Consider the following 55314-nt stretch of genomic DNA (forward strand, 5'->3'; position numbering starts at 1 on the left):
ATCGACAATCCGTTGTTCTTCATCAGGCAATAATACGGAAATAATGGAATGAAGCATGCGCTTAAACCCAATAAACATTGCTGTGGCACCAAGAACACTGATAAAAAGCCCCATAGGTACAGCGGTGCGAGGAGCTCTTCCGGTCATTCGGTATATCCCCTCCCGAAATTGCAGCTCAAGGTAACCAAGGGCAACCCCGTTATTCATAACAGAGAAGCCGGCCGCAAATAAAAATACCCCAATGACGGCCAGCAAAAACCAGCGCTTGACGCCAAGGTTAGGATAAAGCCATTTTATGGAGGTGGAAAGGGACTTGCTCAGTTTGTAGAACATTTTGATCTATCACCCTTCCGGTTGCGGGCAGCATCCCGATGTTTTACGCTCATATTGTAATTATGCCTCTGCAAAAAGGTCCCAATCCGTTCAGCTATAGCCACCGAACGATGTTGGCCGCCGGTGCAGCCGACACCGATTACCAGGTGCCGTTTCCCTTCTTTAACATAGTACGGGAGAATGAACTCTAACAGGCCTAAGTATTTATCCAAAAACTCTTGAGCAACAGGATTGCTAAAAATATAATCCTGAACTTGCGGATGCTCACCGGTTAGTGGCCGCAGCTCATTGACATAAAAGGGATTGGGCAAAAAGCGTACATCGATAAGCAAATCCACATCCAGAGGGATTGCATATTTAAACCCAAAGGAAATTACAGAAACCGCTAAGGGTCCACTGGTTTGTTCATTTCCAAACAGCTCTGCTACCTGATGGCGTAACTGCTGTGAAGTTAGATTAGAGGTATCAATAATCTTATGGGCTACACCCCGAAGTTCCGTAAGCTTTTGTCGCTCCATCTGAATTCCTTCCAGAATACCCCCACTGGAAGATAGCGGATGGCGCCGCCGGGATTCTTTATAACGCCCCACCAGTACCTCATCGGAAGCCTCTAAGAAAAGAATCTCATATTGAAATCCTTTTGAATGCAAATCTCCCAAAGCCTCCGCTAAAGAAGAGAAGAATTCTCCACCCCGTAAGTCACAGACAATAGCTGCCCGGGTAACCTTGCCCTGAGATTGAGTACATAATTCCGCAAATTTTAAAATGAGAGACGGCGGCAGATTATCCACACAAAAATAACCAAGATCCTCAAGACTTTGCAGGGCCTGTGATTTCCCCGCCCCCGAAAGTCCGGTGATAACCAGCAAACGTACCTGACCGGATTGCATACCTCACTCCCCCTTCGTTCCCCTGTTCATGTGCGAGAAGCTACTTTTTAAGCACCTTTTCCGCCTCAGCTTGTGCTGCAGCCAAGGCATCTTCCGGTGCAGCTCCATTCCAAGCCTTTTGCCAAGCCCGATCTTGCACCGGCATCAGCAGCCCTTCCATAGCGTTTCCGGGCAAGGGCCAAACCTTGGCTAAACTTATCCCCACTTGCCGAAGAATTCCCGATTGAGCTTCCTCCCGACTATAAAAGGAACTGCTGGCCGGAAAACGCTTACCGGCTTTGGCTATAGCAGATTGAGAATCCGGTGATAGGAGTTCCTCCTCGATTAAACTAATCATGGGGCTTAATTGTTCAGTAGATTTAATAGATGAATTGGCGATGCCGATTGTTCTTCCCGCTAAAATATCCCCTTTACCGGCAGTTAGTTGGGTTAGGGGAACACTTCCCCAAGTTAGATCTTTAGGTAATCCCTGAGCCTGGCTTGCCCAAGCAATAGTGTAAGCGGCTTGAGCATTCAGAAAAAGGTTCCACGCATCGGGATCAACTACTAAAAGTCGTCCTTCCTTCCAAGCTAAAAGCTGTTGGAGAAAAACCAAGTTAGCCGGGTCTTGGAAAATAGGCCTACCATTACCGGCAAGTTTTCCGCCCTGAGCCGACCACCAAGGGACTAGGTTTCTGGAATCCAGTGCCGGCAGTGCCAACACTCCTTTAGCAGCAGGAAAGTCCGCCAGACCGGCGGGCAGTGGGGCAAGGTCTGTCCGGTAATAAAATAAGGGAAGGTCGGTGGCCAGGGGATGAGCGTAAGCCTTATCCCCGTAATTAAACTGAGCCGCTAAGCCTAAAAAAGGGTCAGATTTCCCTAAAACCGGGGCCAATGCACCGAGGTGGAAAAGATCGGTTAAGGTCTTGGCGGAAGTGAGAAAGATTTCCGGCCCTTCCCCGCCTGCTTGCGCAAGATATGCGAGATTGGCCATCTTCCCTTCTTCTATATATTTTAGACGAATCAGCACTTCGGGGTGACCATCCATAATTCTTTGGGCCTGCTTACCTAATTCCACCCCTTCAGCCCCCGCTAAAGAGTGCCACACCTCAATTACAGCCGGGGCAGCACCGCCGGGCAGGCCTTGCTGAATATTTTGCCTACAACCCGTCAGAAGAATTGCTACAAGGCCGATCAATACAATAATATGGCGAATTGGCTTTATCGAACCCTTAACCATTAAAAATACTCCTTCTACATCGCTACTAAATAGTAACTTCCATTCTCGCAACTTTCTACTTTGAAAACTCCCCGGCAAGATGCCTTGCCCGTTCACCCCGCTCCTCTGCTATAAAGGTTCACTCTACAAGGCATCCTGCCTATCGTCATGGTCCGATAGTGCGTCAGCGGCATGGCAGGCTACTCTGAAAAACTTCAGGGCTTGCTGTCTAAATCCTTTACTTGGTAGACGTGGGATTTGCCGTTTTTATAGAAGAACAAAATCCATTGTGGTTCGGGATCCTGAAAATATTCTACAGCAGTAGCTCTGGACCATTGTCTACGATCCAGCTGAGAGAATTCAGGGATGTGACGGGCCCATCTTGAATCCTGTTGTATAGATAGCTTTATCTCTGCATAACCTTGGGGAAAATCTCCTTGCGGAGGAAGCAGATATTCCGGGACAGAATTGGGCCGTTCCCAGAGGTAATAATCATATCTCAAGCGCTCCCGCAAAGGTTTCAAGGTTTGCCCTTGGTCAAGATTAGGCTGAGAAAGCTGGGAAGCCATGAACTCCCCTAACTTTTCAAACAGAGCTTTCCCCGACCAATTTTGTTTAAACCAGCCCTGCTTATGCCAATACTCCGCAAACTCATGATAAAAATCAAAAGGAGTAGGGTATTGCCGCACACACCAAGCCACAGTTGTTCTAAATCGACCGGAATTATAATAACGTTCCAGCACCTCTTCCAGACGATGGAGCTTAAGGATCTGCTCATGACTTAAATCTGCTGTCTGCAAAATGGTATAGGGAGGATCCGGACAAAACACTAACCCGTACTCCTCACTCCTTTGGCGTAAACCCGAACCCTTGAGCACCTTAAGAAAACCGAGCTGAAGCATATCCGGTTGAACTTCGTAAACATCATTAAAGGACTTACGGAAGCTTTCCCACCCTTCTTTAGGCAGACCGGCAATTAGATCTAAATGCAAATGGGCCTTATTCATAGCCCGGATCTCTTGAACGTACCTAGCCCAGCGTTCAAAGTGCTGGGGCCGGCAGATTGCGGCGAGGGTCTCCGGATTAGTGGACTGGACCCCAATTTCAAACTGAACCAGGTCTTGAGGATAAGCCCGCAAATACTGAAGCCATTCCTCATCAAGGAGTTCACCGGCCATTTCACAATGGATCCTGATTCCGGCCTCACAGGGATATAGGGCTGCCTCTTCCCTGGCAACATCCAGGATCTTAAAGGAATGCTCCTTATCGGCATTAAAGGTTCGATCCACAAGTTTGATGGTACGGGCTCCACAACGCAAAGCCTGACGCAAGATTTCCCGGAAGCGTTCAATCGGTAGGTATCTTACCCCTTGAAAGGTGGAAGAAAGACAATACCGGCAATTAAAAGGACAGCCTCTGATGGTTTCCACATAGGCAAGACGTCCAGTAAAGTTTTCCTCAGCGCTATAAGGGTTAGGAAGGTCGGCCATGGAAACCTGCGGCCGGGAAGGATTGACGATAATCTCCTGGTTTTGAGGGTTTCGCCAAGCCAACCCGGCAACCTCTGAAAGATCAGTCCCCGTCTGCCAAGTGCGAAGAAGCTCAAGGAAAGTAATCTCCCCTTCCCCCAGGACAACTCCATCAATCTCCGGGTTTTCTTTTAAAAAGGAATTCCCTTCAAAGGAAACCTCAGGACCGCCCACAATAATCTTAGTGTGCAAGGAAATGGGACGCAGCCGCCGGATCACAGCCAAAGTCTCATTAAGGTTCCAAATATAACAGGAAAAGCCAATGACATCTGCCTTGGCTTCATATATCTCTGCCTCAATCCGGTCAACGGGCTCATTTATGGAGAATTCGCGAATTTCTACTTCAGGGAATTCATCCTTGACACTTTCTCTTAAGTACCGTATTGCTAAATTGGTGTGCACATATTTCGCATTGAGAGCTACCAGTAATATTCGCAAAAGGATCGACTCCTCTCCTTTCTAGTATAGCTTTAACTCACTTCTATTGCAATTAGTATGCCAAAGTTTCTCTAAACACACAGCTTTAACAAATTTTAACTAATTTTATTTTGCCTTAAGCATTGCTTTTTCACCCCTGATCACCCACCTGAATACATTAGTTATGGTAAAAAGATGGGATTGAGGTGATAGTATGAGAATTTTACGCAGAGGTTCCAGGGGAAGCGATGTAGCAGAAGTACAATCCCGGTTAAGCGATCTGGGTTATGTACCAGGCCCAATTGATGGCGTTTTCGGTGTGAAGACAGAGGCCGCCGTGATCCGTTTCCAAAGAGACCGGGGATTGGTCCCCGATGGAATTGTCGGGCCCCTTACTTACAATGCTTTATTTCAACCCGGACCACAGCCCGGCTATATTCTCTATACCATTAAAGCAGGAGATACCTTTTACAAGCTTTCCCTGACCTATAGGGTTTCACTAGCGGAAACCCTGGCCGCCAATCCAGGTGCAGATCCCTACCAGTTGCAAATCGGTCAGATAGTAAAGATTCCCAGGACTACAGGGAAAAGGCATACTTTATCGGCCTGGATCCCTTATTGGGTCCAACAAGAGGCCATGGCTGTGGTGCGTCAACATGCCGATCTATTTACCACCCTTTCACCATTTTGGTATGAACCGACACCCACCGGTGATTTAATAACTTATCCTAATGGAGAGGATTCCGCCCTGATTGAATTTGCTCGTTCCCGTGGCATCGAACTTCTCCCCTTGATCGCGAACAACTTTAATCAACAATTGGTCTCCACCATCTTGAACAATCCCTCTATCCGCCAGCGTCACATAACAAATATCGTCAATAAAGTGCGCACTATGAATTATGCCGGTATTGAAATTGATTATGAAAACATCGCCATTGCCGACAGTCAACTCTTCGTTACCTTCCTTGGAGAACTAAAAGCAGCACTAGTTCCTTATAATAAAAAGCTCTACGTTGCTATTCAAGCGAAAACCACGGCCAATCCACTGGGAGAGAGCAGTGCCGGTCACGATTATCCCGGCATCGGCAGTGCGGTGGATGTGGTTCGCCTCATGCTTTATGATTACAGTTGGGAAACTCCGGGGCCGATTGCCCCGGCTAACTGGGTCCGGGAAGTTCTGGACTATGCCATTAGTACCATGCCCCGCTCTAAGCTTGAAGCCGGTCTGCCTACCTATGGTTATGACTGGGGAACCGGCCGAAGCAGTGTTTCCTACGACGCTGCCATCCGCCTTGCCCAGCAACACCAAGCTCAGATTATTGAAGACGCGCAAAACGGACCCCATTTCCACTATACCGATAATAGCGGGGTACTCCATGATGTTTGGTTTACCAATGCCGTAAACTTTAAAACTTACATTGATATAGTCAATGAATATAGCATTCGCGGGATATCGATATGGCACCCCGGCGGGGAGGACCCCCAGATTTATACTGTGATTAGGGATACCCTAGAATAGAAAAACGGAACAACACGGGGGTTGTTCCCTACACATTAAAACGTAGGGAACAGCCCCTGCGCCGTTCCGCTGTTGGTGCAATTATAAACTGCCTTGACCAAGAAGCCACGCGGCTTCTCTTAGCTATAAAACCCACCCGGGAACAGAATTGGTGCTACCTCGGGGGATAATACTCCAAATTCATACCCCTGCTCCTTAAGGAAGTGGATAATTTCGGGCAAAGCTTGGACAGAAGTTTTTTTGCCCGGTGCATCGTGCATCAAAAGAATAATGCGATCCCGACCGGGGACCTGTTCCTTAACATTCCTAATAAGCTTCTCTGTTGAAACTAAAGGTGCAGATGCATCTCCGGTGCTGACGTTCCAGTCATATACCAAGTAATCTTCCTTATCCACTGCATTGTAATAATTGATATGGAAGTTGCCATGGGTACCTCCCGGTGTCCGAATAACCTTGGGCCGGATACCGATTAATTTATAAATCAATTCCTCATTCTTTTTCAGGTTAGCGACAAAGGCTTCAGGTCCCTTATAGATTTCACTGTAGTTATGAGAATAGGTATGATTGCCAATGGCATTACCTTGATCATAAGCCTTTTTTAACAGGTCAGGATACTTCTCGACCTGGGTTCCGATCACGAAAAAGGTAGCATTTACTCCCTCATTCTTAAGAATCTCTAAAATCGGAGCTGTATTCTCCGAAGGCCCATCATCAATAGTCAGGTAGACAATTTTTGACGGCTCCTCCTTAAAAACCCGGCTTTTCATAGCCAGCCCAGGAGCTGTGGGAGGAGTACCGGATAATTCATAAAAGGTGCGCACAGGCGTCCCGATCGGCGCCGGTTCCGGTGATTCGCTTACTGGGTTCCCCTGGGGTTCGGAGGAAGGTATTTCAGTATATACGGGGCCGTCATTCCCCTTTTCGGTGCCTAAGCCTTCTTCCCCGACCAGTCCATCTTGTTCATCCTTTTCATCTTTACCGTCTTCGCTCTCGGCGGATTCATTTTCTGTAGGGGGTTCGACCCCTTCAGCTTGATCACCCTGATTGAAATGAGCTGCATTCACTCTTTTGAAGGATTCTAAAGACATTGTGCTACATCCTGTAAGGATAAGAGTTCCTATTAAAAGTAACACAACCCCGAATTTTCCCCAACTACCATTTTCTTTTGTCATAATATACGCCTCTTTTCTTCTGCCTCATCTCTTTAGTCGATATAGTCCAGTGAGTGCATGAATCCTTCACATTAATAGACGTATATTGATGTTTATTTGTTCTTTCTTTCGGCAGTTTATAAAAATTTAACATTTCTTTTGTAAAACATACTCCTCAATAGCCCTGGCTACTCCATCTTCCTCATTGGAGGCAGTCACTACATCAGCAGCTTCCTTTACCTCTTGACGGGCATTCCCCATGGCAACGCCAAGACCCGCACATCGGATCATCTCAAGATCATTGAGACTATCCCCGATAGCCATTACTTGCTCTTGTTTGATACCTAATCCTTGAGCAAAGCTCAACAAAGTATTGCCTTTATTCACTTCCGGATGATTCATCTCCAGAAAATAGGGCTTGGAGGAAGTCAAATGCAGCTTATTGGGGAACCTGTCTCGAATTTTTTCTCGCCAAATCTCCAGTTCCTCAGGAGGACCGAGGATGATAATCTTCTCGACCCCATCTTTTTCTTCTGCTAATAATTCTTTAAGATCAGCTTCTTCTACGGTCACCCTGGTTTTTTGAGCATAGGCTTCAGACAATTTGTTCATTTTTTGAACATAAACATGATCTTCCCGATAAAGATGAAGATGAGCCCCATGACTCAGTAAGAATTCTACTATTTCCCGGGCCAGCGCCACAGGAATGACCTTACGATAAAGAATCTTGCGGCTTATAGATTCCTGAATCATAGCTCCGTTATAAGTAATAATCGGCACATCCAGCCCTAGCTGTTCGGCATAGAGTCTAGCCGAAGACGGCATTCTACCCGTGGCAAAGGTTACATAAACTCCTTGCTCCCTGGCTTGACGGATAGCCTCAATGACTCGCCGGGAAATAGTTAAATCGTCCCGTAATAACGTATCGTCAAGATCCGTTGCTATAAGCTTGATACTCAATTTACTTCAACTCCTCTATAGGGTAATTCGACAGGCTTAACAAGGAATCCTTTCCTAAGCTATTCTGAAAAACATTATAGTCCGGTCTATAAAAGAAGGTATAAGACAGTCGACTGTCGAATATAACTGTAAATTTTGTTTATTCTGTACTGGGAAAAGGAGGAGAACAATGAACGATGAACGATGAAAATCAAGTAATTCTGAATCATTTCGCGGAGGTTCTGCCATATTTCAACAATTTAATGATAAGCGACTGTAGTGTCGGATTGTCAGACCTAGAAAAACAAATTTTATATATACCGGGAAAGACTTTGGACTTAAAAATACCAAAAGACGCGCCACTCAGGCCCGGAGGTGGGATGTATCGGGCGATTCATGAGGGGCGCCGTGTCGTCTCGAAAGTGGATAAATCGTTATGGGGTGTTACTTTTATTGCTATCGCAACCCCAATTTATAACAGTCAAAAGCAAATAATCGGGGCGGTTGTAGTTAACCAAAATATCGACCAACAAGAGAATCTCAAACATATGGCTAACACCCTCGCAGATAGCATGTCTAGTTTGTCGGCGACAGTTCAGGAGATATCAGCCCAAACTGAAGAGATAGCCGCTGTCTGCACCTCATTATCCCGATTGGTTCAGGAATCTCAAGTCCGTGTCGGTGAAACGGATGAAGTGCTGTCACTGATTAAACGTATCGCGAACCAAACAAATTTACTCGGACTTAATGCTGCAATTGAGGCGGCACGTGTGGGAGAGCAAGGAAGAGGTTTCGGAGTTGTTGCAGAGGAAATTCGGAAGTTAGCAAGTGAGAGTGCCGACTCGATTAAGAAGATTGAAGTAATATTGAATGCGATACAAACTAGAAGTTCGCAGACATCCGTAGAGATGGGGCAAATTGATTCTGCAATCTCGCAAGTTGCTAAGGCGATTGAAGACATTGCTACGGCTGCAACGCAAGCTAATGCGGTTGCATTAGATTTGGATGCGCTGGCTGAGGGATTGAGTAAGAATGAGGAAGAATAGGAAGTGTGAATGGGTAATTCTATGCAAAAGGGGCCAACCTATTGGTTAGCCCCCTTTTCTTGTTAATATCCCACTATATCAAGCTTTTTACCCTATTTTTCGGGTGCCGGTGTGTTACGTTTTAGATACATTCCCTGGTCAAGATTGCCGATATACTTTCCTTCCTTGACAATACATTCTCCACGTAGCAGAACAGTATCAACTTTTCCCTGTAGCTTAGTTTGTTCATAGGGTGTATAGTCTGATTTTTGGGATTGACTTTCCGCAGAAATAACATGTTCGGCTTTCGGATCAAAAATTACGAGATCGGCATCACTTCCCGGTGCGATAGTTCCCTTTTGGGGGTATAAACCAAAGATCTTGGCCGGATTCGTGGAAACTAACTCCACAAAACGGGAAGGATCCATTCCCTTTTCCAACCCAAAGCTATAGATTAAACCAAAGCGATGCTCAATGCCTGGAGCTCCATTAGGAATCTGGCGAAAATCATCTTGGCCCAGCTGCTTATGGGTGGAATAATAAAACCCATTATGATCGGATGAGATGATATCCACAGCTCCATTGAGCATGCCCTGCCAAAGACCGGCGAAATTTTCCGCGCTTCTTAAGGGAGGCGAAAGGACAAACTTGGCGCTTTCGTGACCCTCTAACTCATAGTTTTCTTCTGATAACAGCAAATAGTGGGGGCAGCTTTCCGCATAAACTTTTACCCCTCTTAACTTGGCTTCCTGAACGAGTTGGAGACCTCCAGCTGTACTGATATGGGCAATTAAAGTAGGACATCCGGTTAATTCCGCGATGGTAATGGCTCTGTTGATAGCCTCCGTCTCAGTTAATTCGGGACGGCTTTTGCCATGATAAGCAGGAGAAGTCTTCCCTTGGGACATAAACTCTTTTTGTAAGGTTGCAATGATCTCTTTATTCTCGGCGTGAATTGCGGCTGTACAACCCCTTTTCTTAAGCTCTTTCATCATTTTGAAAAGCTGCCGGTCAGACATAGCAATGGCATTCGCCATGAATAGCTTAAATGAGGTGATACCTTGATCGACTAGAGCATCTAACTCTTCGCCGCCTGTCTCATCGGGTTGCGTGATAATTAGATGGAATCCATAATCGATGGCTGATTGCTTAGCATGATCCTTCCACCGGCTTACGGTCTCTAGCAAGCTATCACCTTTTTCTTGCATAACATAATCCAAGATTGTAGTGGTTCCACCTACGGCAGCCGCGATAGAGTCTGTGTCATAGCCTGCGGAGACACTGCCGTCGCTGCATAACACATCCATATGAATATGAGCATCAATCCCGCCGGGGAAAATATACTTTCCGTTGGCCTCAATGATTTGCTCAGCTTCCACCCTGAGTTCTTTGCCCACGGCAACAATCTTTCCATCCTCAATCAAAATATCCCCAGGAAACTGATCAGAGGCCGTAACAATAATTCCGTTTCTGAGCAGCGTACCTTGCATAATGCTCACTCCTCGCTAACTAGTAATCAAGAATCATCAGTTACTTTATTGATAGCGCGATATTGTTGAGAGTAATATTTCCAGTCATTTTCAATGTGTCTACGGGTTACAGATTCAACACGATAAGGATCTTTCATAGCAAAAGCCTCCACAATGGCCTCATGCTCATTTAAGTAATCCCCCGGTCTCAAATATACTTTAAGCTCCGTATTTCTCGAAAGAATACTCAAAGAGCTAATTTTATCTACAATCTCAATGAGTCTGTTATTTCCACTTATTCGAACAATTTGTTCATGAAACAACGTATTTAACTCTACTACTCGTTCCGAGTCATTGCGCCGGTATGCCGCTTCTGCCTCGTAGACAAGCTGCCTTAGTTCTTCAATTTCTTCATCCTTAATCTTAAGTGCAGCCAGGTATCCGGCGTAAGGCTCAGTAGCGATCCTGCATTGGTAGATCTCCTCGATATCCTCTACATCCATGGGATTGACTACAGTTCCCGAGCCATTATCCATGGTTACTACCAGTCCGTCTTGTTCTAACATGCGTAAAGCTTCCCGGACCGGACTCCGACTGACCTCAAGTTCCTTGGCCAGTTTTTGCTCCAGCAGTCTTTCACCTGGACGGTATTTTCCGGTAAGGATGGATTTCCTTAAAATTTGATAAACCTGTAGATGAAAAGGCATATTCTTAATAACAGCCAAAAGCTCTCACCTCTATTCTGTACATACTTTTTTGCGATGGCACTTTGTCGATAACCTGCCTAGGTTATTAGGCTTTTTAAAGACTCCGGCCTATTCGGAGGTGGGGCGAGTTTCGGCTTTTTCTTTTATACCTTATTTCGCGGCGGCATGCTCCAGCTTTCGTTGCACTCTACACAATGATTTGTAAGCTTACCAATCTCGGAGATCTCGATCTCGACTCTGTCACCCACGTTTAATGTTTTACCATAACCCCCGGGTGTTCCCGTCAGAATAATATCTCCTGGAAGTAAGGTAGTGATATGAGATATAAAGCTAACCAGATATTCGATACCGAAGATTAGATCACGGGTATTTCCTTTTTGTTTTTGCTCACCATTTAGATAAGAAGTAACGGTTAAATCATGAGGATCGATGCCGCTGACTATCCAAGGTCCTAAAGGCAAAAAGGTATCAAAGGACTTGGAACGGCCCCAAAGTCCGTCCGATTTCTGAAGATCTTTTGCCGTTACATCATTGGCTATAGTATATCCCCAGATATACCGATGAGCTTCTTTTGCCGGGACAAGATGAGCTGCTTTCCCGATTACTATGGCCAATTCTGCTTCAAAGTTCAGATGATCTGTCATCGGCCATTTTACAATATTCTCTCCGTTGGCAATGAGGCTTGTGGATGGCTTTAGAAAAAGCAACGGCTCCACCGGCCATTTAGCTCCCGGTTCAAGGATTGTGTCCTTATAATTAAGACCGACACAGACAGCTTTCGTAGGGTTGCAAGGGGCCAATAGCTTAAGCGAGGATAGTTCATGCTCTATTCCGGACTTTTTGAAATTGGGGAATTCCTCACCTATAAGTTCTACAACCGTTTCTCCTTCGACTAATCCAAAGCATATATTATTACCATTTTTAAAACGAACGTACCGCTCCATCAGCGTACCCCCAAATGCAAAATAGGAAACTTAAAAAATAGCTTAAATCAGCGTGTGCGATCTAACACGGCGGTAAGAGCTTCCGGCAATCCTTTGTTCGGCTTCAGAGGAGGTTGGGCGAAACTTCCTTTAACCGCATAGCCGGGATTTAGGGCAATAAGCGATTCGCAATGACGCACAGCACTGGATACACCGTCTACAACAGGAACCGGCAACTGACCTTCAAGACTACGAGCAAGACCGGCTAGAGGAGCTCCCGCCAGTATGATAACGTCGGCACCATCCTTCTCAACTGCCTCAATTGCTAACTCTTTTAAGTGCTCAGCGTGATCTTCCTGTACAGTACCGATATTTCGCAGTGTATCATTCAAAGACCGAATGCTTGCCAGACGCGTTGTCAGATGACTACGTTCGACAGTTTCCAGGTACCATGCCTTAATCCGCGAAGAAATAGCAATAATGGAAAACCGTTGGCCTAAAAGACAGGCCGAAGCTAGAGCAGCTTCCGTCATTCCCACTACCGGAACGTTCAACATTTCTTTGATTCCCAATAGTCCGGGGTCACCAAAAGCGTCAATAATCACACCGTCATATTCACCCTGACGTTCAGCTGCAACGCACGCCGCAGCATACCCACCAATAAGAGCCTCTATACGGGTTTCAATATACTCCACACCAAAAGGTGCAGTTGCGAACATCAATTCAGTTCCCGGAGAAGCTACTCGTCTCGACTCTTGCGCAATCAGGTTGGTTACGCTCTCTGAAATGTTCGGGTTTATGACTAAAATTCGCATTATATTCACTCTCCTTCCCACTTTTAGAAAACTATACTACGTAGTTCCAATTAAAGCCTAATTTTAACGGACCCTGCCCTAGTAAAGTTTCTTCTGCCGGGTCCAACTAACTCCAGTGATTTTTAGAATTTCGCTTTAATTGTTTTTTAACACATCTGCTATTCTTTAGAATTATAAACTCAACGAATCAGGAAAAGCGAGAGCGGCGGGAAATAGGTCACGATCAAGATAACGATAAGAGACACAATGAGAAATGGCCATATTTCACTGACAATTTCTACAAAGGACGCGCCTATTACCTTGGAAGCCATAAAGATTCCCTGTGCGAAAGGCGGGGTGAGGTTGCCTACACTCAGGTTTACAAGGGTAATTGCGCCAAAATGAATAGGATCGATGCCTAGTGCCTTCGCAGGAGGCAGCAAGAGCGGAACTAGAATCAAAATTGCGCAGTTAACCTCCAGGAAGGTTCCCACGAACAGATAAATAATATTGACTAACAACAAATAGATTAATGGGTTGTCAATGTTGCTGGTAACAAACTGAGTCATGGCGGAGGAAACGCCTGCGAGGGTAATGATGCGGCCTGCGGCGTTTGCAAATGCCGCCATGATGACGACTGTACCGGTGGAGAGTGCGGAAGCAATTGCCGACTGCGTCAAGACCGTGGCGTTTGTATTTGATCTGCGCAGAATAAGCCTAAGGACAATGTAGGAAAGTCCATACACAACGGAGACTGCACCCGCCTCAGTGGGGGTAAAAACACCGGAATAAATGCCGCCAAAGATGATGATAGGCATGATAATGGCGGGGAGAGTACTCCAAGTGCTCACCAGCGCCTCACGAATATATTTTGAGGTCGTCAGCCTGGGTACTTCTTCCTTTTTTTCAAAACGGCCAACCTTGAGATAGTTAACAATACTATATAAAACGATAAACAGCAGACCCGCGCCAATGGTCGAAAGCCAAACCTCGGAAATACTTTCGCCCGAAGCGCTGCCGTAGATGATGCCGGGAATACTTGGCGGAATCATGATACCCAAAAATCCGCAGGCAGACAGCAATGCGCCTATATAGGCCTTAGAATAACCGTTTTTCTCCAGTGACGGTCCCATGATACGCCCGATAGCTGAGATGGTAGCCATGGCGGAGCCGGTGATAACACCGAAGGCCGCACTGGCGATAATGGTGACAAGACCTAAGGCCCCACGGAATCTTCCGATGAAGAATCGTATCCAATTAATGAGTGAGTCCGATATTTGCCCATGCTCCATAACCGCACCGGCAAAGATGAACATGGGAATGGCCAAAAAGGGCAGGCTGTCCAGCTGATTGTAAATCGCCTGACTCATCTGGGTTGTAGGGATACCTTTATACGCAAAGGCTGCCGCAGCACCAATACCCATCGCAAAAGCGGCCGGGACGCGCAAAAACAGGCAAAGCCCAAAAAACAGACCAAGAAAAATAAGCAGTGTAGTCATGATTTAGCCCTCCTGTTTCCGGATTTGCTCAGGGATAATGAGATAGCACACGGCGTGGAACAGCATTAGTGCTGAGCAGATATAAACTGAACTCATCGGCACGACCATTCCAACCCCCAAAAACATCGATTGCGTACCTAGCCTAATAACCTTTTCCAGATATTGTCCATAGACAACAAGCAGATAGGCAAGATACCCAATGGTACAGATCACAGCAAACTTTTTAACCGCGTTCAATGCCTTGTTGTATAATTTCTCGTTACCCTTTGTCAGTTTCTCGAGTATGGTGTCGATAAGGTTAATGTCAATGTGCTCCCAATTGTACATGGCTGTCGAAGCACCGAGAAACACCAGCCAAACGAAAGTAAATCTGGCCAGCTCGTCAGCCCACGCGCTCGGAATGAAAAAGACAAAGCGAAAAAGCACGTTGATAAAAAGTACCGCAACAAGAGCGTACATAATAAAGGCAAGAAGATATTTCTCAATAGTGTAGATGAACTTATTAAGCTTCATCAGCATTTTTGCGGCGGTATACAGATTGTTTTTTTCCACAGTATCCTCCTTAGGCCGTGCAGCCTTGCGATTGAACGAGATTGTTATTAGTTGGGGAGCGGGCACAGGATACAGCCTTGACTTGGCCGTATCCTGTGCTAACTGTATTACTTCACACCTACGTTTTTCTGATAAAGTGCATACAGCTCCTTAATGAAGGCCTCATCGTATTTTCCGGATTTAAGGGCTTCCTGCCAGATGACATCAGCGTTTTTGTACATTTCGGCCTTCCATTTGTCATCGGGGACGATGACATTCTTGCCTTCGGCCTTTAACCGCTCAATGAGTTCCTTTTCCTGCTTAAGGAGTTCTGCATTATACCATTCTCTGGCCTTGAGGCCGGCTTCTTTCATAATCTTCTGGTCTTCCGCAGACAAAGTGTCCCAAACCTCTTTAGAGGCGAAGAGATTGACGGTGCCGAAGCCGTAGTTCAGCAAAACGACGCTTTTGAAGGAATCCATCAGCTTAAATTTTTCAAAGAGGACGATGGCATTGTCGGCACCATCTACGGTACCCTGCTGCAGAGCCATCAGAACCTCGGGTGCGGGAATTGCTACAGGCAGAGCACCCATAAGCTCGTACATACGCAGTGCCAAAGGCTGGTTGGGTACGCGAATACGCAAGCCCTTCAGGTCTTCGCTGCTGTTTACAGTCTTGTCCTTAATGCCCAGCGTACGGAAGGAGTTGTCGACGCGGACGACGGAGACAAGCCCACTTTTTGCATACTGCTCATCGGCAAACTTGCCGATAAAGCCATTCATATACACTTCGTCGGCCTGCTCGTGACTGTTAATGAAGAAGGGCAGCTGTGCCCAGTCGGAATTGGGGACGAGGGAGCCTAGCTCGTCAGAACCGCCATTTACAAAATCCAACGTGCCCAGCTGAACGGAGGTGAGGGCCTCGGTGCTGCTACCAATGGAACCGGTGGGGATAAACTCAAACCCGATGCGGCCGCCGGACATCTCAGTGACATTTTTAGCAAATTCCCTCTCCAGCCCTTCAAACAGGTCCACAGCCTGGGTGCTGTTAATACGGTATACTACCTCAGGAGTGCCCGCACCGCCTTTCGCAGGATTTTCCAAACCGCTGCCGGGGGCTTTGCTAGCTCCGCCGCCGCACCCCGTAAGAGTGACAACCGACAGCGCAAATGTCAGCACAATTGCAATCGCTTTTTTGTTCAACTTAAACATGATACTACCCTCTTTCTTGTTATTTGTGATTTGTTCTTCTCTTTTAGATCCTTTTGATTTCTGTTTTGTGTACGGCAGTACAAATTTATATCGTTTCTAGCTTTGAATTGTTTGTCACCCCTTCCTTTATGGTTATTCCTGTCATAATTACGGGTTTTCCTACTGTACTAAAATATGGCGGAAAATTTCTTACACTTTTTTGTCGACGGTGCCCTGTATTCTGATTACAGTATATATTCTGCATATTCAAAAGAAGTCCTCTTTTCTTGCAGAAAATTGTCTAACTTTTTTCTACTTTCCAAATCGGTAATCGGTAGAAATCATATACAAAAAGGACCAGCCTCTTGGCCGGTCCCTTTCAGATTAAAAATGAGCCCGAAATAGTAATCAGGAATCCTACGTTACCTCATTGACCTCGCGATATTGTTGTGAGTAATACTTCCAATCATTTTCAATATGTTTGCGAATCATTAATTCAGCATTTTGAGGATCTTTAAGCAATAAAGCCTCTACAATAGCCTTATGTTCCGTCAAGTAATCCCAAGGTCTTGAATATACCTTAAGCTCTGTATTTCTAGCTAGTATACTCAGGGAACGAATTTTATCGGCGATTTCAATGAGCCTGTTATTTCCACTGATTCGGATGATTTGATCATGAAACATCGTATTTAACTCCACAATCCGTTCCGATTCCCTACGTTCATAGGCTGATTCCGCCTCTTGCACTAACTGCCTAAGTTCTTCAATTTCTTGATCTTTGATCTTAAGAGCTGCTAAATATCCGGCATAGGGTTCTATAGCAATCCGGCATTGATAGATTTCCTCGATATCCTCTACCTCCATGGGATTGACCATGGTTCCCGATCCATTATCCATGGTCACTACCAATCCATCCTGCTCCAACATACGTAACGCTTCCCGAACCGGACTCCGACTGACCTCGAGTTCTTGGGCCAGTTTTTGCTCCAACAGTCGTTCCCCCGGACGATATTTTCCGGTAAGGATTGATTCCCGCAAAATTTGATAAACCTGTAGATGAAAGGGCATAGTCTTAACAACTACCAAGAACGTTCACCTCCTATCCTAGATGTATTTAGTAGACCAATATGCTTCTGCGAGTACCTTGTCGACCGCCTACTTATTTAGGTTATTCGGCCCTTTTCCTGCGACTCCTGCAACAGCAAAAAATTTATTTGCCTAAATCTATATTGGCTGCTCATCGGCAAACAAGCAAATTATTCCCCGAGTATATGCTCATCTTAAGATAATTATACAGTACAAAAGTTGAGCTATTAACTCAACTTTCGTACCACGATTATATTTGTGCATTCGGTTAATTTACCTTAAATACTTCTTTAAAAATTTCCCGGTATAAGACTTAGAGCAAGCAGCGACTTCCTCGGGAGTCCCGGTAATGACCACCCGGCCACCTTTGTTGCCGCCTTCGGGCCCAAGATCGATAAGGTAGTCCGCGGTTTTAATCACATCGAGGTTATGCTCGATGACCAGAACCGTATCCCCACCCTCCACTAGGCGATGGAGAACTTCCAGTAACCGATCTACATCGGCCATATGCAAGCCTGTGGTGGGTTCATCCAGAATATAGATAGTTTTACCGGTGCTGCGGCGGCTAAGCTCCGTAGCCAATTTAATCCGCTGGGCTTCCCCACCGGAAAGGGTGGTAGCCGGTTGACCGAGGCGAATATAGCCCAATCCCACATCCTGGAGGGTTTGCATCTTGCGGAGAATCCTCGGTACCGCTTGGAAAAATTCCACCGCTTCATCTACCGTCATTTCCAGGATCTCCGCAATGCTTTTTCCCTTATACTTAACTTCCAGAGTCTCCCGATTATAACGTTTGCCCCGGCAAACTTCACAGGGGACATAAACATCCGGAAGAAAATGCATTTCGATCTTAATAATGCCGTCGCCTTTGCAGGCCTCACAACGACCGCCTTTGACATTGAAGCTAAAGCGCCCGGTGGTGTAGCCACGCATCTTGGCCTCAGGAGTAAGGGAGAAAAGCTCCCTGATATAATCAAAGACTCCAGTGTAGGTGGCTGGATTAGAGCGCGGCGTCCTGCCGATGGGAGATTGGTCGATATCAATGACCTTATCCAGATGCTCTAAGCCTTCAATACTTTTATAGCTGCCGGCTCGCAGCTTGGTGGCTCGGTTGAGGGTTGTCGCCAAGGTCTTATAGATGATCTCATTGACTAAAGTACTTTTGCCGGAACCGGATACCCCTGTCACTACATTAAAAACACCCAAGGGGATGCGAACATTGATATTTTTAAGATTATTTTCACTGGCTCCTTTAACCTCCAGCCACTTGCCGTTAGGTTGTCTTCGCTCGGCAGGAACGGAAATTTTTCGGGTACCGTTCAGGTATTGACCAGTGATGGAATTAGGATTGGCTTTTATCTCGTTGATGGTTCCTTCTGCAATGATTCGTCCCCCATGAGCTCCTGCTCCAGGACCGATATCAATGATGTGATCTGCCGCCAACATAGTATCTTCATCATGTTCAACCACTAGCAAAGTATTACCCAAGTCTCTTAGACGCTCTAAGGTCCCTAAGAGCTTTTCATTATCTCTCTGATGCAAACCAATGCTGGGTTCATCAAGTACATAGAGAACGCCGGTCAGGCTGGAACCAATCTGGGTAGCCAGGCGTATGCGTTGAGCTTCGCCACCGGAGAGGGTCCCGGCTGCTCGGTGAAGGGTGAGATATTCTAAACCCACATTGATTAAAAATCCTAATCTTTCCCGAATCTCTTTGAGAATTTGACGAGCGATGGTCTCCTCTTTTTCACTGAGTTGAAGCCGATTAATAAACTCCAAGGCTTCAGTGATAGGCAAACGGGTATAATCATCGATAGACAATTCACCTATCTTCACCGCTAAGGCTTCCGGTTTAAGACGTTTTCCTTTACATTCAGGGCAAAGCCGGTCACCCATATATACTTCCATCTCCGAACGGACATAATCGGAAGAGGATTCTTTATAGCGCCGTTCTAGATAAGGAATTACCCCTTCAAAAGGTCCGGAATGAACCTTTGCTTTATCATCGAAAAAACTCATAAACTTAAACTTTATTGGTGTTTCAATTCCATAAAGGAGCCCCTGCCACTGCTCTTGGTCAAGCTCCTCCAAAGGAGTGTCCATCGTAAAGCCGAGAACTTCACTGACAGCCGTCAACAAAGAAGGATAGTAACTGGATTGGGATTTGGCCCAGGGGGCAATGGCCCCTTCTTTGAGGGAAAGTTTTTTATTAGGTATGATTAAATCAACATCAAATTCTAGATTAGATCCCAAACCGGTACAAGTGGGGCAGGCACCGAAGGGACTATTAAAGGAAAACAGACGGGGAGAAACTTCTTCGAGGGCAATACCGCAATCGGGGCAAGCAAAATTCTCACTAAAAAGAATTTCTTTTTCACCGATTATATCCACAAGGACGTTTCCCTCCCCGAGTTTTAAGGATGTTTCCAAGGAGTCGGCCAAACGTACCGCACTTTCGGGTTTTAAGGAAATCCGGTCGATAACCACTTCGATAGAATGTTTTTTATTCTTCTCCAGTTTAATCTCTTCACTTAAATCCCGATTTTCACCATCCACCCGTACCCGGACATAGCCTGCCTTCCGGGCCTCATCCAAAACTTTTACATGCTCGCCCTTTTTCCCTTTTACTAAGGGTGCCAGAATCTGCAGTTTTGTTCGCTCGGGATAGGCCATAACCTCATCCACCATCTGCTGGACCGTTTGTTGGGTGATTTCCCTATCGCATTTCGGGCAATGGGGATGGCCGATCCGGGCAAAGAGCAAACGCAGATAGTCATAGATTTCGGTTACCGTCCCCACAGTAGAGCGAGGGTTGCGATTAGTGGTTTTTTGGTCAATGGAGATGGCTGGGGAAAGCCCTTCAATGTAATCCACATCGGGCTTGTCCATTTGCCCTAGAAACATCCGGGCATAAGAAGATAAGGACTCCACATAGCGGCGTTGACCCTCAGCGTAGATAGTGTCAAAGGCCAGGGAGGACTTCCCGGAGCCGGAAAGTCCCGTAACTACCACCAGCTTGTCCCTGGGGATGTCTACGTTAATATTCTTAAGATTATGGGCGCGGGCGCCCCGGACTTTAATATAATTTTGGGTCATAAGGTCCTCCTCGGTAAAGATTAGGTTTTTGCTTTAGGGTTATGACTTTGTAGATAGTGGATGCCAACTGTTTTATGAAACAAGGAACCTGTCCCCCTGTTTCACCCCTGTTTCATTTCTTCTTGCGGGTGCGGCCTTGGGTGGGGCGCTTGTATTTGTTCTCTTCTCCTTTAAGCTCGATAATGGCATCCCGGATTTCGGCAGCTCGTTCAAAGTCCATATCCCGGGCGGCTAAGCGCATTTCCTGCTCAAGGCTCTTAATAAGCTCGGCCAATTCTTCCGGAGGCATTTTCGGCCCATAGGCGGCTCTCTTTTCCGCGACCTTGGTGGCTTCCGGAGCTTCATAGATTTTCTTGCGAATGGTTTGAGGGATGATGCCCATTTTTTCGTTATGGGCCTGCTGAATAGCCCGGCGGCGATTGGTTTCATCGATCGCTATTTTCATGGATTTCGTAATTTGATCGGCGTACATAATTACTTTACCCTGGGCATTCCGGGCGGCACGACCAATGGTCTGAATCAGAGAACGTTCCGCCCGCAGAAAACCTTCTTTATCAGCATCAAGAATGGCTACTAAGGATACTTCCGGAAGGTCCAAGCCCTCCCGCAGGAGATTGATTCCCACAATAACATCGATTTTTCCTAAGCGCAATTCACGCAGGATCTCTACCCTTTCCAAGGTGGTAATATCAGAGTGAAGATACTTAACCGCCATGTTCAGGTTTTTAAAATAATCGGTTAGATCCTCGGCCATCTTTTTGGTGAGGGTCGTAACAAGAACCCGCTCATCCCGCTCAATCCTTTGGTTGATTTCTCCGATCAGATCGTCAATCTGACCCTTTGTCGGTCTAACCGAAATTTCCGGATCCAATAAGCCGGTGGGGCGGATAATTTGCTCAACGATCTCCGGACAATTCTCTAACTCATAGGGTCCGGGAGTGGCACTGATATAAACCCTTTGGGGAACAAATTTTTCAAACTCAGCGAATTTCAAGGGTCGGTTATCCAAAGCAGAAGGTAATCTAAAACCAAACTCTACCAGAGTGGTTTTTCGGGAACGGTCACCTTCATACATTCCCCGCACTTGAGGTAATGTAACATGGGATTCATCGATCATCATCAAGAAATCCTCAGGGAAAAAGTGCAAGAGGGTATAGGGAGTCTCTCCCGGTTCACGGAAAGTTAAATGTCGCGAGTAATTTTCAATACCGTTACAGAAGCCCATTTCTCGCAGCATCTCTAAGTCATAGCGAGTCCTCTGCTCCAGACGTTGAGCCTCCAGAAGCTTATTTTCGGACTTTAACAGTTTGAGCCGTTCCGCCAATTCTAGCTCGATATTATCTGCTGCCAGGAGCACTTTATCGCGGGCGGTGACATAGTGGGAGTTCGGAAAAATTGAAACATGTTTTCGTTCCCCCAGGATCTCGCCGGTGAGAACATTGATCTCAAAGATATGTTCGATCTCATCACCAAACATTTCGATGCGAACCGCATTTTCACTGGAGCCGGCAGGATAGACTTCCACTACATCCCCGCGAACACGGAAGGTGCCGCGCTGAAAAGCCACATCATTGCGATCATACTGGATGGATATCAACCTTTTTAAAATTTCGTTGCGATCGATTTCTTGTCCTTGGCGTAAGGATACCATCAGATCCCGATACTCTTCCGGAGAGCCTAAACCATAGATACAGGATACACTGGCCACAACAATCACATCGCGGCGTTCAAAGAGTGCCGCAGTGGCTGAGTGGCGTAGCTTTTCAATCTCATCATTGATTGAGGCATCCTTCTCGATATAGGTATCACTGGAGGGAACATAGGCCTCCGGCTGATAATAATCATAATAGCTGACAAAGTATTCAACGGCATTTTCCGGAAAAAACTCTTTAAACTCGCTATAAAGCTGAGCTGCTAAGGTTTTATTATGGGCAAGGATCAAGGTTGGGCGCTGGATTTTTTGAATAATATTGGCCATGGTAAAGGTCTTGCCGGAACCCGTTACCCCCAACAAGGTTTGATGACGGTTGCCCGCCTTTATACTTTGGACCAGAGCATCAATCGCTTGCGGCTGATCCCCGGCCGGCTTGTAAGGGGCATGTAAACAAAACTCCATGTGTGCTCTAATCTCCTTTCATAGCTTCAAATAATTCCAAACTAGATTATAACATTTCTTTCCCGAAAACAAAACAAAAAAGCCGAAAATATGTTCGGCTTTTTTAATATTTTTTGATAACTGTTTTTGGAAATTAACTACTGGTTCCCTTTATTATTTCCTCCGGAACCACTATCACCTTCACCGCTTTTACTGCTATCTTTCTTTCCCTGCTCCTGATCCCCCTGCTGCTTTTGCTGCTGTTCCTGGAGAAGCATTTCCGGTGGAATGGTTCGAACCTGATCATTGGCACTTTTTTCAGTACCTAAAACATTACCTTTTTCGTCTAGATATTCGCGGATAATCTCGGTATGAATCTTTTCCGTAACCTTCTTCACCCCTTGGGGCATTGTACCCCCACCCTGGCCCTGGGAAGAACCGCTTTGGCCCTGCTCCTTACCCTGTTTATCATCACCTGCCGCACCTTTATTGCCATTGCCTTTATCCTCTTTACTCTTATCTTCTTTGTTCTTATCTTTGGATTCTTCTTTTTTCTGTTCCAGTTCCTTTCGGGCTTCCGCAGCCTTCGTATAGCTTTTTTGAATCAAGGCAAGATTTTCGGAAGTTACGGTTTTAACAGGGATAATTTTGGCTGCTACTTCCCCTTTGTCGCCGGTTATGGATTCGTTGATTTCTAAAGATTGCTTATCCATGAGTTTTTGTGCCCATTGGAAGGCATTAACACCTTGTACATAGGGTGCTGTATCAATATCTGCTATTTGGCCGCCGGCGGCAATCCGCTTAAGTGAGTTGGGATTGGCTTGTCCACCCATTAGTTGAATCTTTTCATTCAGTTTCATAGACTTTAGCAGCTCATAAGCTTGAGCAGCTAATTTCTCATTCTGGGCACAGACGACTTTTACCCGGCCGGAATTCTTCTGTAGGTATTCCATCAGTCCTTGAACAGCAATTGTTTCCGATTCCGGCGGGTTAGTAATGCTATGTACAGTAAGCTTTGGATTATTGCCTATCTCCCGGCGAAAGGATGCTAAGGTCAACTGAGCCACCGGGTCATCAGCCTCACCTTGTAAATAAACAACTTCTCCTTCGGAGACCCTGCCTTTAACTTGTTGGGCCATTAAATTCCCCACTTGTTCCGGGTCAGGTAAAATAATCCCTTTAGCCTTAACATCAGAAGGTAGCCCGTTTAAGGCGAGAATCGGAATTTTATCCCCATCGGCGTTTTTGAGAGTAGACTTTTCTCCTGCCTGGTATATAAGAACTTTCGCATCCTTGAGAGCATCTGCACTCCCTTGGTCCTTTTTAGTTAAGACTTTAACCTCCAGATCTTCTTTCTCCGCCATTTCTTGGATGCCTAATAAAAACATGTCTTTGTTCGGATCCTCCTCGTTAAGGGCTACCGCAATAATTTTCTTCTCCTCTTTTGAGGAGGATTTGCTTGAAGTCTTTTCTTTATTGCCTGTTAGGTTGCCGATTAAACTCTGAAAATTACAGCCGGTTAATATTAGGCACACGAGCAACAACATTACGATCCCAAATATTTTTTTCATGGAGCACGCTCCTTTCCGCCGTGAAAAAAGATCCTTTACCGTGTTTAGAACGACACCATATGTTGCATGTCATACTGAGCGATCAGTGAAGTATCTTGACCCCAAAATCTTACTGCAATCTAAATAAGCAAAAAGCACCCTTTGTTGGTGCTTTTCATAGCTATAAATTATTCTTCCCTTGATATAAAGAAATATGAAAGCTAAATGTTGTAAAACTTAATCACTTTTACGAATCCTTTTTGTTCATATCTTTCAATATAGAACTCAATAAGTCTACTTTCATTTTATCTACTTGATCAAAATCAACTGTTTCGGTGTATAGGGATTTTAACTGATCCCGTGAGGTTTGGGTTTCAAGAAGTGCTTCCTTTAAGAAAGTGCTGAAGGGGCGGCCCAGGCCTTGGTCCCCAAGGCACTCCGGGTCTCCTTGCCATATCGCTAATTTTCTCTCTGGAAATACAATCCCCAAAATTTCATCAGGATAAAGTGGGTGTAAAACAATATCGATAACCTGCCCCAGTTGCTCAGCCTCATTTAAGACCCATTCCATCGCTTCATAGGCTTCCTCACCGTCGAAACGAATCTGGTCAAAGTCTGCTAAAAAATATGGAGCAAGGTTCAGCCAGTCGGCCGTAGTAATGCCATGGAGAAAAAAAGATTGAACAGCACTTTTTTGAATTTTTTTCAAGGCATCTTGGGCCTTACTCCAGGGTCCTTTAGCCTCTTTAAATAAATTTAACCCGTGAAGCTTCGGCAGCCAGGGTTTACCACTCTCACTAGCGCCCTGGTGATAGTGCTTTTCCCGTAATCTTTCCCCAAACTCTTCGGCAAGTATTTCACCCACCTGCTGCTGACTTTTTTTAAGTTTACCTTCCAGATTGAGAATCCTTTGTCTTTTTTGCCCTAGTTTCTTTAAATCACAGACTTTGCTAAAATCCACAAAGTGTTCGACCAGCCCCGGGGCACGCCAGTAGAGCGGCGTAGTTTCATAGGAATCAAGCAATGCCCAGTTGGTTCGGCGAATTAATACCCCCGCCATGGAATCCGGATCCCACGCAGAACGTAGGAAGTCTACCTCGTATCCACGATCAAGGAGATCCAACCCAATCATTTTGATCAAGGTAGATTTCCCTGTTCCCGGTCCACCTATTAGGACATAAGTTCGTTCCCATTCTGACATCATGTTGGGCAGAAGCGATATGTAACCGCGATTGGTTATTCCCTCTGCAAAGTAATGCCGCCCATTGGGTTTATTCGCCATGTCCTTCCCCCCTGAAAATATGCTTGCCGTGTAGTGTATGCAAAAAGGTGCTCAGGGGTCACACAACCGCAAATAAATGAGACAAGGGACCTGTTCACCTGTTCCCTTGTCTCAAAGCATTATATATGCTGTTTTATTTTATTTGCTGACGCAGTACTTTAACTGCTTCCGTAAGCTGTGTGTCGAATTTAGAGGTTGTAGGGGTTAGAGTTGCTTCTTCTCCTTTTTTCAATTCCACTTTAACATCCGGCTCAATACCCTTTTTATGAATATCTATTTTGTTAGGGGTAAGATACTTAGCGGTAGTCAGCTTCACACTGGTTCCACTGTCCAGTTGGTAAATGGTCTGGACGATACCTTTACCAAAGGTTTTTACGCCAACTAAAGTTCCGGTGCCCCGGTCTCTAATAGCTCCGGAAACAATTTCCGCAGCGGAAGCACTTTCTTCGTTAACTAAAACCACAAAAGGAATGCCTAAATAGTTACTCTCGGAAGCCTTGGTTATGGTATTGCCGCTTTTATCCACGATATAGACGATGGGGCCCGGTTGAACAAAATAACTGGCCACACCTACGGCGGATTCTAATTCTCCCCCATGGTTATAGCGGAGATCAAGGATTATCCCTTTATATCTATCAATCTTCATATTCTTCAATACTTCGTTCAGTTCAAGGGCCGTATTGGAGGAAAACTGGGAAATACCTATGTAAGCGATATCCGGGTTTCCAGGAAGAGTAAGCCCTTCAACGGTTGGAACCGCAATATTTTCCCGAGTTAGAGGAACGGTTACATTTTGTTTGGTGCTTTCTCGATAAACCACTAGGGTTACTTTAGTCCCAGGTTCCCCGCGCATTAAGGAGACTGCTTTGTCTTGATCTATAGTGGCAGCATCCACGTCATCGATCTTCACAATTATATCTCCGGGTTGGAGCCCGGCCTTAGCAGCAGGGGTATTCTTGATGGGTCTTAAAACTACAAGCTTTTGGGGATCTTTTAAACTTAAGATAATCCCTACCCCACCGAATTTTCCTTCAATTTGCTGCATTAGCTCCTCATTTTCTTTGGCATTCATATAGACTGAGTAGGGGTCCCCGAGGGAGTCTACAATTCCTTTGGTTGCTCCATCAATCAAAGTGCCTGCCGACACATCTTCTAAATAATCACTTTTTATTAGTTGGACAACCCGAGCAAAACGCCCGACATGGTCAAGATTTGTTAGGATGAATCCTCCAACAATTGTCGTAAAAAGCAAACTTACAATGACCAAAACCCAGCCCAGGTTTTTTAAATATTCTTTCCATCTACTCTCCCGCAAACCCATACCCCTTCCTACGCTGATCTCCCAATTTTTAAGCTGTTTGCTTGGGACGCTGTCTAACCATTGACTCATCTCTTAATTCGGCAGGAGATAAGTGGCGGTTCTTTTGCTATTATATGCCTATCCACCTCAAGACATACTTATTTATAAAATTGCATAGGATCCGTTGACTCACCATTGACCCGGACTTCAAAGTGCAGGTGGGCACCGGTACTCCAACCGGTAGAACCAACATAGGAAATTACATCTCCGGCCTTCACCATATCGCCAACCTTGACACCCAGCTTGGAGTTATGGCCATAGAGAGTAGTATAGCCGCCACCATGGTCGATAATCACGGCGTTACCGTAGGCACCATACCAGCCCGCCATAATAACTTCGCCATTTCCGGCAGCCAGGACTTTGGTACCGCTAGGGGCTGGTAAGTCTGTTCCCGTATGCAAGCTCTTCTTCTTGGTAATCGGGTGAATCCGCCAACCATAAGCGTCGCTCACCTCATAATGCCCGGGCAAGGGATAGGTATTAATTGTCCCATGAACTACTCCGGAATTAGACGTAAGTTTACGGATTTTATCGGCGATGGCCTTGGAATCCGCTTCCATCTGAGCAATTTGATCAAAAATATCATTTTGCGCTTTTTTATTAGTATTGAGTGCGGCTTGATGTTCCCGATTCTTCGCGTCAAGTTCGGCCTTTGCTTGTTCAGCTTCCGCTTTTAGCTTGGCTACTTCGTCCCGGTGAGCTTGCAAGGCCTTGGTTTCCTCTTCAATCCGTGCTTTTTCCTCACTAATATCGGTGAGGATCTTTTGATCGTTAGCCACCAAGCGATTAAAATACTCTAAACGAGTGATAAAATCGCTTAAACTCTCTGCTTCTAAAACGATCTCCAAATAGCTGACCTGACCGGTCTGATAAATTTCCTTAACGCGCTTGCGCAATACCTCTTGGCGATGAGCCAGCGCTTCCTCTCGTTCTTTCAGTGCCTGTTCAGAAAGAGCAACGGCCTCCACCGCTTGACTATAGGCCACTTCCTTAGCCTTCAAGGTGTTCTGGGCCACGGCAATTTGCGTGGATAAATCCTTAATTTGTTTCTGCAGCTTATCCGCTGTATAGGTCAGCTTATTTAACTCACTTCGCGCCTGTTCTTCCCGCTGCTGCAAATTTTTTTGTTCCTTAATCGCATCTTCCAGCTCATCTGCCTGGAGTGGAATAACCGAGCCGCCAAGCAACACAGTTGTAAGCAAAAGGGCAACAGCCCCTTTTCTTTTGTACATACTCCTTCCTCCTTCTTAAAAACTCAAAAAGAATTCATACTTTTAGAAATCTGCGCAAGGAAATGACGCTGCCGATTGCCCCTATTCCCATGCCAACTAAGATTAATGTGCCCAGGACCTTCCAGATCATCATTGATTCATTAACAACGGGCATAAAGGTCAAAGTTGCTTGGATGTATTGGGCAAGCCAATCATAACCAAACCCGACAATTAAAATGGCAAAGAGTCCCCCGACCAATCCTAAAATTATTCCTTCAAGGACAAAGGGCCAGCGAATAAAGGCATTGCTCGCTCCTACCAGACGCATTATTTCAATCTCTTTACGGCGAGAAAACACATTCATCTTGATATTCAGAGAAATTAGGATAATAGATGCCACCGCAAAAATTATTACAATTGTCATTCCCGCCCAGCGCAGCCAATTGGTAAATTTCAACAGAGGTTCAATTATGTCCTTACCATAAACCACATTGTCCACACCGGTTAGCTTAGTAATTCTATCCGCCACCTCTTGAACCTGCCGAGGGTCTACTACATGAACTGTGTACTTATCAGGAAAAGGGTTAGTGTCCCCTAAGTCAGAAACAATCGAAGTGGATTTCGTGGACTTGGCAAAGTTCCGCAAGGCCTGTTCCTTAGGGACAAGCTCAATTGACTCTACCCCGTCTAAACCTTTCAGCTTTTCCCCTAAAGCTGCAACCTTATCCTGAGTTAAATCGTCTTGGGCAAAGACCGCAATTTCTAATTCAGATTCAAAATCACTGGCTAGATTTGAAGCATTAAGCAAAAAGAAAACCGAAGCTCCTAAGATGATCAATGAAATCATAACTGTAAGCACAGATGCAAGGCTTAACCACAGGTTTCTGCGAATAGAATTGCCCACTTCGCAGAATATGTATTCCACAGAATTAAATGCCATAGCCATATGCCCCCTGCTTCTCGTCCCGGGCAACCTTACCCTCTTCAATAGCTATGACACGTTTCTGCATTTGGTCGACAATATCGCGAGCATGGGTAGCCATAACAATGGTTGTTCCCCTGCGGTTAATATTGTAGAGCAGCTCCATTATCTCCCAGGCAGTCTCCGAATCCAAGTTTCCCGTGGGTTCGTCCGCTACCAAGAGAGCCGGATTATTAACAATTGCTCTCGCCACGGCGACCCTTTGCTGTTCCCCGCCGGATAATTCATGAGGAAAAGCCTTCTCTTTATGAGCTAAACCAACCAGCTCCAAAATCTTCTTAGTCCGGATCTTGACCTCTTTTCTACCTACACCGATTACTTCCAAGGCAAAGGCTACATTTTCATAGGCTGTTTTATTGGGAAGGAGCCGAAAATCCTGAAAAATAACTCCTATGTCTCTACGAAACTTGGGAACCTCGCGATCCCGCATCCGAATCATATTTCTGCCATTCATAACTACTTGACCACGGGTTGGCAATTCCTCACGATAGAGCAAACGAATAAGGGTTGATTTACCTGCCCCGCTAGGTCCCACCAGAAAAATGAACTCCCCATTGTCAATTTTTAGACTAATATCGACAAGGGCTCTGGCACCGTTCGGATAAATTTTTGATACATTCGTCAATTGGATCATTATTACCCTAGCCCTCCTTGAATTTTGCCCAGCTCTTTATCCAAACCATTTAGTTTATTCGACATTGGGTAGGGATTTCCTGTTATAAAATCGAATACTCGACTAAAAACTTGCCATTCGTGGTAAGTTGGCGGACTGCTCCAAAAATGACCATGTTCCTATGCAGGATTAGGACAGTCCCTCCGCGAAGGTGTTAGGTACTCAATTTGATTTTAAGGAGTGTAATCTACGGCTATGAAAAATCCCTGTGGTACTACGAAAGCCAATATTTTAGCACAAAGTTCGGTCCAAGGCATTCCTTTATATTTTGGAACCGGGGTTAACCCCGTTAATTCCCCGGCCCAATTTTTCGTTGCTTGGGGAAAAAATGCTTTACGTGATGGCCTAATTCGTACTTTTAACCACGAAACTACCGAGGATGGATTTCTCTGGTTTATTGATGAGGATGAGGCTGAGGAGAAATTTTTGACACTACAAAGGGTCCTTAGTCAACAAAAATAAAAAGCACTCCTATAAGTGCTTGCCCTGGAAAAGATTCTTCGCACATGCTCAGGATGACAGGTACAAAAAAAGCAGGGAATTGCCCCTGTGCAATTCCGAAAGGGAAGATTATCCCCCATTCGGAACGACACAGAGGTCGTTCCCTACAAGCAATACAAATAAAATGAAACAAGGGACCTGTCCCCTTGTTTCACAGGGGGCGTTCCCTACTTTTTGGCTATGACTGCTCGAACAGCTTCAATTACTTCCTTCTTTGTTAGGCCATACTTCTCTAATAATTCGAGAGGACGCCCGGATTCGCCGAAGGTATCCATAATACCGACCCGGAGCATCGGGGTGGGAGCATTTTCCCCTAAAACTTCTGCCACGGCACTGCCCAAACCGCCGATGATATTGTGTTCTTCGGCAGTAACTACGGCACCGGTCTTCTTGGCATAAGCAATAATGGTGTCCTTATCTAGGGGTTTTACAGAGGCCACATTGACTACAGCTACGTTAATTCCCTCCTGCTCTAGTTCCTGGGCAGCTTCTAAAGCAGCATTTACCATAACTCCATTAGCAAAAATTACGCTGTGTTCCCCTTCCCGGAGGACATTGGCCTTGCCGATCTCAAATTTATAATTTTCGTCAAATAAAAGAGGAACATCCAAACGCCCCATCCGAATATAGACCGGTCCCTCGTACTGAGCAGATGCTATAATAGCCTGACGGGTTTCTTCGCCATCAGCGGGAACCAAAACAGTCATATTGGGAAGGGCCCGCATAATCGCTACATCTTCCACCGCTTGGTGAGACCCTCCGTCTTCTCCGACAGTTACTCCCGCATGGGTGGCAGCAATCTTCACATTTAACTTAGGATAAGCAATGGAATTGCGAATTTGTTCAAAGGCTCGTCCGGTAGCAAAAACGGCAAAAGTACTGGCGAAAGGAATTTTTCCAGTGGTAGCTAACCCGGCAGCAGTCCCCATCAGATTTGCTTCGGCGATTCCCATATTAAAGAACCGTTCCGGATAATGTTTGGCAAAATCAGCAGTCTTAGTGGATTTGGATAAATCGGCATCAAGTACCACAATATCTTTGTTCTCTTCTCCTAAAGCCACTAAAGCCTTCCCGTAGGCTTCCCGTGTTGCTTGTTTAATCAAGGTGAGCCGCCTCCTCTCTTAATTCCTTCAGGGCTTCTTCAGCTTGTTCTGCATTAGGCGCGTTGCCATGCCAGCCTACTTGGTTTTCCATAAAGGATACCCCTTTACCCTTAATGGTCTTGGCAATGAGGATAGTCGGCTTTCCCTTTACTTCTTTGGCTTCAGCGAAGCCGGCCAAAAGGCCGGCCATATCATGACCGTCCACCTCAATTACATGCCAACCGAAGGCCCGCCACTTATCAGGTAAAGGATCGGAGGACATAACATTTTCCGTGGTACCATCAATTTGTAAACCATTATAATCAAGAATGGCAGTTACATTGTCCAGCTTGTAATGAGCGGCGGCCATAGCGGCCTCCCACACTTGGCCTTCTGCCATTTCACCATCACCTAAGAGCACATAGACCCGAAAATCTTTTTTATCCAGTTTTCCTGCCAAAGCCATGCCATTAGCAGCCGATAACCCCTGTCCTAAAGATCCTGTAGACATATCTACCCCAGGCACCTTTTTCATATCGGGGTGACCCTGTAGAATCCGGCCGGTTTGCCGCAATCCGAGTATTTCCTCTTTGGGGAAAAATCCTTTTTCCGCCAAAGCCGCGTAGAGAACCGGAGCAGCGTGGCCCTTCGCTAAAACAAAGCGGTCCCGATCAGGCCATTGGGGTTCCTCCGGTTTAACTCTCATTTCCTGAAAATACAATACGGCGAGTACGTCTGCAGAAGATAAACTACCGCCGGGATGACCGGATTTGGCCGGCAAAAGCATCGTTATAATATCTTGACGTATTTGATTAGCCTGGCGTTTCAAATCAAGAACGTTCACGAGAATCCCTCCTCTAAATTCATTGTCATATTAATAAAGAGAACCGGCTAAGGAGCCATCCCTAGTGCGGTAAAGTATAAGTCTTCTTTATTATCCCATATAATGGGCGAAAAACTCGTTTTACAACAGTGCATTCAATAACTACTGAAAAGCGTATATGTTATCTGTCATCCTGAACAGAGTGAAGGCTCTTCTCAGGAGGACATTGGAATAAGGCTTGGCTCTTTACGCCAAGCCTTATCTTCTTATTTTAAGGTTTTAGTTTTCTGTAGATAGGCAGCGATAAATTCATCGATCTCCCCATCCATAACTGCACCCGTATTGGCTGTCTCCTCATTGGTTCGATGATCCTTAACCATATTGTAAGGATGGAAGACATAAGAGCGAATCTGGCTTCCCCAAGCTATTTCCTGCTGTTCGCCGCGAATCTCGGAAATTTCCTCCTCCTGCTGCTTACGTTTAAGCTCCAAAAGTTTGGCTTGCAAAATCCGCATACAGTAAGCTCTATTCTGGATTTGGGAACGCTCACTTTGGGACTGAACCACAACCCCGGTGGGTAAGTGCGTGATTCGCACAGCGGAATCAGTCTTATTGACGTGCTGACCACCGGCTCCCCCGGAACGGTAGGTGTCAACTTTAAGCTCCTCCGGCGGAATAGGAATTTCTTCGCTGTCATTCATAACCTCCGGAATAACATCCACAGATGCAAAGGAGGTGTGGCGCCGTCCCGAAGCGTCGAAAGGTGAAATTCGCACCAGGCGATGGACCCCTTTTTCAGCTTTTAAATAGCCATAAGCATTTTCCCCCGAGAAGGAAAGGGTAGCACTCTTTACCCCCGCCTCATCCCCCGGTAAGAAATCCATGGTTTCGACCTTATAGCCGTGGCGTTCACCATAACGGATATACATCCGGTAGAGCATGGAGACCCAATCTTGGGCCTCGGTCCCCCCTGCTCCCGCATGAAGGGTCAGAATGGCATTATTCCGGTCATAGGTGCCGCTTAAAAGAATCTCCAGTTCTAAGATTCCGAGATGTTCCTTAAGGATCTTAATCCCTTCTTCAAGCTCCGGCTCTAAGGATTCATCTTTTTCCTCCACAGCCAACTGATAGAGGGTTAGCAGATCATCTAACTGTTGTTGTGAAGTGTAATAGGTTTTTACTTTTTCCTGCTGGTAAGAAAGCTCCTGCATAATCTTTTGCGCAGATTCCGGGTCATCCCAAAAATCCGGTCGTTGCAGTTCGATTTCTAATACACTGATTTTATCCTCACGCTGAGGGACGTCAAAGAGAGACCCTCAAATCTGCCAAGCGCGCTTCTAAGCTTTCCAGTTCTTTTTTCCACTCAAAAATCACTTAACTTTCACCACCTGAGTAATCTAACACCAACTAAAATTTATTCCGCCCCGCAGCATTTTTTATATTTTTTGCCGCTACCACAGGGACAAGGATCATTACGCCCGATCTGAGGGCCTTCATTATGAACAGGACGAGCTGCTTGTTCCTCATCCCGGTTAGTCCGGACACGTTGAGGCTCTTCCGGTTGCTGCTCCGTCACCTGGGGAGTTACCCTCATGATATAGCGAATGGCATCTTCTTGGATGGAGCTGATCATGCCCTGGAACATATCGTAGGCCTCACGGCGATATTCCACCAAAGGATTCTTTTGCCCATAAGCTCTAAGCCCGATGCCCTCCCGGAGCATATCCATAGCATCCAGGTGATCCATCCACTTTTTATCCACCACTTGCAGCATAACTGCCCGCTCGATTTCCCGCATAAGCTCTTCGCCGAAGGCGGTTTCCCGAGTTTTGTAGTGTTCCCGGGCTTTTTCCAGAAGCATCTCCGCAATTTCGTCTTTTTCCATATTAGCTACTTGATCGGCAGTAATATCATGGTTGGGCAAGAAGAGGTTTTCTACATACTCCAAGAAGCTATTCAGATCCCACTCCTCCGGGTAAGGGCTTTGGGCACTGAACATATCAACAGTTTCCCGTACGACTTTTTCCAGCATATCTTCAATGCTTTCCTTAATGTTCCCGCCCTTAAGAACTTGGAGACGTTGAGCATAAATTACTTCACGCTGGAGGTTCATGACATCGTCATAATCCAGGACGTGTTTCCGAATTTCAAAGTTCCGATTTTCCACACGCCGTTGGGCGGTTTCAACAGAACGGGAGATCATCTTAGAAGTAATGGGAACAGAATCATCCATACCCAATTTATCCATCATGCCCATAATGTTTTCCGCACCGAAGAGGCGCATGAGGTCATCCTCAAGAGAGAGGAAGAATTGAGAAGAACCCGGATCTCCTTGCCGTCCGGCCCGACCACGAAGCTGATTATCGATCCGGCGAGATTCATGACGCTCTGTTCCTATGATATGCAGACCACCTAGTTCGGCCACTCCTTCTCCGAGAATGATATCCGTACCGCGGCCTGCCATATTGGTGGCGATAGTAACCATGCCTCTTAAGCCCGCACCGGCAATGATTTCCGCTTCTTTTTCATGGTACTTGGCATTAAGGACTTGATGAGGGATACCGCGCCGTTCCAGCATCCCGCTTAAACGCTCGGATTTCTCAACGGATACGGTTCCGACCAGAACCGGTTGACCCTTTTTATGACGTTCAACAATCTCTTCAACTACTGCTTTAAACTTGCCTTCTTCCGTCCGATAAACCACGTCCGACAGATCCTGACGAATCATCGGTTTGTTGGTGGGAATCTCCACAACATCCAGCTTGTAGATCTTTTTAAACTCAGGTTCTTCAGTCATAGCGGTACCGGTCATGCCGGCAAGCTTTTCAAACATCCGGAAGTAGTTTTGGAAAGTGATGGTAGCCAAGGTTTGGGATTCTTTTTCAACCTTCACCTTTTCCTTAGCCTCAATGGCTTGGTGCAATCCTTCCGAATAACGGCGTCCAAACATAAGACGTCCCGTAAATTCGTCAACAATGATCACCTGGCCATCTTTTACCACATAGTCCCGGTCCCGTTTAAAGAGTGCGTGTGCTTTCAAAGCTTGGTTCACATGATGAGCCAATTCCGTATGCAAGTCATCAAAAAGATTTTCCACCCCAAGCATGGTTTCAACCCGGCTGACCCCCTGCTCCGTCAAGGTGACCACCCGGTCCTTTTCGTTGACATTATAATCATCTTCGGGTTTTAAGCGGGGAATAATCATAGCTACCCGGAAGTACAGCTCCGTAGGCTTGTCCGCTTCACCGGAAATAATTAATGGGGTCCGGGCTTCATCGATTAAAATTGAATCCACTTCGTCAACGATAGCATAATGCAATTCCCGTTGAACCAAGCCATCCGGTCTGGTCACCATGTTGTCCCGAAGGTAATCAAAACCAAATTCGTTATTGGTGCCATAGGTTATATCTGCAGCATAGCTTTCTCTACGCTGAGCATAGTTCAGACCATGCACAATAAGACCTACGGATAACCCTAGAAATTGGTGGATACGGCCCATCATCTCACTATCACGACGAGCCAGGTAGTCGTTGACAGTCACAATATGAACGCCGCGACCGGTCAGGGCATTTAGATAAGAGGGAAGAGTCGCTACCAGAGTTTTTCCTTCCCCGGTACGCATTTCGGCAATCCGGCCATCATGGAGAACCATGCCGCCAACGAGCTGAACATCATAATGTCTCTGACCAATAGTACGCCAAGAAGCCTCTCTAACCACGGCAAAAGCCTCCGGCAAGAGACTATCCAAGCTTTCCCCATTAGCCAGCCGCTCTTTAAATTCATCAGTTTTGGCACGTAGTTGTTCATCAGACAAGGCCTTGATCTCCGGCTCTAAAGAGTTGATCAAGTCCACCTTTTTTTGATACTTTCTAACCTCACGACCATTATCATCAAATAACCTATCAAAGAAACCCATCATTGACCACCTTTCCATCTGTCCAAGGGTATCAACTCATTTTATCATTACCATCTATTAGGTGCAACCCAATGCTGCCTGTTGATGCAGGAAAAATCCTCTGTTAAAATCTGTGGAAATGCCCGAAAATAACCATATAAGAGGACACGGTGGGAAATGAAGTTCTGTCCCATACAAAAAAGTAGGGAATTGCCCCTGTGCAATTCCGAAAAGGGAGATTGAACCCTTTCGGAACGACACAGAGGTCGCTCCCTACAAAATTAGCAAAGAATCTAAATTAGCGGGTGGTCCTTGAATCACTCTTCGGGTTCCAGTAAGCCGTAGTCCCCACTTCTCCGCTTATAAACCACATTGATAACGTTGGTATCCATGTTGGTAAAAGCATAGAAATTATGCCCAACCAAGTTCATTTGCATGATAGCTTCTTCAATGGACATGGGTTTGGTCCCAAACTTCTTATGTCGGACAACTTCCTCAGATTCTTCCTCAAAAACGACCGGATGCTCTATTTCATGATCTTTCAACACCTTGGAACGCATACGTTTGTTAATACGGGTCCGGTACTTATCGATTTGACGTTCCAGCTTTTCTACGACCAGGTCAATCGAGGCATACATATCGCCGCTTTCTTCTTCCCCCCGCAAAATCATGCCATGAATAGGGGCAGTTACCTCAACCCGATGCCGACCTTCCTCCACTAGTAGGGTTACTTTAACATCCATAAACTCATCCGAATATTTTTCTAGTTTGCCTACCCTTTTTAAAACATATTCTTTTAGGGCATCGGTTACTTCCATTTGTTTGCCGCGAACACTGATGTTCATAGTAAAACCCCCTTAAAATCTGCTTATTGAACGAGACTTCCTTCGGGGGGAATTTAAACCCCACTGAAGGTTAGTCGAGTCCATACCGGACTTAACCGCTCTTTAACTAACGCATCCTTGCCGCATAAGGCGAAACCCTCATCCCGGTTTCGTCACCGGATACTTTCGGCCTCTAGAGGCGCTGCTCTTAGGGCAGATTAGTCTCAGTGATAATAATATTCCCGCTTCTCTTAAAAAATCCTTCCAGATCTTTCTTCATTTTAAAACTTTTTAAGGAGTAAAAAAAGAGAATCGTTGTAAATTGTTCCAACAATCCTCTCTTTTATACATGTAACCTGATTTTCTTATTATGCGGATTTAAGGCGAAATTATTCTCTTATCTAGCCTGTACGTTTGATGCTTGTTCTCCACGGGGTCCTTGGACTATATCAAATTCTACTCCTTGACCTTCCTCAAGGGTTCGGAAACCATCACCGACGATGGAAGAAAAATGAACAAAAATATCTTGCCCATGATCCCCTTCAATAAATCCGTACCCTTTTTGTTTGCTGAACCACTTTACTTTACCAAGCACTAAAAAATACCTCCTTGATCACCGTAACAAACTTCGCATATGCGAAGCAGTCTCTTAAGAAGGATGCCCAGTATAAAGATGATCTAAACCTAAACGCGCTAACTTTTGGGAAACTTTCCTTGAAAAGATCCTTCGCATTTTGATATTTTTTCCCTTAGACAAATAAAAATGCTAACGCCCAAATACCAAGCATTAGCATTAAGTCTGTTGATGATTTTAGAGAATTTTACTTAGGAAGGACCTGGTACGGGGATTCTGAGGATTGCCAAAGAGCTTCTCCGGAGGACCCTCCTCCATGATGACTCCTTCGTCCATGAAAATAACCCGGTCTCCCACTTCCCGGGCAAAGCCCATTTCGTGGGTAACCACCACCATAGTCATCCCTTCCTGAGCAAGGTCCTTCATTACCGCTAAAACTTCCCCGACCATCTCCGGATCAAGGGCGGAAGTGGGTTCATCAAAGAGCATGACTTTAGGACGCATGGCCAGAGCGCGGGCAATGGCTACCCGTTGCTGCTGTCCACCGGAGAGGCGATCGGGATATTCATCTGCCTTATCCTCCAGCCCAACCTTTTTCAGAAGTTCGCGAGCAGCATCTATTGCTTCTTGCTTATTAGTCTTACGAACAATTTCCGGCGCTAAGGCGATATTTTCCAAAGCCGTCTTATGGGGAAATAGGTTGAACCGTTGAAAAACCATCCCCACCTCCCGGCGAATCTCATTGACATTGGCTTCGGAGTTTAAGGGGATACCATCGATAATTATTTCCCCGTATGTGAGTTCTTCCAGCTTATTAAGGCAACGCAAAAAAGTACTTTTACCGGAGCCACTGGGGCCGATAACACAAACGACCTCTTTCTCCTTAATGTGGCAGTCGATCCCCCGTAAAACCTCCAGCTTACCGAAGTGTTTATGCAAATTCTTAACGGTTATCACTCTTACCGAGCCTCCTTTCTGTGTAATTGACAAAGCGAGAAAGGATCAGGGTCATAACTAGGTAGAACAATGCTACTTCAAAATAAATGACAAAGGGTTGATAAGTTCGACTGACAATAAGCTTTCCTGTATACATAAGGTCCTGCAAAGCAATGATGGACACAAGTGAGGAATCTTTAAGCAAAGCAATAAATTCATTGCCCAGTGGAGGGATAACTCGCTTAAAAGCCTGGGGAAGAATAATATAACGCATTGCTTGAGCCTGGCTCATGCCCAAGGAACGAGCGGCCTCGGTCTGCCCACGGTCGATAGACTGAATCCCGGCACGAAAGATCTCAGCAATATAGGCTCCCGAGTTAAGGCCCATGGCCCCAATCCCGGCAATAAAAGCGTAGTTATCAGGAATCTGGAAACCAAAGATTTGCGGTACGGCAAAATACGCCATGAGGATTTGTACCAGAAGTGGTGTCCCTCTAAAAAAGTCAATATAGGCAATTGCCAAGCCGCGCAGTACGCGACTATTGGATAAGCGCATCAGAGACATAAACAAACCGATTACAATACCCATGGCCACAGCCCCAGCTGTCAGTTCAAGGGTAATTACCGTCCCTTTAAGCAAAGGCACAAGGCTCTGCCCCAACAGTTCCCAACGGAGTTCCACATCCACATCCTCCTTATAATGTCAAATTAGGTTACTTCGTAATTTTTCTTCAGGTAATTATACATTTAGCCGCAAGTTTATTCAAGAAGAGAACGAAATTCATTATTCAAAAAACCCTTCAAAATGATCTGTGCGAAAAATTAACGCCCAGCAGTGCTGGGCGTTTGAGTCGTAGTTATACCAAATCATTGCTTAGAATTTTGGTGCATCCTCATTGGTCCACTTTTTATAGATATCGTTATATTTGCCATTTTCCATAAACTTCTTCAAGGTAGCATTTACTTGATCTGCTAATTCTTTATTGTCTAACTTAAAAGCAATGCCGAAATACTCTTTTGGAAAGTTGCTGGATACAACTTCAATATCCATATTAGGATTTTGGGAGATAAAGTAGTACAGAGTTAGCTGATCGGCAACCACCGCTTCCGAGCCGCCAATCATCATATCGTTGATGGCATCGCCGATAGTTTCGAACTTTTTAGGATCGATGCCTAGGTCCATAACTACATCCTGACCGGTGGTTCCCTGTTGCACTCCTACCTTTTTGCCGATTAAATCTTGCTCAGATTTAATAGCCGAACCCTTCTTGACCGCGATAATCTGAGCTGATTCAAAGTAGGGATCACTGAAAAGTACCGACTTGGCACGATCCTCAGTAATTGTCATTGCAGAGATAACCGCATCATATTTTCCTTGACCGACTGAAGCAACTAAGCCATCAAAAGAAGATGATTCAAATTTCACTGTGTAGCCCAAGTCTTTGCCGATTTCGTTCATTAAGTCAATATCAAAACCGGTCGGATTCTGTTTTTTATCCATGAATTCAAATGGTGCGTACTCAATGGCAGAGCCGACTTTGAGGACCTTTGCCTCGCCGGCCTTTCCACCTGCGGGATCTTGAGCTTGATTTGATGGTTGACTTCCACAGCCCGTAAGAGCGAGCAAACCCATCATGACGATAGCGATAATTCCGTTACGAAAAGTCTTTTTCATTTTTATCCCTCTTCCTTCTATTCTTTCTAAAACATACTTATCCATCCGGCAAATCATGCTGCTTTTTTAATTTTCTAACCTTGTCTTCTTGGATATTGATTATTATACATACTGATGAAACTTTATGCAATACCTATTTGTTTAAAAAAGTTAGAACTAATCAAGAAGTTATAAACAAATAAAAAAGCACCGGGAAAAATCCCAATGCTTACTTATATTCTCGTTTACAACCAATTAGCGGCTTACGCGATGGTTTTGGTAGCAATCGCGGCAGTAAACGGGCCGATCGGAAGTAGGTTGAAATGGAACTTGAGTTTCAACACCACAATCTGCACAAACTACAGTGTGCATTTCGCGTTGACGTGTTTCACCATTGTTGCGGCTCGTTTTACGAGCATTACGGCAGTCTCTGCAACGTTGAGGCTCGTTTTCGAAGCCTTTCTCTGCATAGAATTCTTGTTCCCCAGCAGTGAAAATGAAAGTGGTCCCGCAGTCTTTGCAAACTAGTTCTTTGTCTTGAAACGCCATGAAGAAAATCCCCTTACCTTAAAAAATAGTAACAGACTAACGCCTATCCGAACCCTATTATATCACTGAATCAGGCGACTGAATAGCCCCTTTTTGTATACCTTCATCTAAACCGGCAGCTAAAACCAGCCCGTATATTTGAGACGCCCCATTTCTTTTCAACTCTTCTGCACAGAATTCCAAAGTTGCACCTGTCGTAGTTACATCATCTATAAGCCAAATCCTTGCCCCCTCAATATGCTTTTGGGCTGTGGGGGATAGTTTGAATACTCCCTCCAAATTATGCAAGCGCTCCTGGCGACTTAATCCAACCTGCTGAATGGTGGGCCGGACCCTCTGAAGCTCCTCGTAAAGGGGTATTCCTAATTCCCAATGCAAGAGGGAGGCAATCCCGGCGGCCTGATTATATCCCCGTTCTGCCAAACGTTCAGGGTGCATGGGTACAGGAACCAGGAAGTTAGGAGGAGGTAAATGCCCAATGGCAAAATCCGCCAAGGAAGTACTTATTCTTTCTAAGCGGTAAGGTTGGGATTTAAACTTTATTGCTTGAATAAACTCCCGCCAAGCCCCGGTATAATGCCCCCATGCCACTACCTTAACCAGCCCGGTGGGACCCTTTCCCTCAGCACAGTCCCTACAAATCTTTTGATCCGCTCCGATTAGCTTGCCGCAATGCCGACAGCGGTTCAATTCCGGATGAAAATAACCTTCTTCACAATCGCAGCAAAAAACCTTACCTTTCACAGCCAAATTCTTGCAAAGGGGGCAGGTCTGCTGATTTTCATAAAGGAGGGATTGAGCTAAAGATTTAAGATCTTGCCAGAAAGCAGGAGCGTTGGGAGACATCGAAAAACTCCTTCCAGATCAGTATTAAAGCATTCTATTCCTCAATTACCTTAGTCGATGAGGCCTTGCTCTTTGGCTAAAAGGTTTTGCTCGGTTATCCAAAGTATAGCCTTTTCTATCCCAGGTGTCTTTCGACGGGCAAGGAAAAGTGCTGTGCCGGTGGGATTCTCTTGAGTTCTACCTACACGTCCCGCCATTTGCACCAATGCCCTTTCATCAAAAACCTCGTGATCTGCTGCCAAGACAATTACCTGAGCATCTGCTATGGTTACTCCCCGCTCCAGGATCGAAGTGGAGACAAAGGCTTGATACTTTTTCTGACGCAATCCTTTGATTTTCTCCCGGCGCAAAGGGTCGGCACTATAGCTTCCCGCGATCTTCCACTGAGGAAACTCCTGCTGAAGTAGATCAACCCAGGGATTTACCCAAGAAATCTTCGGGACAAAGAGCAGAACAGGGCCCCGGTCGGCAAGTGCTTCTACCAGGCGAAACACCTTTTGGGCTTCTTCGTTTTTGCCAAGGCATTCCGGTTCCAGACCGCCATTGACCTTCCGCCACTGGGGAACAGGAACCGCCCGGCGATGGTGACGGGCCGGGAGGCGGATGATCTCCATCTTTCCCTCTCTGACTTTTGCCAGGCCCTCGGTGGTCGGAGTGGCCGTAAGATAGACTAATTGGCCTTTGGGCTTGAGGGCCTGTTGAACACCCCAAGCCAAAGCCGAGCTGCCATAGTAAGGGAAGGCATCCATTTCATCGAGAAAAATAAGATCAAAAGCTTGATAGAAGCGTAGTATCTGGTGCGTGGTCGCTAAGACAAAAGGAGCGGGGGTAAACCGCTCCGGGCTAACACCTGTTAAAACAGCAGTTTTTAGCCCCGGAAAATCCTGCTGAAGGCGAGGAGCTACATCTAATACTACATCTTGACGAGGGGCCGCGAATAATACCTTTTTCCCCTGTTCAAGGGCCCAGGCCGCGGCCGGAAAACACACCTCCGTTTTCCCTGCTCCACAGGCAGCCCAGAGAAGAACTTCCCGGTTAGGCCACTTATGATTTTTGTGTTTTTTCCTGCCTAAGGAGAAAAAACTATGCCAAGGCCGAACTTTCGTGTGAAATAGCGTTTCGCCACGGTAATGTGAATCAGGCTTTCCCCTACTTATGTTAGATTGGGTTTTAACAAATTCAAGTACCTCTTGGGCAGCGAGCTTTTGAGCGTGGCTTAGTTCCCAGCGGGGAGAAAACACTACCGAAGGGTTAAGCTTGTCTTGAGCTAAAGAGGTTTCCAGCTGATTATTTACTTCAAGAGAAGAATCGATACTTTCTTCATGGGAATCTATACTTCGATAAAGTGCATGCAGGGAGCTTAACGACCCCAAGGCGTTGCAGGAAGTGCAAGTAGCAGTCTGCCCATAGATGCTTATCCATTCTTCTACTTGGGTTTCCCCGCAGCGTTGGCACTGCCAAGTACCGTGTTCCTTTTTTACGGCGGGCAGCCATTCCCCCCGTCCTTGAAGGACTGTCTCCTGGCAGAAGCCCAAGACTTCCTCATAGGTCAAACCACATTCCTCAGCCAGTCTTTGCAGGTCAGCTTTAGCTAATATTCTGCCTTCGATTCTGTCGTAAAGATCCTTTCGTGAATCATCATCAAGGTCGTAACCATCTTTAAACTCCGGGCCATTACGCCCCCATTGCCAAGGTTGGATAGGTAGGGCAGGATTTTTCTCCAGCAATTTGATAATCTCTCTTTTTAGCGAGGCCTCGCTGTAAGGTTCTTTATTTCTTCCGGGAATTCCTGATCCTTTCCCCTGAACTTCATGTAGAACAAATTGTGCGAAACTTAAGGGAAGTCCAGGTGTCAAAAACTCATAATTCTCTTTGCTATTGTCATCTTTTAAGGGAGAGATATAGAATTCCCCTGAATCGGAGCAATAAATATAGAAAATCATGATATTACGCTCCCTGTAAACGGTTTAATTACATTATTCTACCATCCACTTTATTCTCTAATGTACCAACCATCCATAATCCTGCCTGCAATCCACTATATAATCAACGTACACCGTCTGATCCTTGATCTGATACAGAATCAAGTACCATTTCTCAACATACATCTTGTGATATTTGTTCAACGGTATAAATTCCGCATTGAGAAATGGAAATAGCTCCGGCATGGTGGAAAGGGAACGAATCGCATCCATCAATTCATTCTTTGCTCTTCGGGCGGCCGATGGACTTTTTTGTGCTAAAAACCGAACATGGCCCGCCAGCATCTGACGGGCACGGTAGGAGACAATCACCTTATATTGACACTTTTTTCCCATGTTCCACCTCGTCAATAATGCTGTCCAGATAGCTGTCCAGTTCATCGGGTGTCACTCCAGCGCGTCCGTCCAGACGGTCTTCCTCAACGACCAACAGTTCTTCGCGTAGCTTGAGCATTTTTTCGCGGCGGGTAAACGCCTCTATATCCATAACCACGAGATCGCCCTCGCCGTTTTTGGTAAGATACACAGGCTCCCCTGAAGATTTGCATAAAGCCGCAATTTCATTATAGTTCTGCCTGATGCTTGCGGACGGTTTAATCAGCATGGTATCAACTCCTTGTAGTAAAATTCTAATCATATTATATCCCTTTTGTGCTATAAAATCAATCAACAATTCAGTTCCAACCTTACATGTCTAAGATATATACTCCGCATTCAATTTATAATGATGGGTTAAATAAATGGCTAAACACAAGAAGATGTTACTTGATCAATTAGGGGCCTCCAAAACTTGGGAGAGGAACATTTTGCTGAGAAACTTGTCCAAATGGAATCTCAGTAATTTTATCAAATTGGCGAAAAACCTTTTTCTCTGGATACGTTCAGGAAAATCAGCAAATTAAAAATAAAGGTGATCGACAGAATATTATAAATTACCAACTTGCTACATATACAAAGTATGATAATATAAACCTTGTCAATCTCCAGTTTGACACCTCAAAAGCTTAAAATATACCAATCATGACTTTAAGGCGGTCGGGACGATGACCTTTGGAATGGCCGTATTCCAAGCGCTCAAAGGCTCCGACATCTCCCTCGACATTGGTGAAGGTGGTATCAAAAAACACCAAATCCAGCTGCTGTGTGAACAGGTTGGTATGGTGGAAAAAATCTTAACTTAAAACTTAAATAGAGTAATAATATCGAAGATGCTCATTGAGTATTTCCGACTTATTTGTTTGAGGTAATTATGGATTATAATACGTATAAAACATATTTAAAGGATCAATATCTTCATGAAATTCGACCATTACAATCAGTTAATAATGTTATAACTATGTTTCAACAAAAATTAGATATTGTTGAGACTAAATTATCCGAATCGGAATTGATTTTCCTAACAATGGCAGCTATCAATTATGTTAGTGCATACAAAAATATTTCCATAGAAATTATCTTAGATAATTTAAATTTTATATCATATGCTGTATCAAAAAATGAAAAGAGCGATTATTACTACAATTTCATGAAAAAAGTTGCGCCTGATAGTACAAGAATAATTATACTTATAGAACCTAAATTAAATAGAATAACCTCTAATTGCGAAGAATTAAAAGTTGATATGCTGATCGAACGTGGTATTGATGCTTATCATGTTAATCAAGAAACAGCTGAATTCTTTGCATATCTAATGCTTTTGGATACTCGAAATCAAAATTAGTAGTCTTTTTTCTAGGCCGAAGTCGTAGTAATCTACGGCTTTTATTCTTTTAATCCAATAATGATGTAGCTCTGTGGATAATATCTTATCTATAACAGTTTGTGCCAAATGGAATTGTCAAATTTGGTCGAGTCCAAGGCCATAAGCGGTAACACAGACTGGACAAGGCTCTCCACCTACTTCACAGCATCAGCCAAATACCACCACTCAGCAAGTAGACGCAAGGATTGAAAAATGTATAGTAGAATTTGATAATTATCCTTTCCACAGATTTCCACTATGTTTCTGCACTTTTCCGGGTAACCTATGTTCGTTCCAGTTAAAAAGCTTGTTTCATTACAAAGGAGGAGTGTAAATTGTTGAAGAAGTTGGCAGTAAGTTTAGTGACTCTTGCCTTCCTCACCTTTGGTGCCGGTTCAGCCTTTGGGGCAACCACTACGGCACCTGATCCTGCTAAGTTAGCAGAAATTAAAGCTCTCCATCAACAAATGGTCGAGCTTAAGGTGCAAATGATCGATAAGAAAGTGGAAGCCGGAATCTTAGAGAAAGAAAAGGCTGAGAAAATCAAAGAAGCAATTAAAGAACGGCAAAAGAAAGTTGAAGAGGACCTGGCTAACGGGAAGTATGACTTTGGGAAAAAGCATCATAGAGATTGCGATCAAGAAAAGAAACCCAAAGGCGATTCAAAAGATACTCCCGATGCAAAAACTTCATCGAGCATACGCCTTACTTTGCCCAAATGAAACTTCTTAACTGGAACCCTGATCCCCCGACTTTGGTTGGGGGATTCCTCATTAATCTCCTTGAACCTCCGGCTCACGAATACGCCAAGTAAAGTCGGAAAAGGATCGATTAAGACATCGGAGATAGCGAAGTTCCTCCTCGGAAAGGCCGCCCTCTCCCCATAATTCAATCTCGCAATGGACAGGAATCCCCATTTCCCGTTCCATATCGCGGAGGAAACGTCTCAGTGAAAAGGCAAATTGCTCCTGCTTATAAATAGTTTCCTCGTTAATAAATTTAACGGTAATTTGAGTTTTATAATGCTTCCTTTTCCAATCGGTAATCCTTTCCCCTAGTACCTCGGGAACGGTCAACTCCCAATAACCGACCATAACCCAAAGTAAAGCCGCAAGGGCCCCTAGACCTGAAAGCTGTACACCCATCGAACTCCCCCCATCCTTAGAATATGCAATAGCTAAGGATGGGTAATTTGTCTCTTTTTCTTTTCGGACCTGTGGTATCTGTCAGATTATAAGAGAGCCTACCCCTTTTTAAGATTGGGAGATAAAAATAATGCCGGACAGAATGAGTAACAGCCCGATAATCCGGTTCAAACTCATGGCTTCCTGGAAAAGAAAATATGAGGCGATAAAAACCACCACATACCCTAGGCTGACGAAGGGATAAGCATAACTTAGTTGAACCTTACGCAAAACTATAATCCAGATGATTGAACTTGTTGCGTAGAAGAAGAACCCTAAGAATATCGGAGTATTGATGAACTTCCAAATTCCCGTAAGGGTCGATCCATTGATCTCCTGGGCCCCGATTTTGAGGAAGATTTGACCGCAGGCTCCGGTTAAAACCGAAGCCAAGATTAAAAGCAGGTTTTGCATAGAATACTTCCTTTTCTAATCAAAATAGTGAATAGTTAGATAAACTGATAAGGCATATAAGATGACCGTGACCATGATGTGCTTATCCTGGAGAAGAACCTGCTCAGGCTTTTCTCCCAGATCTTTCATATAAAGCAGATAGAGATACCTGAATATCCCATAGATAACGAAGACAATGGAGATCATTAAATACATGGAATAGCCCGAGGTGAAGGTAAATATTGAATAACACAAAATGGTCGCCGTCGTTACAATGCTGATAAGTTGATCTAAAAAGTCTAGAGAATAATGCTCCAAGACCTTACGCTGGGAACCCATGTTGTTTTGAAAAAGAACCGTTTCACTTCTCCTTTTACCTAAGGCGAGAAATAAAGCCAAAAGGGATATGCAAAGCAAAAACCAGGGTGTAAAGGGAACACCGACGATTAGTCCTCCCCCCACCGCCCGCAGCACAAAGCCCAGGGCAATCACCATAACATCTAAAATAACGACATGTTTGAGCCGGAAGGAATAGGCGATATTTATTAGAAAATAGGCAATGATAAGTATTCCAAAATAAATGTTTAAATTAAATGACAGGAAAGCAGCGGTCATAAAAATTAAAACACCAAAGGAAAGGGCTAGATAAGGATTTAATTTTCCCGAGGCTATAGGACGATTCTTTTTGTCCGGATGCTGGCGATCCTTCTCTTGATCAATAAAATCGTTTAGAATATAGACACTGCCGGATATGAAGCAAAAAATTAAAAAACCCAGCAGGGCTTGGTAAAACATTGACCATGGTAATTTTTTATACGAGAATAGCCAAGCGGCAAAAACAAGTAGGTTTTTCGTCCACTGTTTCGGTCTTAACTCCTTGAGGAGTAAATAGGGCAGTGAGGAATGATATTTGGTTTCAGTTACAATCAACGTGAAGCCTCCCTTTTAAACAATGTGTGGGGCACACGGTTTTCTTTATACTATAATTATAACAAAAAGATATAAAAAAGGGGACAAAATGAATAAATTTACATTTTTTATCAATTGCTCTTTGCGCTTACTTTTTCTTGTTATGATCATCGGGACAATCTCTTTTACCTATGGAAATGTCGCCGATTCCATAACCCCCTTCTCATGGGGATTAATCCTTTTGGCAACCGCCTTAGGGTTTATCTTGTATATCGGTATGAAACGGGAGATTAGTCCCAAGATACTTTTGGGTTACCTTATCTTAGTGAGTCTGAGCTTACGAGTAATGTGGTTTTTTAATCTGGATAGTCTTCCCGTCTCGGATTTCGGGATGATGTTTGCAGGAGGATCGCAATTTATTCAAGGTGACTATTCTCTATTTCAGGGGACCAACTATTTTGCTCGCTTTCCCCATATGTCCTTAACCGTGATGTATTTCGGATTAATTCAAGGGCTTTTTTCCGATCCTCTAACCATGACTCGGATCATCAATATTTTATTTTCCATGATCAATGTCCTTGTCATTTATCTCCTAGCCCAACAAATATTCAAAAATAAACATAAAAGTTTATGGGTGATGTTCGGAGCAGGGTTATATCCGCCCATGATTTATTACAATAATGTCTTTGCTTCGGAAAACCTCGCGATGCCCCTATTTTTAATTAGCGTTCTTTTTTATCTTAAAGCTGTAGAAAAGAAGAGCTTATGGGGATTCATCCATTCCGGTCTATTCTTAAGTCTCGCTCATTTATTTAGGCCCCTGGGCTACGTTGTTATCGTTGCCTATCTTATGTATGGATGGATCTATTATCAAAATAATCTAAGGGCAAAGTTAGGTGCAAGTATAAGTCTGCTCCTCTCTTCCCTAATTCCCTTTGTTCTGATCAGCAGCACTGTGATGGGGCTGGGGATTACTCAGTATCCACTGTGGCACGGTACGGAACCGGTTACGGTTTCCATACTCAAGGGTACCAATATCTCTTCTTATGGACGCTGGAATGAAGAAGATGCCGCAATTTTTGGCAAGTTCAACGGGGATTATGACCAAGTCAATGCGGAATGCAAACGAATAATCAAAGAGCGGTTTCAAGAAAACTCTCCCCTAACCTGGGCTAAATTCTTTACTGTTAAATATAGCATGCAGTGGATGGATGGAGATTTTAGCGGTGCCTTTTGGGCTGAAGCAGGCTCTAACAAAATGTTGATTTCACTGAGTGAGAAAGGATTTTTCTTTAGCCAGGTATTTTGGCTGATACTCCTAATCCTCACCTATATTGGGCTTTATCGGAAAGAATCAGGCGAAAACCATAAGCTAAACCTTCTATATATCCTTTTTTGCGGCTTTGCCCTATTCTACTTAATCACAGAATCACAGGCCCGCTACGCCTATATTATCAGTTGGATATTTCCTATTTTAGCGGCTTCGGCCTTTACTACCAAGAAAGATTGAGAGACTAGAAAAGAGCTGCTACCACCGAACCTAATGTCGATAGTAGCAGCCCTTTTTAACAGTAATATCAAAAAATGGGGAATCCTAAAACCCCTCAGTAGGGTATAATTATGCTAGATTGACGACCCTGCCAATTTGGGACCTACCGCAAACTTCAGGGTTCCTTCTGCAGCTAGGTCTTCACCGACATAGGCTTTGCCCTGGGCCACACCAATACCGCGTTTGAGTTTAACGAGTTCAACTTCCAAACGGAGTTGGTCCCCGGGGATCACTTGTCTGCGGAATCGTACCTCTTCAAGTGCTGCAAAAAGGGCGACATGTCCTGCATATTCCGGCATTTTTAAGAGAACTACGGCTCCCACTTGTGCCAGGGCTTCCATGATCAAGACCCCGGGCATGACGGGATAACCGGGAAAATGCCCTTGAAAGAAAGGTTCATTGCCGGAAACATTTTTCAGCCCCACGGCCCGTTTTCCTTCCTCTAATTCGAGAATCCGGTCCACCAGTAAAAAGGGATAGCGATGGGGAAGAATCTTTTGAATCTCTTGGCTATCTAGCATTATCGATGACCCTCCTATTTGAATTTATCAGAACTTCTTCCAACGAAATGCAGCCGGTCATACTGAGCATTTGCGAAGTATCTTGACCCTAATGCTTTTATTACCTGGTCATAATTTACCTATAAATAGTATAACCGAATTTACAATAGAAGGGAAGAACTCCCGTGCCAACCTACAAAATTTTGCAATTAATCGGTGGTGGAGAAATCGGTGGAGCGGAACATCATGTGCTCAGTTTGCTTCAAGGACTTCCATCGGAAACCTTCTCCCTAACCTCCGGCTGTTTAATCGATGGTCCTTTTGCCCAACTCACTGAGGAATTGGGAATTCCCACCCTCCGCTTCCCCATGAAGCATGCTATCGATCTATCCCCTTTACCCAAGTTAATCGGGAATATTCGCAAAGAAAATTTCTCCTTGATTCATACCCACGGTTCCCGAGCCAATCTGTTAGGAAGACTAGCCGGAAGATATTTAAAACTGCCTGTGGTCAGCACTGTCCATAGCTCCCTCCGGCAAGACTATCTTTCGCCCAAGGCAGCTTACATGGCCTTGGCCATAGACCGCTTGACACTTCCTTTAACCGCAGGAGTTATCACGGTTTCCGAAGCTCTTGCACTGGAAGTGGCCAACCGAGGTGGTCGCAATATTCGCACCATCTACAATGGCATTCCGTCCCTGCCCTATTTTAATTCACCTGAAGAACGAGAAGAATTACGGCAAGCCTTTCGTCAGACTTGGCAAATCCCTGAAGACGCTCCGGTGATCGGCACGATCGCCCGGCTGCATCCCACGAAAGGGTTGCACACCCTTTTGGAAGCCGGTCGCATCCTGCAGCAACAATTCCCGAAAATCCATATCCTGATCATAGGGGATGGGCCACTTCACTCAAAGCTTAAAGAGCAAGCTATGGATCTGGGGCTACCACATACTTTAACCGGTTTTCTTCCTGAAGCTTACCTAGCCCTTCCCGCCATGGATCTGTTTGTTCTTCCTTCAATCAGTGAAGGAATGGGCCTGGTACTATTAGAGGCCATGCAGGCCCACCTTCCTGTCATCGCCAGTGCTGTAGGAGGAATTCCCGAAGTGCTCCGCCACAATCAGGATGGACTCCTTGTCCCCCCGCAAAAGCCGGAAGCTATCGCTCAGGCCTGCCGGCAAATCCTTCTCAATCCTGAACTAGCCAGGAAGTATATGGAATCCGGAGCTAAGCACTGGCAGGAATTTAGCATTAAGGAAATGCTGAGACAAACGGCAGCTTTCTATAAGGAAATTTTATAAGACGATAAAATTTGTCTGATAGAAAAGATATAGCTCTCCCTATAGATAGGCAGCTTGTGAATAGCTGTTTAGTCCAGGGAGAGCATTTTTTCTGTACTTAGAAGCCTCCGGCTCCTTATCCTCTTTGCACGAAGTCAAATCTTAAGACCTTGCGAATATCCCAATTGTATTTTTCTTTGGAACTCCTACTATTCTTAGAATCATTGCCATTATTCTTTTGATTGTTCTGATTGTCATTGTTCCGATTGTCATTGTTCTGATTGTCATTCTTCGGCTTCTTCTCTTGATTATTACTATTTTCCCGGTCCTGTTTTTTATCTCGGCTGTTACTATTGTTTTCATTATAATCTTTCTTTTTCTGATCAGTCACTTTGTCCTTTGATTTGTCATTACCTTTATCATTGCCGGAATTATTAGCTCTATCTTTATCACCCTCTGAATTTTCAGGCTTTTGCTTATCCTTTTTACCCTGATTATTTTTATTCTCCGGATATTGGTCCATACCCATTAGTTCATATTCATCGCCATTCCTGCCCTTATCCTTATCTGCTTTAGGATTAACTTTTTTAACTCGCTTATCCTTTTTCATTTGCTCTTGGATTTCCTGAGTTTCCAGTAACCGGGATCGTTCTTGTTTTTCCTTAACAGCTTCCGGTTTGACAGTCAACCCAGCCTTTTGAGCGGTATCCACCAAAGCATATTCCCCAAGGGTCAAACCTGTGGCCTGGGCTTGGTCCTTTTCCGCAGGAGTCAATTGGTAGACAGCTACCGCAGGCTTCAGGCCTTGCTCCAGGACGGCTTCCTGAACCTGTTTGGTAATTTTTCCGCTGTTGATAGTTTTTGCAGGCAATTGGCCGGATATTAGAGGGGAATACCCTACCAGAACCCAGTCCTGATCCTCGGTTAAAAATTGCATAGCTACTGATCGTTTGATGATGTCGTTAAGCGTCTCTTCCCAAGCCCTGCCTTTAAAGGAAAGCCCCAAAAGGAGCTGTTCGGCATCAGAATTCAAAGCTTCCAGTTCCAGAACCTTCCCCCTCTGATCCAAAGTAAGCTGAAGACTGGGATTGATATCAACAGAGATCATGGCCACGGCAGTGCGCGGTTGAATAACATTCCAACCAAAGACACCCATAAAGACCAATAAAAATACTGCCGCTATACTGGCTCCAATGCGCCATCTCGGCACTTGTTTTTGTTGAGGAAGTTGGATTTCTTCGCCGATCTCCACATTCCCTCTGTAATTAAGTGTTTGAAACACCCCATCAGTAGTCAGTACTGTAATCTTATGGTTGTTTTTTTCTAAAACAACCCCTTTTGCATGACTCAATCCTCAGCCCCCCTTTCCTTCGGAAGTACATATTCTCTTAAGTAGATGTAATCATTTTGATTGGCAATCAGTAAGGCCACGGCGAGAATATACCTTCTCCCCCGCTCCAATACCTTGGGATGGACCTTCGTTTTTAAAGTTAAGGCTTGCATGGGGAGTTTTCCTGTCCTCTCCACTTGCGCCCATAACTCCGGGGACATGGCAAGGGTATAGGCCACGCCCAGCAAGGTTTCCCGTGTATCCCGATGTTTGGGGCATACTTCAGCCAAAACCCGGAAAGACAGACCAAATTTCTGGAGAGCCTTGGAAAATTCCTGGATCTCCGCAGCCCGCTCTTGGTTTTGCTGTCGCTCCCGAAATTCGTGGATTCCCACATGGATTTCCACAGCCTGGCCAACTTCATCCTGATCCATGGGTAAAGTCTCCCGCAAACGCTGCTTGCGGTAATAATCTATCAGCCGACGCTTAATAAGGAGCCGGGCATAGGCTAAAAAAGGAACGCCTCGCTCCTCTTCGAAATGATCAATGGCTTCATTAAATGCAATTATCGCCTCAGATAACTCTTCATCTCTTCCCCATTCTAAAGTGCGGTGACACGTCTGAATGGAAACATGACGAATAAAAGGCTGAGATTCCTGCAAAAAGTCCTCTCTGGTCTGGGGATCTTGGATAATCTTCCCCCAGGACCATTTGAATTCCCATTCAGGCATTTTCCAACCTCCCATTCGATAATACGTATAGTGAAACAGCTTTGAGTCGGTGGCGGAAACTTTATCGTGATTTTCTAATTCTAGCTTGTTCCTTTCCGGAACGGATCACCTTCCAAGCGAAGCGGGGGAGGACCAATTGGCGCTGCAAGCGTGAGGGCTGCTTAAGCAAGCGGTACAGCCATTCCAGATGGATATTCTGAATCCACTCGGGAGCTCTTTTATTGATTCCGGCTAAGGCATCGAAGCTACCGCCTACGCCGATACTGACGGTGCTTAAATCTAAATGTGAGAACATCCAGAATTCCTGGCGAGGAGCCCCTAGACCGATTAATAGGAGGTCCGGTTTAAATTCGCGAATCTGCCTAAGCACCTCCGGCTCTTCCTCCCGATTAAAATAGCCGTGAGCAGCTTGCCATTGCAAGCCGGGATACCTTTCGGCAACCTTCTGCGCCGCTAACTCCGCAACCCCGGGTTTACTGCCTAAAAAGAAAATTCGCCACTGCTTCGCCGCGGCCACCGGAAAAAGGGCTTCAACTAAGTCGACTCCGGTAACCCGCTCAGCAACCGGGTGTCCCAAACGTTTCGCAGCCCAAACAACTCCTACCCCATCCGGAGTGACGATCTGGGCTGAATTAATCAGTTGCTTAAGCCGGGCATCTTTCCCCGTGACATAGATGAGCTCCGGATTTGCCGTTACCACTTGGATTGTCTGACGGGTATCAATCGCCTCCCGAATTTTTATAACGGTTTCCTCCATGGAAGCACAGTCGACTTTGACCCCAAGTATATCTGATCTCATTTGACCTCCTTATAAGATTAAATTATTCACAGGATACACCTGATATCTAAGTAGCAGAAAGCCGAGGATCAGGCCCGGCTATCCCGGTTATTAGCCCCTTTCCTCGGCTGTATTAAAGCTTATCCTGATATAGATCTACATATGATAGTCTCAATATTGAGCCACTATTATTTAGAAGCTGTTTTCCAGAACTTTACCTGTACCCAAAGCCACACAAGAGATTGGGTCTTCGGCTAAGGTAACAGGCAGCCCGGTCTCCCGTGAAATCCGGGTATCAAAGCCATAGACTAAGGAGCCGCCCCCGGTCATCACAATTCCCTTATTCAGGATATCTGCCGAAAGCTCAGGTGGAGTCCGCTCTAAAACTTCCTTCACAGCCCCCACAATGGCCTCGATATTTTCTTCAAGAGCTAAATAGCACTCTTTGGAATTGACATTGATAGTTTTAGGTAGACCTGTAACCAAATCCCTTCCCCGGACATCGATCTCAGCATAATCGGGGCGTCCTTCGGGAACAGCAGCACCGACTGCAATCTTTACTTCTTCAGCAGTCCGCTCACCGATCATTAGGTTATATTCACGCCGAATATGGCGAATAATCGCTTCATCGAATTTATCTCCACCCACACGCAAACTGCGTTTGGTGACAATTCCTTCAAGGGAGAGAACGGCAATATCGGAAGTACCGCCACCAACATCCACAATCATATTACCCGTAGGCCCGGAAATATCTAATCCCGCTCCTATAGCAGCCGCATAGGGTTCTTCAATCACCTTAACCTGCTTGGCCCCAGCCTGATAAGCAGCTTGCTTTACCGCCCGCTCCTCAACCTCGGTAACCCCTGAGGGAATACAAACAACTACCCGGGTCTTAAATAAAGGCCAACGCTTGGCTCCGGCCTTTTCTAAAAAATATTTGAGCATAAGCTCAGTAGTCTGATAATCGGCAATGACACCATCCCGCATGGGACGAACAGCAACAATATTTCCAGGAGTTCTTCCCAGCATCATCCGTGCATCTTCCCCGACGGCAATTCGCTTGTTGGTATTCTTATCTATTGCCACAACTGAAGGCTCATGGAGGACGATTCCTTTTCCTTTAGCAAAAACTAAAACACTGGCTGTTCCTAAATCAATTCCTAAGTCAATACCAAACATTCGTAGTGGTGCCCCTTTCTTACTCTTCAGGCTTGTCCGACATGCCTAATCTTCTCTTACCCAGGCATCAAAATTACCCTCATACGCAAAAGTACAATCTCCCCTGCGGGAGATTATACATAATATACCACGTTCTTTTATTCGATGGAAATATACTAATTCCTTTAATTTTCCCTTATTTGTTAGAAAAAATATTAAACCCGCTGCACCGTTCCTTAAGCACCTGCAAAGTCCTTGAAATATAGTTCCCGAACACTGATATAAATAAACCTTCCCTCTAATTTTCCTGGTATTTTTTCCGGGTAGCTTCCCCGCCGCGAATATGTCGTTCTGCTTTATTGCTTTCCAGAATCTGCTTAACTTCCATCGCCAGCTTTTCATTGATCAGGGGTAAGCGTTCTGTGACATCCTTATGGACAGTGGATTTGGAAACACCGAAGATATCTGCTGTCTGTCTCACAGTGGCGCTCGATTCCAATATATAATTCCCAATATCGAGTACCCGTTTACGGATATATTCTTGCACCCTGAGCCCTCCTTCTTTGCACCGAAATTTTATACATTTATATGCACTTAAAATGAAAAAAGACATCCTCAAGAGATGTCTTTCACTGGTAAATGCTGT

General features: G+C 45.1%; 51 protein-coding genes and 2 pseudogenes. 7 read left to right on the top strand and 46 right to left on the bottom strand.

All coding sequences use genetic code 11. From position 1 onward, the window contains the following. The 4 genes and pseudogenes from AC1U9U_RS02350 to AC1U9U_RS02365 form a co-directional block, all read right to left on the bottom strand. Positions 1-333, bottom strand: a pseudogene (locus AC1U9U_RS02350) (hypothetical protein); the annotation flags it as partial. Then, positions 318-1223: an RNase adapter RapZ gene (gene rapZ / locus AC1U9U_RS02355; protein WP_479958948.1), complete on the bottom strand. Its 906-nt coding sequence runs from the start codon at positions 1221-1223 to the stop codon at positions 318-320. The gene rapZ and the pseudogene AC1U9U_RS02350, both read right to left, overlap by 16 nt. A 40-nt stretch (positions 1224-1263) precedes the next feature. Beyond that, entirely contained in the window at positions 1264-2442 is a 1179-nt protein-coding gene (locus tag AC1U9U_RS02360; protein WP_479958949.1) for an ABC transporter substrate-binding protein, read from the bottom strand. Positions 2443-2636: 194 nt separating this feature from the next. Beyond that, entirely contained in the window at positions 2637-4388 is a 1752-nt protein-coding gene (locus AC1U9U_RS02365) for a B12-binding domain-containing radical SAM protein (protein WP_479958950.1), read from the bottom strand. Between the two features lie 193 nt (positions 4389-4581). On the opposite strand from AC1U9U_RS02365, the gene AC1U9U_RS02370 reads away from it, so the two are divergent. Next, positions 4582-5886 (top strand): glycosyl hydrolase family 18 protein, encoded by a 1305-nt coding sequence (locus tag AC1U9U_RS02370; RefSeq protein WP_479958951.1) that lies wholly within the window; start codon positions 4582-4584, stop codon positions 5884-5886. A 119-nt stretch (positions 5887-6005) separates the two neighbouring features. On the opposite strand, the gene AC1U9U_RS02375 is transcribed toward AC1U9U_RS02370, so the two are convergent. Further along, positions 6006-6974, bottom strand: a complete 969-nt coding sequence (locus AC1U9U_RS02375) for a polysaccharide deacetylase family protein (protein ID WP_479958952.1) — start codon at positions 6972-6974, stop codon at positions 6006-6008. Positions 6975-7184: 210 nt separating this feature from the next. Beyond that, complete coding sequence (locus AC1U9U_RS02380) at positions 7185-7997, bottom strand: Cof-type HAD-IIB family hydrolase (protein WP_479958953.1); 813 nt, start codon at positions 7995-7997, stop codon at positions 7185-7187. 176 nt (positions 7998-8173) lie between these two features. Here AC1U9U_RS02380 and AC1U9U_RS02385 point away from each other — a divergent pair, with 176 nt between their 5' ends. Continuing rightward, complete coding sequence (locus AC1U9U_RS02385) at positions 8174-9022, top strand: methyl-accepting chemotaxis protein (protein WP_479958954.1); 849 nt, start codon at positions 8174-8176, stop codon at positions 9020-9022. Positions 9023-9114: 92 nt separating this feature from the next. Here AC1U9U_RS02385 and hydA read toward each other — a convergent pair whose 3' ends face one another. From hydA to ftsE, 16 genes are all read right to left on the bottom strand, one after another. Then, entirely contained in the window at positions 9115-10491 is a 1377-nt protein-coding gene (hydA, locus tag AC1U9U_RS02390) for a dihydropyrimidinase (RefSeq protein WP_479958955.1), read from the bottom strand. A 26-nt stretch (positions 10492-10517) separates the two neighbouring features. Beyond that, complete coding sequence (locus AC1U9U_RS02395; protein ID WP_479958956.1) at positions 10518-11195, bottom strand: GntR family transcriptional regulator; 678 nt, start codon at positions 11193-11195, stop codon at positions 10518-10520. A 125-nt stretch (positions 11196-11320) separates the two neighbouring features. Further along, positions 11321-12121: a fumarylacetoacetate hydrolase family protein gene (locus AC1U9U_RS02400; RefSeq protein WP_479958957.1), complete on the bottom strand. Its 801-nt coding sequence runs from the start codon at positions 12119-12121 to the stop codon at positions 11321-11323. 47 nt (positions 12122-12168) lie between these two features. Continuing rightward, positions 12169-12915: an aspartate/glutamate racemase family protein gene (locus AC1U9U_RS02405; RefSeq protein ID WP_479958958.1), complete on the bottom strand. Its 747-nt coding sequence runs from the start codon at positions 12913-12915 to the stop codon at positions 12169-12171. A gap of 179 nt (positions 12916-13094) precedes the next feature. After that, positions 13095-14393, bottom strand: a complete 1299-nt coding sequence (locus AC1U9U_RS02410) for a TRAP transporter large permease (protein ID WP_479958959.1) — start codon at positions 14391-14393, stop codon at positions 13095-13097. A gap of 3 nt (positions 14394-14396) precedes the next feature. Continuing rightward, positions 14397-14945 (bottom strand): TRAP transporter small permease, encoded by a 549-nt coding sequence (locus AC1U9U_RS02415; protein ID WP_479958960.1) that lies wholly within the window; start codon positions 14943-14945, stop codon positions 14397-14399. A gap of 107 nt (positions 14946-15052) precedes the next feature. Further along, positions 15053-16135, bottom strand: coding sequence for a TRAP transporter substrate-binding protein (locus AC1U9U_RS02420; protein ID WP_479958961.1), 1083 nt, complete (start codon positions 16133-16135; stop codon positions 15053-15055). Positions 16136-16531: 396 nt separating this feature from the next. Next, positions 16532-17200, bottom strand: coding sequence for a GntR family transcriptional regulator (locus tag AC1U9U_RS02425; protein ID WP_479958962.1), 669 nt, complete (start codon positions 17198-17200; stop codon positions 16532-16534). A gap of 273 nt (positions 17201-17473) precedes the next feature. Then, entirely contained in the window at positions 17474-20296 is a 2823-nt protein-coding gene (gene uvrA, locus AC1U9U_RS02430; protein ID WP_479958963.1) for an excinuclease ABC subunit UvrA, read from the bottom strand. A 112-nt stretch (positions 20297-20408) separates the two neighbouring features. Further along, the gene (gene uvrB, locus AC1U9U_RS02435; RefSeq protein WP_479958964.1) at positions 20409-22412 is read right to left on the bottom strand and encodes an excinuclease ABC subunit UvrB; all 2004 of its coding nucleotides are present in this window, start codon (positions 22410-22412) and stop codon (positions 20409-20411) included. Between the two features lie 137 nt (positions 22413-22549). Further along, positions 22550-23962: a sugar ABC transporter substrate-binding protein gene (locus AC1U9U_RS02440; protein ID WP_479958965.1), complete on the bottom strand. Its 1413-nt coding sequence runs from the start codon at positions 23960-23962 to the stop codon at positions 22550-22552. Between the two features lie 226 nt (positions 23963-24188). Then, positions 24189-25223, bottom strand: coding sequence for a hypothetical protein (locus tag AC1U9U_RS02445; protein ID WP_479958966.1), 1035 nt, complete (start codon positions 25221-25223; stop codon positions 24189-24191). Between the two features lie 133 nt (positions 25224-25356). Next, positions 25357-26544 (bottom strand): S41 family peptidase, encoded by a 1188-nt coding sequence (locus AC1U9U_RS02450; RefSeq protein ID WP_479958998.1) that lies wholly within the window; start codon positions 26542-26544, stop codon positions 25357-25359. Between the two features lie 137 nt (positions 26545-26681). Further along, a complete protein-coding gene (locus AC1U9U_RS02455) occupies positions 26682-27815 on the bottom strand; it encodes a murein hydrolase activator EnvC family protein (protein WP_479958967.1) in 1134 nt (377 codons plus the stop codon). Positions 27816-27849: 34 nt separating this feature from the next. Beyond that, positions 27850-28734, bottom strand: coding sequence for a permease-like cell division protein FtsX (ftsX, locus tag AC1U9U_RS02460; RefSeq protein WP_479958968.1), 885 nt, complete (start codon positions 28732-28734; stop codon positions 27850-27852). Further along, on the bottom strand, positions 28724-29410 hold the full coding sequence (gene ftsE / locus AC1U9U_RS02465; protein WP_479958969.1) for a cell division ATP-binding protein FtsE: 687 nt from the start codon (positions 29408-29410) through the stop codon (positions 28724-28726). The genes ftsX and ftsE overlap by 11 nt, the downstream gene beginning before the upstream one ends. Before the next feature lie 234 nt (positions 29411-29644). Here ftsE and AC1U9U_RS02470 point away from each other — a divergent pair, with 234 nt between their 5' ends. Beyond that, positions 29645-29911, top strand: coding sequence for a hypothetical protein (locus tag AC1U9U_RS02470; protein ID WP_479958970.1), 267 nt, complete (start codon positions 29645-29647; stop codon positions 29909-29911). Between the two features lie 206 nt (positions 29912-30117). Here the strand turns inward: AC1U9U_RS02470 and AC1U9U_RS02475 are convergent, their stop codons facing one another. From AC1U9U_RS02475 to AC1U9U_RS02545, 15 genes and pseudogenes are all read right to left on the bottom strand, one after another. Continuing rightward, complete coding sequence (locus AC1U9U_RS02475) at positions 30118-31053, bottom strand: transketolase family protein (RefSeq protein ID WP_479958971.1); 936 nt, start codon at positions 31051-31053, stop codon at positions 30118-30120. Further along, positions 31046-31876, bottom strand: coding sequence for a transketolase (locus tag AC1U9U_RS02480; RefSeq protein ID WP_479958972.1), 831 nt, complete (start codon positions 31874-31876; stop codon positions 31046-31048). Before AC1U9U_RS02480 ends, AC1U9U_RS02475 begins: the two co-directional genes overlap by 8 nt. A gap of 245 nt (positions 31877-32121) precedes the next feature. Beyond that, positions 32122-33229 (bottom strand): peptide chain release factor 2 gene (gene prfB, locus AC1U9U_RS02485; protein ID WP_479958973.1). Its coding sequence is split into 2 segments (ribosomal slippage): positions 32122-33159 and positions 33161-33229, totalling 1107 coding nucleotides; the frame shifts between segments, so codons are not numbered across the junction. 40 nt (positions 33230-33269) lie between these two features. After that, a complete protein-coding gene (secA, locus tag AC1U9U_RS02490; RefSeq protein WP_479958974.1) occupies positions 33270-35771 on the bottom strand; it encodes a preprotein translocase subunit SecA in 2502 nt (833 codons plus the stop codon). Between the two features lie 296 nt (positions 35772-36067). Further along, entirely contained in the window at positions 36068-36595 is a 528-nt protein-coding gene (gene hpf / locus AC1U9U_RS02495) for a ribosome hibernation-promoting factor, HPF/YfiA family (protein WP_479958975.1), read from the bottom strand. Positions 36596-36971: 376 nt separating this feature from the next. Next, positions 36972-37169: a cold-shock protein gene (locus AC1U9U_RS02500; protein ID WP_479958976.1), complete on the bottom strand. Its 198-nt coding sequence runs from the start codon at positions 37167-37169 to the stop codon at positions 36972-36974. A 216-nt stretch (positions 37170-37385) separates the two neighbouring features. Further along, the gene (locus AC1U9U_RS02505; RefSeq protein ID WP_479958977.1) at positions 37386-38105 is read right to left on the bottom strand and encodes an amino acid ABC transporter ATP-binding protein; all 720 of its coding nucleotides are present in this window, start codon (positions 38103-38105) and stop codon (positions 37386-37388) included. Further along, positions 38092-38766 (bottom strand): amino acid ABC transporter permease, encoded by a 675-nt coding sequence (locus AC1U9U_RS02510; protein WP_479958978.1) that lies wholly within the window; start codon positions 38764-38766, stop codon positions 38092-38094. The genes AC1U9U_RS02505 and AC1U9U_RS02510 overlap by 14 nt, the downstream gene beginning before the upstream one ends. 192 nt (positions 38767-38958) lie before the next feature. Further along, the gene (locus AC1U9U_RS02515; RefSeq protein WP_479958979.1) at positions 38959-39759 is read right to left on the bottom strand and encodes a basic amino acid ABC transporter substrate-binding protein; all 801 of its coding nucleotides are present in this window, start codon (positions 39757-39759) and stop codon (positions 38959-38961) included. 234 nt (positions 39760-39993) lie between these two features. After that, the gene (locus tag AC1U9U_RS02520; protein ID WP_479958980.1) at positions 39994-40287 is read right to left on the bottom strand and encodes a zinc-ribbon domain containing protein; all 294 of its coding nucleotides are present in this window, start codon (positions 40285-40287) and stop codon (positions 39994-39996) included. Between the two features lie 57 nt (positions 40288-40344). Beyond that, complete coding sequence (locus AC1U9U_RS02525; protein WP_479958981.1) at positions 40345-41133, bottom strand: ComF family protein; 789 nt, start codon at positions 41131-41133, stop codon at positions 40345-40347. A gap of 50 nt (positions 41134-41183) precedes the next feature. Further along, the gene (locus AC1U9U_RS02530; protein ID WP_479958982.1) at positions 41184-43076 is read right to left on the bottom strand and encodes a helicase-related protein; all 1893 of its coding nucleotides are present in this window, start codon (positions 43074-43076) and stop codon (positions 41184-41186) included. 57 nt (positions 43077-43133) lie between these two features. After that, on the bottom strand, positions 43134-43451 hold the full coding sequence (locus AC1U9U_RS02535; protein WP_479958983.1) for a type II toxin-antitoxin system RelE/ParE family toxin: 318 nt from the start codon (positions 43449-43451) through the stop codon (positions 43134-43136). Then, positions 43429-43719, bottom strand: a complete 291-nt coding sequence (locus AC1U9U_RS02540; RefSeq protein ID WP_479958984.1) for a type II toxin-antitoxin system Phd/YefM family antitoxin — start codon at positions 43717-43719, stop codon at positions 43429-43431. The genes AC1U9U_RS02535 and AC1U9U_RS02540 overlap by 23 nt, the downstream gene beginning before the upstream one ends. 406 nt (positions 43720-44125) lie before the next feature. Next, positions 44126-44284, bottom strand: a pseudogene (locus tag AC1U9U_RS02545) (IS1634 family transposase); the annotation flags it as partial. Between the two features lie 65 nt (positions 44285-44349). Here AC1U9U_RS02545 and AC1U9U_RS02550 point away from each other — a divergent pair. Together AC1U9U_RS02550 and AC1U9U_RS02555 are read left to right on the top strand one after the other, a co-directional pair. Next, positions 44350-44835, top strand: coding sequence for a hypothetical protein (locus tag AC1U9U_RS02550; RefSeq protein ID WP_479958985.1), 486 nt, complete (start codon positions 44350-44352; stop codon positions 44833-44835). A 356-nt stretch (positions 44836-45191) separates the two neighbouring features. Continuing rightward, positions 45192-45578, top strand: a complete 387-nt coding sequence (locus tag AC1U9U_RS02555; protein ID WP_479958986.1) for a DUF2680 domain-containing protein — start codon at positions 45192-45194, stop codon at positions 45576-45578. Between the two features lie 51 nt (positions 45579-45629). On the opposite strand, the gene AC1U9U_RS02560 is transcribed toward AC1U9U_RS02555, so the two are convergent. The 3 genes from AC1U9U_RS02560 to AC1U9U_RS02570 form a co-directional block, all read right to left on the bottom strand. Continuing rightward, on the bottom strand, positions 45630-46001 hold the full coding sequence (locus tag AC1U9U_RS02560) for a hypothetical protein (protein WP_479958987.1): 372 nt from the start codon (positions 45999-46001) through the stop codon (positions 45630-45632). A 108-nt stretch (positions 46002-46109) separates the two neighbouring features. Next, the gene (locus tag AC1U9U_RS02565; RefSeq protein ID WP_479958988.1) at positions 46110-46454 is read right to left on the bottom strand and encodes a DMT family transporter; all 345 of its coding nucleotides are present in this window, start codon (positions 46452-46454) and stop codon (positions 46110-46112) included. A gap of 15 nt (positions 46455-46469) precedes the next feature. Then, positions 46470-47363 (bottom strand): decaprenyl-phosphate phosphoribosyltransferase, encoded by an 894-nt coding sequence (locus AC1U9U_RS02570; RefSeq protein WP_479958989.1) that lies wholly within the window; start codon positions 47361-47363, stop codon positions 46470-46472. Positions 47364-47451: 88 nt separating this feature from the next. Between AC1U9U_RS02570 and AC1U9U_RS02575 the strand changes: the two genes are divergently transcribed. Then, complete coding sequence (locus AC1U9U_RS02575; RefSeq protein WP_479958990.1) at positions 47452-48852, top strand: glycosyltransferase family 39 protein; 1401 nt, start codon at positions 47452-47454, stop codon at positions 48850-48852. Between the two features lie 113 nt (positions 48853-48965). On the opposite strand, the gene fabZ is transcribed toward AC1U9U_RS02575, so the two are convergent. Next, positions 48966-49412, bottom strand: a complete 447-nt coding sequence (gene fabZ, locus AC1U9U_RS02580; RefSeq protein ID WP_479958991.1) for a 3-hydroxyacyl-ACP dehydratase FabZ — start codon at positions 49410-49412, stop codon at positions 48966-48968. Between the two features lie 164 nt (positions 49413-49576). Here fabZ and AC1U9U_RS02585 point away from each other — a divergent pair, with 164 nt between their 5' ends. Further along, positions 49577-50692, top strand: coding sequence for a glycosyltransferase (locus tag AC1U9U_RS02585; RefSeq protein ID WP_479958992.1), 1116 nt, complete (start codon positions 49577-49579; stop codon positions 50690-50692). A 115-nt stretch (positions 50693-50807) separates the two neighbouring features. Here AC1U9U_RS02585 and AC1U9U_RS02590 read toward each other — a convergent pair whose 3' ends face one another. The 5 genes from AC1U9U_RS02590 to spoIIID form a co-directional block, all read right to left on the bottom strand. Then, positions 50808-52022: an anti-sigma factor domain-containing protein gene (locus AC1U9U_RS02590; RefSeq protein ID WP_479958993.1), complete on the bottom strand. Its 1215-nt coding sequence runs from the start codon at positions 52020-52022 to the stop codon at positions 50808-50810. After that, positions 52019-52732 carry an RNA polymerase sigma factor SigI gene (gene sigI / locus AC1U9U_RS02595; protein ID WP_479958994.1) on the bottom strand — a complete coding sequence of 238 codons (714 nt, stop codon included), beginning with the start codon at positions 52730-52732 and terminating at the stop codon, positions 52019-52021. Before sigI ends, AC1U9U_RS02590 begins: the two co-directional genes overlap by 4 nt. Positions 52733-52793: 61 nt before the next feature. Continuing rightward, entirely contained in the window at positions 52794-53531 is a 738-nt protein-coding gene (locus AC1U9U_RS02600) for a WecB/TagA/CpsF family glycosyltransferase (RefSeq protein ID WP_479958995.1), read from the bottom strand. 171 nt (positions 53532-53702) lie between these two features. Next, positions 53703-54689 (bottom strand): rod shape-determining protein MreB, encoded by a 987-nt coding sequence (mreB, locus tag AC1U9U_RS02605; protein WP_479958996.1) that lies wholly within the window; start codon positions 54687-54689, stop codon positions 53703-53705. 277 nt (positions 54690-54966) lie between these two features. Continuing rightward, positions 54967-55215: a sporulation transcriptional regulator SpoIIID gene (spoIIID, locus tag AC1U9U_RS02610; protein WP_479958997.1), complete on the bottom strand. Its 249-nt coding sequence runs from the start codon at positions 55213-55215 to the stop codon at positions 54967-54969. Positions 55216-55314 lie beyond the last annotated feature (99 nt).

It is taken from the genome of Desulfitobacterium sp., assembly GCF_982384815.1.

What these genes read in the sequence shown, in the direction of transcription:
- AC1U9U_RS02445 (WP_479958966.1), bottom strand. Translation starts at nt 25,223, where the DNA reads ATGGCGAATAAACCCAATGGGCGGCATTACTTTGCAGAGGGAATAACC.
- AC1U9U_RS02520 (WP_479958980.1), bottom strand. Translation starts at nt 40,287, where the DNA reads ATGGCGTTTCAAGACAAAGAACTAGTTTGCAAAGACTGCGGGACCACT.
- uvrA (WP_479958963.1), bottom strand. Translation starts at nt 20,296, where the DNA reads ATGACCCAAAATTATATTAAAGTCCGGGGCGCCCGCGCCCATAATCTT.
- hpf (WP_479958975.1), bottom strand. Translation starts at nt 36,595, where the DNA reads ATGAACATCAGTGTTCGCGGCAAACAAATGGAAGTAACCGATGCCCTA.
- AC1U9U_RS02525 (WP_479958981.1), bottom strand. Translation starts at nt 41,133, where the DNA reads ATGTCTCCCAACGCTCCTGCTTTCTGGCAAGATCTTAAATCTTTAGCT.
- uvrB (WP_479958964.1), bottom strand. Translation starts at nt 22,412, where the DNA reads ATGGAGTTTTGTTTACATGCCCCTTACAAGCCGGCCGGGGATCAGCCG.
- mreB (WP_479958996.1), bottom strand. Translation starts at nt 54,689, where the DNA reads ATGTTTGGTATTGACTTAGGAATTGATTTAGGAACAGCCAGTGTTTTA.
- AC1U9U_RS02420 (WP_479958961.1), bottom strand. Translation starts at nt 16,135, where the DNA reads ATGTTTAAGTTGAACAAAAAAGCGATTGCAATTGTGCTGACATTTGCG.
- AC1U9U_RS02440 (WP_479958965.1), bottom strand. Translation starts at nt 23,962, where the DNA reads ATGAAAAAAATATTTGGGATCGTAATGTTGTTGCTCGTGTGCCTAATA.
- AC1U9U_RS02370 (WP_479958951.1), top strand. Translation starts at nt 4,582, where the DNA reads ATGAGAATTTTACGCAGAGGTTCCAGGGGAAGCGATGTAGCAGAAGTA.
- rapZ (WP_479958948.1), bottom strand. Translation starts at nt 1,223, where the DNA reads ATGCAATCCGGTCAGGTACGTTTGCTGGTTATCACCGGACTTTCGGGG.
- AC1U9U_RS02515 (WP_479958979.1), bottom strand. Translation starts at nt 39,759, where the DNA reads ATGAAAAAGACTTTTCGTAACGGAATTATCGCTATCGTCATGATGGGT.
- AC1U9U_RS02530 (WP_479958982.1), bottom strand. Translation starts at nt 43,076, where the DNA reads ATGATTTTCTATATTTATTGCTCCGATTCAGGGGAATTCTATATCTCT.
- AC1U9U_RS02455 (WP_479958967.1), bottom strand. Translation starts at nt 27,815, where the DNA reads ATGTACAAAAGAAAAGGGGCTGTTGCCCTTTTGCTTACAACTGTGTTG.
- AC1U9U_RS02450 (WP_479958998.1), bottom strand. Translation starts at nt 26,544, where the DNA reads ATGGGTTTGCGGGAGAGTAGATGGAAAGAATATTTAAAAAACCTGGGC.
- secA (WP_479958974.1), bottom strand. Translation starts at nt 35,771, where the DNA reads ATGGGTTTCTTTGATAGGTTATTTGATGATAATGGTCGTGAGGTTAGA.
- AC1U9U_RS02560 (WP_479958987.1), bottom strand. Translation starts at nt 46,001, where the DNA reads ATGGGTGTACAGCTTTCAGGTCTAGGGGCCCTTGCGGCTTTACTTTGG.
- ftsX (WP_479958968.1), bottom strand. Translation starts at nt 28,734, where the DNA reads ATGGCATTTAATTCTGTGGAATACATATTCTGCGAAGTGGGCAATTCT.
- AC1U9U_RS02470 (WP_479958970.1), top strand. Translation starts at nt 29,645, where the DNA reads ATGAAAAATCCCTGTGGTACTACGAAAGCCAATATTTTAGCACAAAGT.
- AC1U9U_RS02360 (WP_479958949.1), bottom strand. Translation starts at nt 2,442, where the DNA reads ATGGTTAAGGGTTCGATAAAGCCAATTCGCCATATTATTGTATTGATC.
- AC1U9U_RS02385 (WP_479958954.1), top strand. Translation starts at nt 8,174, where the DNA reads ATGAACGATGAAAATCAAGTAATTCTGAATCATTTCGCGGAGGTTCTG.
- AC1U9U_RS02575 (WP_479958990.1), top strand. Translation starts at nt 47,452, where the DNA reads ATGAATAAATTTACATTTTTTATCAATTGCTCTTTGCGCTTACTTTTT.
- ftsE (WP_479958969.1), bottom strand. Translation starts at nt 29,410, where the DNA reads ATGATCCAATTGACGAATGTATCAAAAATTTATCCGAACGGTGCCAGA.
- AC1U9U_RS02565 (WP_479958988.1), bottom strand. Translation starts at nt 46,454, where the DNA reads ATGCAAAACCTGCTTTTAATCTTGGCTTCGGTTTTAACCGGAGCCTGC.
- AC1U9U_RS02540 (WP_479958984.1), bottom strand. Translation starts at nt 43,719, where the DNA reads ATGCTGATTAAACCGTCCGCAAGCATCAGGCAGAACTATAATGAAATT.
- AC1U9U_RS02405 (WP_479958958.1), bottom strand. Translation starts at nt 12,915, where the DNA reads ATGCGAATTTTAGTCATAAACCCGAACATTTCAGAGAGCGTAACCAAC.
- AC1U9U_RS02600 (WP_479958995.1), bottom strand. Translation starts at nt 53,531, where the DNA reads ATGAGATCAGATATACTTGGGGTCAAAGTCGACTGTGCTTCCATGGAG.
- hydA (WP_479958955.1), bottom strand. Translation starts at nt 10,491, where the DNA reads ATGCAAGGTACGCTGCTCAGAAACGGAATTATTGTTACGGCCTCTGAT.
- AC1U9U_RS02535 (WP_479958983.1), bottom strand. Translation starts at nt 43,451, where the DNA reads ATGGGAAAAAAGTGTCAATATAAGGTGATTGTCTCCTACCGTGCCCGT.
- AC1U9U_RS02400 (WP_479958957.1), bottom strand. Translation starts at nt 12,121, where the DNA reads ATGGAGCGGTACGTTCGTTTTAAAAATGGTAATAATATATGCTTTGGA.
- AC1U9U_RS02375 (WP_479958952.1), bottom strand. Translation starts at nt 6,974, where the DNA reads ATGTCTTTAGAATCCTTCAAAAGAGTGAATGCAGCTCATTTCAATCAG.
- fabZ (WP_479958991.1), bottom strand. Translation starts at nt 49,412, where the DNA reads ATGCTAGATAGCCAAGAGATTCAAAAGATTCTTCCCCATCGCTATCCC.
- sigI (WP_479958994.1), bottom strand. Translation starts at nt 52,732, where the DNA reads ATGCCTGAATGGGAATTCAAATGGTCCTGGGGGAAGATTATCCAAGAT.
- AC1U9U_RS02410 (WP_479958959.1), bottom strand. Translation starts at nt 14,393, where the DNA reads ATGACTACACTGCTTATTTTTCTTGGTCTGTTTTTTGGGCTTTGCCTG.